The 57,671-nt window shown below is 30.2% G+C and carries 56 protein-coding genes and 1 tRNA gene (2 of these 57 cut by a window edge); 26 read left to right on the forward strand and 31 right to left on the reverse strand.

Going from position 1 to position 57,671, the window contains the following annotated elements:
* The 6 genes from trpA to BM549_RS11640 all read left to right on the forward strand — a co-directional run.
* A protein-coding gene (gene trpA, locus BM549_RS11615; RefSeq protein ID WP_290470428.1) for a tryptophan synthase subunit alpha crosses the window boundary here: on the forward strand, positions 1–508 show its 3' portion. Its footprint begins 257 nt before the window's first position; only the last 508 of its 765 coding nucleotides appear in the window; the start codon falls outside the window, past its left edge; the stop codon is at positions 506–508.
* Positions 509–551: 43 nt separating this feature from the next.
* Complete coding sequence (locus BM549_RS11620; RefSeq protein ID WP_290470429.1) at positions 552–968, forward strand: DUF805 domain-containing protein; 417 nt, start codon at positions 552–554, stop codon at positions 966–968.
* A gap of 96 nt (positions 969–1,064) precedes the next feature.
* Entirely contained in the window at positions 1,065–1,208 is a 144-nt protein-coding gene (locus BM549_RS11625; protein ID WP_013870358.1) for a hypothetical protein, read from the forward strand.
* Positions 1,209–1,278: 70 nt separating this feature from the next.
* Entirely contained in the window at positions 1,279–1,737 is a 459-nt protein-coding gene (locus tag BM549_RS11630; RefSeq protein ID WP_013870357.1) for a tRNA (cytidine(34)-2'-O)-methyltransferase, read from the forward strand.
* A 10-nt stretch (positions 1,738–1,747) separates the two neighbouring features.
* Positions 1,748–2,416, forward strand: coding sequence for a DNA alkylation repair protein (locus tag BM549_RS11635; protein WP_290470430.1), 669 nt, complete (start codon positions 1,748–1,750; stop codon positions 2,414–2,416).
* Positions 2,417–2,520: 104 nt separating this feature from the next.
* Positions 2,521–3,150, forward strand: a complete 630-nt coding sequence (locus BM549_RS11640) for a hypothetical protein (protein WP_290470431.1) — start codon at positions 2,521–2,523, stop codon at positions 3,148–3,150.
* Positions 3,151–3,304: 154 nt separating this feature from the next.
* On the opposite strand, the gene BM549_RS11645 is transcribed toward BM549_RS11640, so the two are convergent.
* Genes BM549_RS11645 through BM549_RS11655 form a run of 3 tightly spaced genes read right to left on the reverse strand, consistent with a single transcriptional unit; the run spans position 3,305 to position 5,118 of the window.
* Complete coding sequence (locus BM549_RS11645; protein WP_013870353.1) at positions 3,305–3,526, reverse strand: VF530 family DNA-binding protein; 222 nt, start codon at positions 3,524–3,526, stop codon at positions 3,305–3,307.
* A 1-nt stretch (position 3,527) separates the two neighbouring features.
* Entirely contained in the window at positions 3,528–3,737 is a 210-nt protein-coding gene (locus tag BM549_RS11650) for a DUF6500 family protein (RefSeq protein ID WP_290470432.1), read from the reverse strand.
* A 46-nt stretch (positions 3,738–3,783) separates the two neighbouring features.
* On the reverse strand, positions 3,784–5,118 hold the full coding sequence (locus tag BM549_RS11655; protein ID WP_290470433.1) for a DEAD/DEAH box helicase: 1,335 nt from the start codon (positions 5,116–5,118) through the stop codon (positions 3,784–3,786).
* Positions 5,119–5,335: 217 nt separating this feature from the next.
* On the opposite strand from BM549_RS11655, the gene BM549_RS11660 reads away from it, so the two are divergent.
* Positions 5,336–6,361, forward strand: a complete 1,026-nt coding sequence (locus tag BM549_RS11660; RefSeq protein ID WP_290470434.1) for a serine hydrolase — start codon at positions 5,336–5,338, stop codon at positions 6,359–6,361.
* 15 nt (positions 6,362–6,376) lie between these two features.
* Here BM549_RS11660 and BM549_RS11665 read toward each other — a convergent pair whose 3' ends face one another.
* The gene (locus BM549_RS11665; protein ID WP_290470435.1) at positions 6,377–7,054 is read right to left on the reverse strand and encodes a uracil-DNA glycosylase family protein; all 678 of its coding nucleotides are present in this window, start codon (positions 7,052–7,054) and stop codon (positions 6,377–6,379) included.
* A gap of 27 nt (positions 7,055–7,081) precedes the next feature.
* Positions 7,082–7,804: a tetratricopeptide repeat protein gene (locus BM549_RS11670; protein WP_290470436.1), complete on the reverse strand. Its 723-nt coding sequence runs from the start codon at positions 7,802–7,804 to the stop codon at positions 7,082–7,084.
* A 79-nt stretch (positions 7,805–7,883) separates the two neighbouring features.
* Here BM549_RS11670 and BM549_RS11675 point away from each other — a divergent pair, with 79 nt between their 5' ends.
* Positions 7,884–8,015: a 30S ribosomal protein THX gene (locus BM549_RS11675; protein WP_290470437.1), complete on the forward strand. Its 132-nt coding sequence runs from the start codon at positions 7,884–7,886 to the stop codon at positions 8,013–8,015.
* Here the strand turns inward: BM549_RS11675 and yaaA are convergent, their stop codons facing one another.
* From yaaA to BM549_RS11690, 3 genes are all read right to left on the reverse strand, one after another.
* Positions 8,016–8,774: a peroxide stress protein YaaA gene (gene yaaA / locus BM549_RS11680; protein WP_290470438.1), complete on the reverse strand. Its 759-nt coding sequence runs from the start codon at positions 8,772–8,774 to the stop codon at positions 8,016–8,018.
* 270 nt (positions 8,775–9,044) lie between these two features.
* Positions 9,045–10,082 carry an RluA family pseudouridine synthase gene (locus tag BM549_RS11685; protein ID WP_290470439.1) on the reverse strand — a complete coding sequence of 346 codons (1,038 nt, stop codon included), beginning with the start codon at positions 10,080–10,082 and terminating at the stop codon, positions 9,045–9,047.
* A 2-nt stretch (positions 10,083–10,084) separates the two neighbouring features.
* Positions 10,085–10,639 (reverse strand): PASTA domain-containing protein, encoded by a 555-nt coding sequence (locus tag BM549_RS11690; RefSeq protein ID WP_013870344.1) that lies wholly within the window; start codon positions 10,637–10,639, stop codon positions 10,085–10,087.
* A gap of 179 nt (positions 10,640–10,818) precedes the next feature.
* Here BM549_RS11690 and BM549_RS11695 point away from each other — a divergent pair, with 179 nt between their 5' ends.
* From BM549_RS11695 to coaD, 3 genes are read left to right on the forward strand one after another with little or no spacing between them, the layout of a single operon-like run.
* The gene (locus tag BM549_RS11695; RefSeq protein WP_290470440.1) at positions 10,819–11,796 is read left to right on the forward strand and encodes a D-alanine--D-alanine ligase; all 978 of its coding nucleotides are present in this window, start codon (positions 10,819–10,821) and stop codon (positions 11,794–11,796) included.
* A gap of 43 nt (positions 11,797–11,839) precedes the next feature.
* Positions 11,840–12,445 carry a zinc-ribbon domain-containing protein gene (locus tag BM549_RS11700; protein WP_290470441.1) on the forward strand — a complete coding sequence of 202 codons (606 nt, stop codon included), beginning with the start codon at positions 11,840–11,842 and terminating at the stop codon, positions 12,443–12,445.
* 39 nt (positions 12,446–12,484) lie between these two features.
* Positions 12,485–12,940, forward strand: a complete 456-nt coding sequence (gene coaD / locus BM549_RS11705) for a pantetheine-phosphate adenylyltransferase (protein WP_013870341.1) — start codon at positions 12,485–12,487, stop codon at positions 12,938–12,940.
* 31 nt (positions 12,941–12,971) lie between these two features.
* Here the strand turns inward: coaD and BM549_RS11710 are convergent, their stop codons facing one another.
* The gene (locus tag BM549_RS11710) at positions 12,972–14,633 is read right to left on the reverse strand and encodes a SulP family inorganic anion transporter (RefSeq protein ID WP_290470442.1); all 1,662 of its coding nucleotides are present in this window, start codon (positions 14,631–14,633) and stop codon (positions 12,972–12,974) included.
* 98 nt (positions 14,634–14,731) lie between these two features.
* On the opposite strand from BM549_RS11710, the gene BM549_RS11715 reads away from it, so the two are divergent.
* Positions 14,732–16,462, forward strand: a complete 1,731-nt coding sequence (locus BM549_RS11715; protein ID WP_290470443.1) for a M14 family metallopeptidase — start codon at positions 14,732–14,734, stop codon at positions 16,460–16,462.
* 57 nt (positions 16,463–16,519) lie between these two features.
* Here BM549_RS11715 and BM549_RS11720 read toward each other — a convergent pair whose 3' ends face one another.
* Both BM549_RS11720 and BM549_RS11725 read right to left on the reverse strand, forming a co-directional pair.
* A complete protein-coding gene (locus tag BM549_RS11720) occupies positions 16,520–18,367 on the reverse strand; it encodes a T9SS type A sorting domain-containing protein (protein WP_290470444.1) in 1,848 nt (615 codons plus the stop codon).
* A 307-nt stretch (positions 18,368–18,674) separates the two neighbouring features.
* Positions 18,675–19,256 (reverse strand): NUDIX hydrolase, encoded by a 582-nt coding sequence (locus BM549_RS11725; protein WP_290470484.1) that lies wholly within the window; start codon positions 19,254–19,256, stop codon positions 18,675–18,677.
* Between the two features lie 131 nt (positions 19,257–19,387).
* Here BM549_RS11725 and pyrE point away from each other — a divergent pair, with 131 nt between their 5' ends.
* Both pyrE and BM549_RS11735 read left to right on the forward strand, forming a co-directional pair.
* Positions 19,388–20,032, forward strand: coding sequence for an orotate phosphoribosyltransferase (pyrE, locus tag BM549_RS11730; protein ID WP_290470445.1), 645 nt, complete (start codon positions 19,388–19,390; stop codon positions 20,030–20,032).
* A 50-nt stretch (positions 20,033–20,082) separates the two neighbouring features.
* Positions 20,083–20,478, forward strand: a complete 396-nt coding sequence (locus BM549_RS11735) for an SRPBCC family protein (RefSeq protein ID WP_290470446.1) — start codon at positions 20,083–20,085, stop codon at positions 20,476–20,478.
* Here the strand turns inward: BM549_RS11735 and BM549_RS11740 are convergent.
* Entirely contained in the window at positions 20,475–21,206 is a 732-nt protein-coding gene (locus BM549_RS11740) for a biotin--[acetyl-CoA-carboxylase] ligase (RefSeq protein WP_290470447.1), read from the reverse strand. The genes BM549_RS11735 and BM549_RS11740 overlap by 4 nt on opposite strands.
* Before the next feature lie 107 nt (positions 21,207–21,313).
* On the opposite strand from BM549_RS11740, the gene rsfS reads away from it, so the two are divergent.
* The 6 genes from rsfS to BM549_RS11770 all read left to right on the forward strand — a co-directional run bounded on the left by rsfS (position 21,314) and on the right by BM549_RS11770 (position 26,103).
* Entirely contained in the window at positions 21,314–21,685 is a 372-nt protein-coding gene (rsfS, locus tag BM549_RS11745; RefSeq protein WP_013870333.1) for a ribosome silencing factor, read from the forward strand.
* Positions 21,686–21,694: 9 nt separating this feature from the next.
* The gene (gene ftsH, locus BM549_RS11750; protein WP_290470448.1) at positions 21,695–23,641 is read left to right on the forward strand and encodes an ATP-dependent zinc metalloprotease FtsH; all 1,947 of its coding nucleotides are present in this window, start codon (positions 21,695–21,697) and stop codon (positions 23,639–23,641) included.
* A 116-nt stretch (positions 23,642–23,757) separates the two neighbouring features.
* A complete protein-coding gene (locus tag BM549_RS11755; RefSeq protein ID WP_290470449.1) occupies positions 23,758–24,366 on the forward strand; it encodes an LUD domain-containing protein in 609 nt (202 codons plus the stop codon).
* Between the two features lie 3 nt (positions 24,367–24,369).
* Positions 24,370–25,191 (forward strand): phosphatidate cytidylyltransferase, encoded by an 822-nt coding sequence (locus BM549_RS11760; RefSeq protein ID WP_290470450.1) that lies wholly within the window; start codon positions 24,370–24,372, stop codon positions 25,189–25,191.
* Positions 25,181–25,831: a phosphatidylserine decarboxylase family protein gene (locus BM549_RS11765; protein ID WP_290470451.1), complete on the forward strand. Its 651-nt coding sequence runs from the start codon at positions 25,181–25,183 to the stop codon at positions 25,829–25,831. The genes BM549_RS11760 and BM549_RS11765 overlap by 11 nt, the downstream gene beginning before the upstream one ends.
* A gap of 5 nt (positions 25,832–25,836) precedes the next feature.
* Complete coding sequence (locus BM549_RS11770; protein WP_290470452.1) at positions 25,837–26,103, forward strand: acyl-CoA-binding protein; 267 nt, start codon at positions 25,837–25,839, stop codon at positions 26,101–26,103.
* A gap of 47 nt (positions 26,104–26,150) precedes the next feature.
* Here BM549_RS11770 and pafA read toward each other — a convergent pair whose 3' ends face one another.
* Entirely contained in the window at positions 26,151–27,812 is a 1,662-nt protein-coding gene (pafA, locus tag BM549_RS11775; RefSeq protein WP_290470453.1) for an alkaline phosphatase PafA, read from the reverse strand.
* Between the two features lie 209 nt (positions 27,813–28,021).
* Here pafA and BM549_RS11780 point away from each other — a divergent pair, with 209 nt between their 5' ends.
* On the forward strand, positions 28,022–28,759 hold the full coding sequence (locus tag BM549_RS11780) for an ABC transporter permease (protein WP_290470454.1): 738 nt from the start codon (positions 28,022–28,024) through the stop codon (positions 28,757–28,759).
* A complete protein-coding gene (locus BM549_RS11785) occupies positions 28,759–29,517 on the forward strand; it encodes an ABC transporter ATP-binding protein (RefSeq protein WP_290470455.1) in 759 nt (252 codons plus the stop codon). The genes BM549_RS11780 and BM549_RS11785 overlap by 1 nt, the downstream gene beginning before the upstream one ends.
* Positions 29,518–29,520: 3 nt before the next feature.
* Here the strand turns inward: BM549_RS11785 and BM549_RS11790 are convergent, their stop codons facing one another.
* The 4 genes from BM549_RS11790 to argS form a co-directional block, all read right to left on the reverse strand.
* A complete protein-coding gene (locus BM549_RS11790) occupies positions 29,521–31,017 on the reverse strand; it encodes a DUF389 domain-containing protein (protein ID WP_290470456.1) in 1,497 nt (498 codons plus the stop codon).
* Between the two features lie 20 nt (positions 31,018–31,037).
* Positions 31,038–32,117: a mannose-1-phosphate guanylyltransferase gene (locus BM549_RS11795; protein ID WP_290470457.1), complete on the reverse strand. Its 1,080-nt coding sequence runs from the start codon at positions 32,115–32,117 to the stop codon at positions 31,038–31,040.
* Complete coding sequence (locus BM549_RS11800) at positions 32,114–32,710, reverse strand: SprT-like domain-containing protein (RefSeq protein WP_290470458.1); 597 nt, start codon at positions 32,708–32,710, stop codon at positions 32,114–32,116. Before BM549_RS11800 ends, BM549_RS11795 begins: the two co-directional genes overlap by 4 nt.
* A gap of 163 nt (positions 32,711–32,873) precedes the next feature.
* Positions 32,874–34,661: an arginine--tRNA ligase gene (gene argS, locus BM549_RS11805; protein ID WP_290470459.1), complete on the reverse strand. Its 1,788-nt coding sequence runs from the start codon at positions 34,659–34,661 to the stop codon at positions 32,874–32,876.
* 460 nt (positions 34,662–35,121) lie between these two features.
* Here argS and BM549_RS11810 point away from each other — a divergent pair, with 460 nt between their 5' ends.
* Entirely contained in the window at positions 35,122–37,191 is a 2,070-nt protein-coding gene (locus BM549_RS11810; protein WP_290470460.1) for a tetratricopeptide repeat-containing sensor histidine kinase, read from the forward strand.
* Between the two features lies 1 nt (position 37,192).
* Here the strand turns inward: BM549_RS11810 and ctlX are convergent, their stop codons facing one another.
* Together ctlX and BM549_RS11820 are read right to left on the reverse strand one after the other, a co-directional pair.
* The gene (ctlX, locus tag BM549_RS11815) at positions 37,193–38,125 is read right to left on the reverse strand and encodes a citrulline utilization hydrolase CtlX (RefSeq protein ID WP_290470461.1); all 933 of its coding nucleotides are present in this window, start codon (positions 38,123–38,125) and stop codon (positions 37,193–37,195) included.
* Between the two features lie 97 nt (positions 38,126–38,222).
* A complete protein-coding gene (locus BM549_RS11820) occupies positions 38,223–38,777 on the reverse strand; it encodes a thioredoxin family protein (protein ID WP_290470462.1) in 555 nt (184 codons plus the stop codon).
* 211 nt (positions 38,778–38,988) lie between these two features.
* On the opposite strand from BM549_RS11820, the gene BM549_RS11825 reads away from it, so the two are divergent.
* Positions 38,989–39,411, forward strand: a complete 423-nt coding sequence (locus tag BM549_RS11825; protein ID WP_290470463.1) for a hypothetical protein — start codon at positions 38,989–38,991, stop codon at positions 39,409–39,411.
* 61 nt (positions 39,412–39,472) lie between these two features.
* Here the strand turns inward: BM549_RS11825 and BM549_RS11830 are convergent, their stop codons facing one another.
* The 8 genes from BM549_RS11830 to porU all read right to left on the reverse strand — a co-directional run bounded on the left by BM549_RS11830 (position 39,473) and on the right by porU (position 50,598).
* The gene (locus BM549_RS11830; protein WP_290470464.1) at positions 39,473–40,159 is read right to left on the reverse strand and encodes an SDR family oxidoreductase; all 687 of its coding nucleotides are present in this window, start codon (positions 40,157–40,159) and stop codon (positions 39,473–39,475) included.
* Complete coding sequence (locus BM549_RS11835) at positions 40,149–41,147, reverse strand: M28 family peptidase (RefSeq protein WP_290470465.1); 999 nt, start codon at positions 41,145–41,147, stop codon at positions 40,149–40,151. Before BM549_RS11835 ends, BM549_RS11830 begins: the two co-directional genes overlap by 11 nt.
* Positions 41,148–41,235: 88 nt before the next feature.
* On the reverse strand, positions 41,236–41,976 hold the full coding sequence (locus BM549_RS11840) for a hypothetical protein (protein WP_290470466.1): 741 nt from the start codon (positions 41,974–41,976) through the stop codon (positions 41,236–41,238).
* A 40-nt stretch (positions 41,977–42,016) separates the two neighbouring features.
* Complete coding sequence (locus BM549_RS11845) at positions 42,017–43,681, reverse strand: pyruvate dehydrogenase complex dihydrolipoamide acetyltransferase (protein WP_290470467.1); 1,665 nt, start codon at positions 43,679–43,681, stop codon at positions 42,017–42,019.
* A gap of 3 nt (positions 43,682–43,684) precedes the next feature.
* On the reverse strand, positions 43,685–44,686 hold the full coding sequence (gene pdhA, locus BM549_RS11850) for a pyruvate dehydrogenase (acetyl-transferring) E1 component subunit alpha (RefSeq protein WP_290470468.1): 1,002 nt from the start codon (positions 44,684–44,686) through the stop codon (positions 43,685–43,687).
* Between the two features lie 179 nt (positions 44,687–44,865).
* A complete protein-coding gene (cdd, locus tag BM549_RS11855; protein WP_290470469.1) occupies positions 44,866–45,348 on the reverse strand; it encodes a cytidine deaminase in 483 nt (160 codons plus the stop codon).
* A gap of 91 nt (positions 45,349–45,439) precedes the next feature.
* Entirely contained in the window at positions 45,440–46,687 is a 1,248-nt protein-coding gene (gene porV, locus BM549_RS11860) for a type IX secretion system outer membrane channel protein PorV (protein WP_290470470.1), read from the reverse strand.
* Positions 46,688–46,719: 32 nt separating this feature from the next.
* Positions 46,720–50,598, reverse strand: a complete 3,879-nt coding sequence (gene porU / locus BM549_RS11865) for a type IX secretion system sortase PorU (RefSeq protein ID WP_290470471.1) — start codon at positions 50,596–50,598, stop codon at positions 46,720–46,722.
* A 267-nt stretch (positions 50,599–50,865) separates the two neighbouring features.
* Between porU and gldJ the strand changes: the two genes are divergently transcribed.
* Both gldJ and murF read left to right on the forward strand, forming a co-directional pair.
* On the forward strand, positions 50,866–52,542 hold the full coding sequence (gene gldJ / locus BM549_RS11870; RefSeq protein WP_290470472.1) for a gliding motility lipoprotein GldJ: 1,677 nt from the start codon (positions 50,866–50,868) through the stop codon (positions 52,540–52,542).
* A 68-nt stretch (positions 52,543–52,610) separates the two neighbouring features.
* Entirely contained in the window at positions 52,611–53,894 is a 1,284-nt protein-coding gene (gene murF, locus BM549_RS11875) for a UDP-N-acetylmuramoyl-tripeptide--D-alanyl-D-alanine ligase (protein WP_290470473.1), read from the forward strand.
* Between the two features lie 18 nt (positions 53,895–53,912).
* On the opposite strand, the gene BM549_RS11880 is transcribed toward murF, so the two are convergent.
* The 4 genes from BM549_RS11880 to BM549_RS11895 all read right to left on the reverse strand — a co-directional run.
* The gene (locus BM549_RS11880; RefSeq protein ID WP_290470474.1) at positions 53,913–55,478 is read right to left on the reverse strand and encodes a hypothetical protein; all 1,566 of its coding nucleotides are present in this window, start codon (positions 55,476–55,478) and stop codon (positions 53,913–53,915) included.
* A gap of 136 nt (positions 55,479–55,614) precedes the next feature.
* Positions 55,615–55,689 (reverse strand) — tRNA-Val (locus BM549_RS11885).
* Positions 55,690–55,753: 64 nt separating this feature from the next.
* Positions 55,754–56,971: a folylpolyglutamate synthase/dihydrofolate synthase family protein gene (locus tag BM549_RS11890; protein WP_290470475.1), complete on the reverse strand. Its 1,218-nt coding sequence runs from the start codon at positions 56,969–56,971 to the stop codon at positions 55,754–55,756.
* A gap of 2 nt (positions 56,972–56,973) precedes the next feature.
* Positions 56,974–57,671, reverse strand: partial view of an energy transducer TonB gene (locus tag BM549_RS11895; RefSeq protein ID WP_290470476.1) — the 3' portion only. Its footprint extends 181 nt past the window's final position; 698 of the gene's 879 nt are visible here — the last part of the coding sequence; its start codon lies off the right edge, out of view; its stop codon occupies positions 56,974–56,976.

Consider the following 57,671-nt stretch of genomic DNA (forward strand, 5'->3'; position numbering starts at 1 on the left):
AAGAGTTTCTATACCTTTAATAATTATGGGTTATTTTAATCCAATGTTGCAATATGGTGTAGAAGCATTTTGTAAAAAATGTCAAGATGTTGGTATAGATGGGTTAATTATTCCAGACTTGCCTGTAGATGTTTATAACGAAAAATATAAAGCAGTATTTGAAAAATACGGTCTAATAAATGTGTTTTTAATAACACCACAAACAAGTGAAAAGCGAATTAATTTTATAGACTCTATTTCAAATGGATTTATATATATGGTAAGTAGCGCAAGTGTTACTGGAAGTAATTCTGGTTTTGGAGACGAGCAAACCAAATACTTTAAACGTATTGCAAAAATGAATCTAAAAAACCCTCAAATTATTGGTTTTGGTATTTCAGATAACGAAACCTTTTCTCAAGCTACACAACATGCTAAAGGTGCAATAATAGGCTCAGCTTTTATAAAAAATCTTACAAAAAGTGGTTTATCGAAAATTGACAATTTTATAAAATCTATTATAAATTAATAGTTATATTGGTACATTATTAATCAACTAACAACCTTAATTTATGGAATGGTATTTAAAAGTCGTAAGAGATAATTACGCAAATTTTGAAGGCAGAGCAAGACGTCAAGAATATTGGATGTTTACATTATTTAATTTTTTAATAATTATGGCACTAGCTATAGTAAGTGGCGTATTAGCAACTTCTTTAGATGCTCCAGCTTTTATGGCTATTTATTTTATATATGCTTTAGCTGTAGTAATACCTAGCTTAGCTGTAGCGGTAAGAAGACTGCACGATACAGGTAAAAGTGGCTGGTATTATTTAATATCATTAATACCTTTAATTGGAGGAATTTGGTTAATTATTTTATTTGCTACAGAAGGCGATGTGGGACCAAACGAATATGGACCAGACCCAAAAAAACCTACTAATTTAGGAGCAGATACAGAGCGTAAAAACACGCATGTAATTAGTTAGTTTTAACGTTTCTACAACAAAACCTTATAATAGTTTTAATAGTTAAATAGCTTTATTTTAATAACTTAGAGTAAATCTAAAAACTAAAAAAATATTATGGGAACTATAGCAGATAAAAGAAAATTTAAAACAACAAAAACACAAACAAATCCTACAAACCCAACTGGGAATACAAATGTAGAGACTAATAAATTTGATATTGACGAGTCAACTATCAAAGATCAACAAAAAAAGAAATAATTTATTTTAAATTATTATTTTGTGAAGCCTAAGCTTAATTTAAGTTTAGGCTTTACTTTTTATACATTATATGGCTTTAAACATAGTATTAATAGAACCCGAAATACCTAATAACACTGGAAATATTGGCAGACTTGCTTTAGGCTCTGGTTCAACTTTACATTTAGTAAAACCTTTTGGTTTCGAAATTACCGATACCCGATTAAAACGTGCTGGTTTAGATTATTGGCAACATTTAAACCTTCATTATTATGATAATATAGAAGACTTTTTAGAAAAAAATAAAACTAAAAAAATGGTTTTTCTTTCTAGTCATGGCACAAAACAACATTGGGATATTAAATTTGAAGACGATTTATTTTTAGTCTTTGGAAAAGAATCAAAAGGCTTACCAAAATCATTAACATCTAAACACCAAGATAAGTTGTTTAAAATACCACTTTACAGCGAACACATTCGCAGTTTAAATTTAGCAAATGCTGTTAGTATTGTTGTGTATGAAGGTTTAAAACAAATTAATACCATTTAAAAAGTAACTTATGCTAGATTTCATTTCGGTTTTAGAGGCTGAATTTGAAAAGAACTCAAATTTAGAATTAGCTATAAAGCAAGAAGCTTATATGCGTAACCAATTTAAAACATTTGGTATTAAAACCGAAAACAGAAGACGCATACAAAAGCCCTTTTTAGTTAAAGCGTACTTACCTAAACAAGAAAATCTAGAAACCATTGTTAAAACACTTTGGAGTAAACCGCAGCGTGAATTTCAATATTTTGGCCAAGAATTAGCTTTTAAATATTTGAAAAATATTCAAGAAAAGGATATTGCATTATATGAGTTTATGGTAAGCAATAAATCTTGGTGGGATACTGTAGACTTTATTGCCATAAAATTAATAGGCAATTATTTTAAAGTATATCCAGAGTTACAAAAGCAATACATAGATAAATGGCTTAAATCTAATAATATGTGGCTACAACGCTCAGCATTATTATTTCAATTAAAATATAAAAAAGATTTAAATCCTGAATTAATGGCTTATACCATATCGCAATTACTAGGCTCTAAAACTTTTTTTATAAATAAAGCTATTGGTTGGATTTTAAGAGAATACAGTCGTACAAATCCAGAATGGGTTTTAAATTTCACAAAAGAAACCGTTTTAAGTAATTTAAGCAAAAAAGAAGCTTTAAGGCTAATTAATTAAACTTCTGGCAATTACTTGACAATCTTATTTTTTTAGTCTAACTTCGTTTAACACATGATATTAAACATTAAAACGGTTTGATATCATAAGCTATTGTAAAACATATGAAAAAAATCCTGCTAATAACAATAATCGGAATTTTAATTCACTCTTGCTCAGCTACTAAAACTGGAAAAGAAGGGACAAGATACTTCGATGAAAATAATATGGAAGTTAGCAAATCAACGTTCCATAAAATCCGTTTAACAAATAATTTATTAGATATTCCCGGAGATTCTACAAATCATAAAAAATTAACTTTAAGAGAAAAACGTGGAAAAATAACAAACAGAGCCTTATTGGAAACGTTACTTGAGAAAGAAATAAATCAAGAATTAGATTCTACAAAACCAATAGTTATAATTTATTATCCAGGAAAAGACCCTTGTAATTCAAGTGGTTCAGCTCCAATAGAATCAAGGAGAAATTGGTTCAGACAATTAGAAGATGGAATCAGTCAAGTTGCACAAACTAAACCAATTTATATTTATAAAGATAATGATGGCTTAAAAAAATATGATGGAATTTTGACTTGGCACAAAGACCCAGAAGGAACTATTGAAAGACTATTTTTTGAACATCATTATCCATGTAGTAGTTTTGTGGTTATTTCTAAAAATGGTGACTATATAAGTTACTTTGGAGAATTTGGAATAGAATATATTTGGGAAGCAACTCAAATAATGAATAAATAAATACGTTTTACAACAATGGCTATAAGTAATTGCTTGTTCTCGCCTACTTTGGAAATTCCTGCAGAATTTCCAATTTGGTGTGTACTTGTAAAGTTAAGTGATAAACCACGCAACAAACCATATACATACACGTTAAACGAAAACGGATAATTATTTAAGAATTCTTTTTTAAATATTCTAAATAAAAATCCTCAACTTTTTTTCGTGCCCAAGGTGTACGCCTCAAAAATTTTAAGCTAGATTTCACAGATGGATTATCATTAAAACAACGAATATTAATATTATAGCCTAAATATTCCCAGCCATAATGCGCTTGCAACTCTGTTACAATTTGTTCTAATTTAATACCATGTAGAGGGTTATTAGGTTGAGACATATTAAGATAACATTTTTTTTATTTTTGTTGCTTTCTCAAAATGATCTAGTTGGTGGGTTTCTATCCACCATGTTGCAGCCTCCATTAACAACTTGGGATTATCGTTTTTGTTTTTAAAAAAGGCATAAAAAGACAAACCTACGGTATTACCTTTTTGAGCAATTTTTTTATCGCAAATTTCTATAATTTTGTCTCTTAGAGCTTCGGTCATAATATCTTTAGCCTTTAAATACAAAAATACATATTACAATTTAAACTTAATTTCTAGTCGTGTTTGAGCGTCTATCACTAGTTCGGCTTTTGTTTTTATTTCGGTTACGGTTTCTTCCACCATTACCAGAACTATTTCCGCTACTTTTAGCATTTCGCCTACCAGAATTAGAGCCTTGAGATTTTGCCTTATTAGGATTTCTCTTTTGCCTATTTTGACCAGGTTTTATTGGCGCTGTAGAAGCATTTGGATCTGGTTCAAAACCTTCAAGAATTTCAACTTTAAGTTTTTCTCCTATTAGTTTTTCAATATCTCTTAAATATTGAGTTTCGTCTGCACTTACTAAAGAAATAGCTTCTCCTTTTGCTCCTGCTCTACCTGTTCTACCTATTCTGTGTACGTAATCTTCAGAAATATTTGGAATTTCAAAGTTAATAACGTGCGGTAATAGTGGTATGTCTAAACCACGAGCAGCAATATCTGTTGCAACCATTACTCTAATAGTTCCGTCTTTAAAACCTTTTAGAGCTTTTGTTCTTGCTCCTTGACTTTTATTACCATGTATAGCTGCGGCTGTAATTCCAGAGCTAATCATTTTTTTAGTTAACTTATTTGCTCCATGTTTAGTTCGAGTAAAAACTAAAACTTGTTTCCAATTACCATCACTAATTAGTTTAATTACTAATCCTGTTTTTAAACCTTTTGCTACACGATATACTTTTTGAGAAATTGCTTCAACAGCTGTATTCTCTGGTGTTGCTTCAACCTGTACTGGGTTTTTTAATATATTAAATGCTAGTTTTTTAATGTCTTTAGAAAATGTTGCCGAAAACATTAAATTTTGTCTTTTATCTGGCATCAATTTCATTACACGTTCTATATCGCGTAAAAAACCCATATCTAACATACGGTCTGCCTCATCTAAAACAAAAATTTCTACACGTTTTAAAGACAATAAACCTTGATTGTTTAAATCTATTAAACGACCAGGAGTAGCAACTAAAACATCAACTCCTTTTCTAATATTTGCAACTTGTGGTTTTTGGTTTACACCTCCAAAAATTACAGCACTTCGTAAATTTAAAAACTCGCTATATTCTTTTACATTAGCATAAACTTGTGCTGCTAATTCTCTTGTTGGTGTTAATACCAAAGCACGAATTGGCCTAAATTTTTCTTTTGGATTTTCACTAAGAATATGCAATAATGGCAAAGTAAAGCCAGCTGTTTTTCCTGTTCCTGTTTGGGCAGATGCTAATACATCGTATCCGTCTAAAACTGGAGGTATTGCTTTAGCTTGTATTGGTGATGGATTTTCGTATCCTTTTTTGCTAATAGCTTTTAATAAAGGCTCAGACAAGCCTAATTGTTTAAATGACATAAATAAAGTTTGTGAGATAAACTCTATTATGCAGGCTACCTCTTTTTAATTGAAAAGCAAAGGTAGTGCTTATTTATAGGTTAAGCCTATAATTGGGAAATGTTTGTGTTTTTGAATGTGATTTTATAAATTCTAAAAACATTTCATCTACAATTTACAACAGTTTAGAACCTTAATCTTTTAATTATTAAATAATTATACGAGTTTTGTAAACATTATGAGTAAACAAAAAACCATTATTTTTAGAATTGTTTTATTAGTAGGTACAGTAACTTCGCTATTTTTTGTGCCTTGGTTATTAGTAAAAGCTTGGATATTGCCTTTACCAAATACCGTACAAAAACAAATGGATCAAGCTATTAATCATGGCTTTGATGGCATGATTGTATATATAGATCAAACCGATAAAAAACCTCAATTTTTAGCTTCTGGCTGGCATAATAAAGAAACTAAAACACCTGCTAAACCAAAAGCTCTATTTAAAATTGCAAGTATTGGTAAATTGTACGATGCTGTAACGGCTACAAAATTAGTAAGTGAAGGTAAGCTTTCTCTAAATAAAACATTAGCAGATTACCTACCCGAACTTATTGGTAGAATTGAAAATGCCGAAAAAATTACTTTAAAACACATGATACAACATAAAAGTGGTATCCCTAATTACTCTGATGCTCCAAATTTTTGGGCAAACCCAACTAAAACGTTTAAAGAAAGTCTTGATTTAATTATAGATAAACCTGCTAATTTTGAGCCTGGTGAAGATTACGAATATTGTAACACTAACTATCTATTATTAAACGAAATAATGAATAACGTTTTGGGCTACGATAAATTTGTTTTTATTCAAGAAGAAATTTTAAAACCTCTAAACCTTAAAAACACTTTTAAATCGTTAGATGAAGTAGATATTAATGCGGTTATGAGTGGTTACCATGTTGGTTACCCTTATAATTTGAGAGCAGATGAATATGGCATGCTTGCCACTGCAGAAGATGTTGGTATATTTTTAAGAGCATTAAATAACGGCTCTGTTTTTAAACCTGGCGAAAAAGAAATTTATACATCTATTTATAAATATGAACATTCTGGTTGGGTTCCAGGTTACCAAAGTTTTGCAAACTACTATGAAGATATTGATGCTGTTATAGTTGCTTTTTACAGCACAACCGATTCAAAATTATATAATTGGAACCTATCTGAAATAATAAACTCTCGAATTAAAAAAATTGTAGAAAATAAATGATATTGCAGTTGGTGATTATAGAAACTCACGATATTGCATGACGCGAAAATCGAAAGTTGAAAAGTCTGGATTTTTAGATTTTAACTGTTTATACAAAGGGTTGCTACCTATTGATATATTTGCTGCTCCAGATGCAGAAGTTAGAGATACGGTTTTAATTATACGTTTCTTTTTTAATTTCTTTTTAGGTTCTGCCAATACAAATTGATGCATTTTAGGCGTTTCTTTTGAAATTAATTCTAATTTTAAGTTGTATGTTTTTATATGTTTTCTAAAAAAATATTCTGGACCATTTTTAGAGTTTCCTCCTGTAAATAAAAGCGTATCAATTTTAGGATATTGTTTTAAATACGATACAATATCGCGAAGTACAATATTTTTCATACCTAAATCTGAAGCATTAATTTTATCTCTCTCGGCACTTTCTACAATATCACAAACGCCTATTTTATTAGCTATTAAAAAAGCTTTACGCTGCTCTACTGCTTTTTGTGAATTATTATAGAGCAAATTAAGATTATGAATTTTATCTATAAATAACCATAGCGAATTGTAGTAACTGCCATAACAAAAGTCAACATCTTTATCTAACAATTCGCCTGTTGAAAATCTTGGCGGTGGCAAAGTACCAACTATTAATTTTGTAGTATCCTGCTTTATAAATGGTTTATATGGATGTTTATGTTTAAACATATTATTTAAGCAGAGACAATAGGATAATTACATGTTTTTAAGCAACTTCTCTACCTCTGCAACTGTGCTTCTAAATTTTTGCTTGTTAGGCTTTGTCATGTGTTTTGCTTCGTCTGAAATCTCTTCAAGTAACACCTTTGCCTCGTTTGTTTTATTTCTATTAATTAAAAACTTTGCCAATACTAGGCGCTCGTTGTAATTATCGTAACGAACATCTATTGCTTTTAGTTGCTCCTCTGCAGCATTAACTTCTCCCAATTGCTCTAAAGCTAAGCCGTATGTAAATTGAGTTTTAGATTTTTTAAATTGTGCGTCTTTTTTTATAGCGTTTGCGTAAGCGACTGCTTGTTTATAATTTTTAGCATGATAATTTGCTTTGACTAATTGGGCTTTTAAAAAATAATTGTTTTGGCTTTCGTCTTTTATAGCATCTTCATAATACTTTATAGCATTTTCAAAATCATTCATTTCGAAATAAGCATCGGCTAAATTGACTTTATTTTGGTATGTATCTGAAAATTCTAATTGTTTTTTTAAATCGTTTACCCGTTTTGTTGGTACTAAAATATTAGTAATGTTTTCTTGAATTTTATTAGCATCTCGCTTGTTATAAACCTGGGTTACCAAGTAAATTATACAACCTATTAATGGTAAAAATATAATAAGAAAAATCCAGTAATAATCGTTACGGTTTTTAATAAGATGATATATACAAAACGCTTGAAACGCAACAATAAGGTAGTATGCCATTAGTTAAATTAAGTTTAAAGTCTAAAGATAATAAAACAAATCCCTAATTAATTTATTACCTTTATAAAAAGCAAAAACTATGGGAAAAGGAGATAAAAAATCGAAACGTGGTAAAATTAGTCGTGGTACTTTTGGTACGCGTAGGCCTAAAATTAAAAAGCGTGTTCGTCCTGAAACTAAGATTGAAATTAATAAAAAAATTAAACCTTAATTACCTTGTAAAGACTAAATTGTGTTCGCTTGACAACTCGTCACTTAAACCGTAACCTTCTACTGTAAAGCCTTTTAAATCTTCTATTGTTTTTGCATTTGTATCTACAATATATCTTGCCATTAAACCTCTTGCTACTTTGGCATAAATGGCTATAATTTTATATTTACCGTCTTTAAATTCTTTAAATTCTATATTGGTTACTGGTACTTTTAATGCTTTTGTATCTATGGCTTTAAAGTATTCTTTACTAGCTAAGTTTACAAACACCTCATCGTCTTCTAGTTCATTATTTAAACTTGTAACTATGTCTTTTTTCCAAAATTCGTAAAGATTTTTTTTGGCTCCAACAGGCATTTTTGTTCCCATTTCTAAACGGTAAGCTTGTATTAAATCTAATGGTTTTAAAACGCCATATAATCCAGATAGTATTCTTACAGTGTTTTGTAAGGTTTCTATTTTATTTTCTGGTATTGTATAGGCATCTAAACCTCTGTAAACATCACCATTAAAGGCATAAATGGCTTGTCTTGCATTGTCTTTATTAAATGGTAATTGCCAATCTTGATTACGCTCGTAGTTTAATTGCCCTAAGTTATCGCTTATATGCATAAGCTTAGATATACTTTTAGCTGATTTCTTTTTTAAAACTTTATTTAGTTTTTCGGCTTGATTTAAAAATGAAGATTCTGTTGTTTGTGTTGTTGGCAAACTGGTTTCGAAATCTAATGACTTTGCTGGTGATATAACTAATTTCATATGTATACGTTGTAACCTCTAGTTTTTACTATGGGTTTTAATTTTAAATTTATGGTGTACTTTTATTATAGCACTAAATTACAAATAGTATAAGCTTAAAAAAAATGGTGCTTATCGTTTTTTTTAATAATGAAATTTGAATTTATTATCGTTATTTTATTTGCGTTAGCGATTGCAACGGCATCCTTTTTTTGCTGCCATATATGGCAAAAAAAGATATAGTGTAAAGCGCGACCAAAACAAGTTTTTTCTGCTTGTTTTGGTAACGCCCTAATGTTCTAAATGTGAAGCATAACCACGCCATTTCTCGATACAGGCTTGCATATCGTCTGGTACTGATGTATTAAATTGCATGATTTTGCCTGTTTCTGGATGCTCGAATCCTAGTGTTTTTGCGTGTAAGGCTTGACGTGGCAATACTTTAAAGCAATTGTCTACAAATTGCTTGTATTTGGTAAAGGTTGTGCCTTTTAGTATGCGCTCACCGCCGTATCGCTCGTCGTTAAATAAGGTGTGCCCAATATGTTTCATGTGCACACGAATTTGGTGTGTTCTACCTGTTTCGAGTTTGCAGGATACTAAGGTTACATAGGTTAAGCGCTCTAATACTTTGTAGTGTGTTACGGCTGGTTTTCCTTTGTCTGCGTCGTCATCCATATAGACCGTGTTTTGAAGTCGGTTTTTTGGATGACGGCCAATATTTCCTTCTATTGTACCTTCGTCTTCTTCCATATTTCCCCAAACAATGGCTACATATTCTCGCTCGCTGGTTTTGTCTTTAAACTGTTTTGAGAGGTGCGCCATGGCGTGTTCGGTTTTTGCTACTACTAGCAAACCACTTGTGTCTTTATCTATTCTATGTACCAATCCTGGTCTATCACTAGAGTTTTTTGGTAAATTATCGAAGTGATATATTAATGCGTTTATTAAGGTGCCTGAGTAGTTACCATGTCCTGGATGTACTACCATTCCTGCTGGTTTGTTTACTACTAATAATGTATCGTCTTCGTACACTATGTCTAATGGTAAATCTTCTCCAACTAATAAATTCTCGAATGGTGGATGCTCAAAAAGTACTTTAATAACATCTAACGGTTTTACTTTATAGTTAGATTTTACTGGTTGATCGTTAACGTAAATATTGCCTTCTTTTGCTGCGGCTTGTATTTTATTTCGTGTTGCGTTTTCAACTTTATTCATTAACCATTTATCTATGCGTAAAGGTGCTTGACCTTTATCTGCAATAAAAGAGTGGTGCTCGTATAAACCAGTATCTTCATCTGGTAATTGTGGTGTGTAGTCTGCCATTATTATGAGCGATTACCGTTACCTAACACCAAATCTAACGTTGATGTTTTAGGGAGTAACTCGCCAGATTTTACACTTTGGTTTTTATAACGAATGCTTCTTACCTCGTCTTTCCCTAAGTGGTCTATATATGTTATTTTTCCTATTTTAAATCCTAATGCCTCAAGTGTTGGTTTGGCTTGACGAAACGTTCTACCTACTAAACTTGGTATTGCTATTTTTCTATATCCAGATGGATTTAATGTAATGTAAATTTTTCTATTCTTTTTAACGTCTGATCCTGGTTTGGGATCTTGATCAATTACAGAGTATTTTGGGTAATCTGGATTAAAATTAGCACTGTCTTGAATTTCCATTACCAAATTGTTTTCATCTAATTCTATTTTAGCAACGTCTATAGATTTTCCTTTTAAATTTGGAACCGTTTCAAAATTACCATGATTTGTAGATATGTTTAACCACTTAAGTATGATAAAACATAAAACAACTATAGCGACTACAGCTAAAGCTAGTTGCTTAAAAAAAACTTTACTGGTTAAAAATTTAACAATACTCATTGACGAATTTATTTTAAAAATAGTGAGACAAATATATAAAAACTAAAAGGTTTTTTGTTTGATACAAATAAATGATATTTTTACCAAACTCAATTTTATATAGAGTTATTGTATTTACAATAAAAACCCAAGTACATTTATATAATTAAACAGTTTTACCGCTTTCGCGGAATTTTAAGATGAAAAAAAATATCGCCATTATAATGGGTGGCTACTCTAGCGAATACCAAATTTCACTAAAAAGTGGAAATGTGGTTTATAATACATTGAATAAAGAAAAATATAATGCTTACCGTATTCATATTTTTGAAAACAAATGGGTTTATGTAGATGCTAACGATAAAGAATACGCCATAGATAAAAACGATTTTTCGGTTTTAGTAAACGAAACTAAAATTACTTTTGACTGTGTTTTTAATGCCATACATGGTTCGCCTGGAGAAGATGGTTTTATACAATCGTACTTTAAACTAATAAATTTACCACAAACCAGTTGCGATGCGTACCAAGCTGCATTAACCTTTAATAAAAGAGACTGTTTAAGTGTTTTAAAACCTTATGGCATTTTAACTGCAGAGAGTTACTATCTAAATTTAGGTGATATAATTAATGAAGACCAAATTATAAACAAAGTTGGTTTGCCTTGTTTTGTAAAAGCTAATAAAGCCGGAAGTAGTTTTGGGATTTCTAAAGTACATGAAAAAGAGAAATTAAATGCAGCTATAGACATTGCTTTTAAAGAAGACAATGAAATAATTATAGAATCGTTTTTAGACGGTACAGAAGTTTCCGTTGGTGTTATAACTTATAAAGGTGAAACTAAAGTTTTGCCTATTACAGAAATATTTAGTGAAAATGATTTTTTTGATTATGAAGCCAAATACCTTGGTAAGTCTCAAGAAATTACACCAGCAAGAATTACTAAAGAACAAGAAAACAAAGTAATTACTGTTGCAAAAAAAATATATAATGTTTTGAAAATGAAAGGCTATACACGTAGCGAATTTATTTTTAAAGATGGTGAACCGCATTTATTAGAAATGAATACAATTCCTGGTTTAACTAACGAAAGTATTTTACCTCAACAAGCCGCTGAAGCTGGTATAACAATGGAAGCTTTATTTGATAGTGCTATTGAAGAGGCTTTAAAAAGTTAATATTGTTTATATTTATAAAACAATAACCCTAACCAGCACGTAAATGGTATTTTTTGGAAGTAGAGCCTCTAAGTTAAAAGAAGGCAGAATTAGCAATATAAAATGTACTAATTGCGACACACAAACTAGTATGGATTATTCTATATTTGGTAAGTATGCGCACATATATTGGATCCCTACATTTCCAACAGGTAAAAAAAGTGTTTTTGAATGTACAAACTGCAAACGCACTTTTAAAAAAAAAGAATTAACCCAACAAATTAAACATAAATTTGAATTAGAAAACAAACCCAGTTTCCCAATATGGTATTTTAGCGGCTTAGCTGTAATAATAGGTATAATTTTTATTGGCATCTGGATTTCTAAACAAAACGATTTAGATAATGAAGATTATATTAGCGCACCACAAGTTGGTGATGTTTACTCTGTAAAAGGTAATCAAGAAGACTATTATACCTTAGCTAAAGTAACTAAAGTTACTAACGACAGTTTACACCTTATTTTCAACGATTATGAAACCGATAAACGTACAGGTGTTAATAAAATTGATAAAGATGAAAATTATACTGTAGGTCGATTTAATTATTCTAGAGCCGAAATTTTAGCTCTTTTTAAAGACAATATCATCTACGATATAGATAGAAATTAAATAAATACATTAGTATATAATGTAGATAACAAAAGCACAATGAAACGAGCACTTTTTCCGGGATCATTTGACCCAATCACTCTTGGACATTACGATATTATTAAACGTGGCGTAAAACTTTTTGATGAAGTTATTGTAGCCATTGGTGTAAACTCTGAAAAAAACTATATGTTTTCTTTAGAAGATAGAAAACGTTTTTTAGAAGACGCCTTTAAGGATGAACCTAAAGTAAAGGTAGTAACTTATAAAGGTTTAACCATAGACTTTTGTAAAGCTATGGATGCCAAATTTATATTGCGTGGATTAAGAAATCCAGCAGATTTTGAATTTGAAAAAGCTATTGCACATACCAATAGAAAACTATCTAAAATAGAAACAGTTTTTCTTTTAACCGCTGCAAGAACATCATTTATAAGTTCTAGTATAGTTAGAGAAGTTATTAGAAATAATGGCGACTACACCGTTTTGGTTCCAGATAGTGTAAGAGTAAAATAAAAAAAGCGAGCCAAATGGCTCGCTTTTTTTATTAGAATTTATATTCTGAAAGCGGTTTAGGGAAATCTTCTGGATTTGCCGCTAAATGATAACGAGGATCATCAACATCTTCTATAATAACACCTCTAAATTTTGGGCTAGCTTTGTATAACAGAATTTTACAATCTTCACTTAAATGTTTTAGCTTAATGTTTTTTCCTTCAGCTTCATATTTTTCTACTAAATTAAAAATAGCTTCTATTGCAGAGTGATCACTAACACGAGATTCTACAAAGTCAATCTCTATATTTTCTGGATCGTTTTTAGCATCAAACTTCTCGTTAAAAGCTTGAATACTTCCAAAAAATAATGGTCCCCAAATTTCATAAACTTTAGTTCCATCTGCTTTTAAACGTTTTCTTGCTCTAATTTTCTTGGCGTTTTCCCAAGCAAATACTAATGCAGATATTATTACGCCAATAAAAACAGCAACTGCTAAGTCTACAAATACCGTTACTAAAGATACGGTGATTAACACAAAAGCATCGGACATTGGTATTTTTTTAAGTATTCTAAAACTAGACCAAGCAAAAGTTTCAATTACCATCATGAACATGACTCCTACTAAAGCTGCAATTGGTACCATTTCAATTAATTTATCTGCAAATAAAATAAACGACAATAGCGTTACTGCCATCATTATACCAGACAATCTACCACGTCCACCAGCATTAATATTAATTACAGTTTGACCAATCATACCACAACCACCAGTACCACCAAATAATCCAGAAACTATATTTCCTGCGCCTTGTGCAACGCACTCTCTATTTCCATTTCCTCTAGTTTCGGTTAACTCATCAACTAAATTCATTGTCATTAAAGACTCTATTAATCCAACAGATGCAGCTAAAAAAGCAGGTAGCGCAATAAACTTTAAAGTATCTAAATTAAACGGAAGCTTTTCCCAAAGCTCCATGTTTGGCGTAGGAAATTCTCCTTTTAAACCTGTTCCTCCACCTTCAATTATATAAGATCCAACAGTAGAAACATCCATATTAAAACCAATAACGATTAAACTAGTAACTAGAATTGCTGTTAAAGCTGCTGGTAATTTTTTTGTAAGCTTAGGTAATAACCAAATAATAGCCATAGTTAATAGCACTAAACCTATCATGGTATACAACTCGGTACCTTGCATATAAGTGCTTACATACTCGTTTACACCTGCATCTGAAACTTGTAAAGATTTATGAGAAAACATTTTTACCTGAGCTATAAAAATAACTATAGATAAACCGTTAACAAATCCCATCATTACTGGATGCGGTATTAACCTTACAAAGCGACCAAGCTTAAATACACCTGCAAAAATTTGAATAATCCCCATTAAAACTACACAAGCCATAAGGTAAAAGAAACCCATATTCTCTATAGGCGTATCCATTAACATACCTTTTGTATGACCATCTGCAATCATACTTACAAAAATCACGGCTACTGCTCCTGCTGCTCCAGAAATTAATCCTGGTCGACCTCCAAAAATAGCAGTAATTAAACCTATAATAAATGCTCCAGACAAAGCCATTAACGGATCTATTTGAGCTACAAAAGCAAAGGCAACAACCTCTGGAATCATTGCTAAAGACACAGTGATTCCTGCTAATACATCGTCTTTTATATTTGGTGTAATTTTTCTAACAAACTCTGTCATTATTTCTGTTTTTTAAAGGTGCAAAAGTACGATTATTAAGAGATTCACAAACGCATATTCCTATATTTGTTAAACTAAAAATTACTAAATCGATTGAAATGAAGAAAATATTAGCCACTTTACTACTAATATCTGGTTTAAGTTGTGACTCTAAAAAAGAATATGACTTTACAACAGTGTTTGAAAAAACTAAAGGTTTTGAAACCGCAACTTACTCTCAAACTATTAATTTTTATAAAAACTTAGCCAAAAAATATAATACGATTTCTATAGATTCTATTGGTGCTACAGATTCTGGAAAACCATTACATATAGTAACTTTTAACGAAGCTGCGAATTTTAATTTTGAAACCATAAGAAATACCAAACGTACTATTTTAATAAATAATGGTATTCATCCTGGAGAAAGTGATGGTATAGATGCAACAATGATGCTTTACAGAGACCTTGCTAATGGAAAAATTAATGCACCAAAAAACACAGTTTTAACAACCATACCTATATATAATATTGGTGGTAGTTTAAACCGTAATACGCATTCTAGAACAAACCAAAACGGACCAAAATCTTACGGTTTTAGAGGTAATGCTCGTAATTACGACTTGAATAGAGATTTTATTAAAACTGACACCAAAAATGCAAAAACATTTGCTGAGATTTTTCACTTAATACAACCTGATGTTTTTATAGATAACCATGTAAGTAATGGAGCAGACTACCAATACACATTAACACATTTATTTACGCAACATAACAAACTGGGTGGCGAATTGGGTAATTATATACAAACTTTTATGATGCCTGAATTAGAAAAAAAATTAAAAGATAAAGCATGGGATATTACACCATATGTAAATGTTTTTAATAATGTTCCCGAAAAAGGTTTTAGTCAATTTATGGACTATCCTCGCTACTCTACAGGATACACTTCTCTATTTAATACCTTTGGTATGATGGTAGAAACACACATGCTAAAACCATATAAACAGCGTGTAGAAGGCACATACGAATTAATGAAAAGCATGATTGAAATCACCGAAGAAAACGGACAAACAATTAAAAACTTAAGAGAGAAAGCCAATACTAATTATACAGCAAATTCAAAATATCCTTTACAATGGGAAATTGATACTTTAAAAAATACGGTTTTAAATTTTAAAGGTTACGAAGGAAACCAAATAACGAGTAAAATTACAGGAAGTAATAGATTAAAGTACGATAGAAACCAACCATTTACTAAAAAGGTAACTTACAACAATTACTTTAAACCTACTTTAAGCATTACAATTCCTAAAGCATATATTATCCCACAAGGATGGCATGAAGTAATAGCAAGATTAAAACGTAATAAAATAGCACTTATTGAGCTAAATAAAGATTCTACAATACAAGTTGAAAGTTATAAAATAAAAGATTTTAAAAGTAGAAAATCACCTTACGAAGGTCATTATCTTCATTACAATACAACTATTACAAATACAACAGAAACTATTACTTTTAGAAAAGGAGATTATATTGCAACTACTAATCAACCAGGCGTAAGATATTTAATTGAAGTATTAGAACCTCAAGCTCCAGATTCATTTTTTAATTGGAATTTTTTTGATACTATTTTACAACAAAAAGAAGGTTTTTCTCCCTATGTGTGGGAAGATAAAGCTTTAGAGATTTTAGAAAACAATCCTGAATTAAAACAGAACTTTGAAAATAAAAAATCTCAAGATATAAACTTTAATAAGAATTGGTATCAGCAATTAGATTGGATTCATAAACAGAGTGAACATTACGAATCTGCCCATTTAAAATATCCTATTTACAGACTTAAATAAAAAAAGCCGTTGCAATTTGCAACGGCTTTTTTTTATTATTAATAATTAAATCATTAGTTATTTGCTAACCTGAATCTTTTTACTAAAGCTTCTAAAGTTAGATTGGAATTTAACTACATATAGTCCTGTAGATAAAGCACTAGTATTTACTTGAGTTTTTCCAAATGTTGAATTATCGAAAGCACCTTTTATAACTTGCTTTCCGTTTAAATCGAATACTTGGTAATTCATTACCTCAGCATCTAATAATAATAATTCTACGTTTAAGTTATCTACAACAGGATTAGGATATAATTTAATATCTACACTTGCTGTTTCAACAACTTCTTCTGGTTTAGAAACTAAAGTGTTTTTTGTAGTTTCTACTGTTTGTAAATCCTCTCCTTTAATTGGTTCTACTTTAGGCTCATCTGTATTTGCTGCTCTTTCATCTGGACCTGCTGTAATTACTACAATAGACTTTCCTGCATCATCTAAAGATGCACAAATATTGTTATTAGCTAAAGTATTTAAAACATCTGTAGGAGTTGTAGTTCCTGGTACAATTGAATTTAAATCTAAAGTCTCAGGATTGTATACTAATAAGTGAACTCTAAATAATCCAGCTTGATTTATAGCTGCTGATAAACCAACTTCAAAAGACTTAATTGTACGAATACTTCCGTTATCGTCATCATCATCATCGTCATCATCACTACCGTCTGCTTTAGAAGAAATTAAAGTACAATAGTTATAACCTTCTGGTAAAACGGCATTTGGTCCAGGTGTTACTTGTACTCTTTTCTGGAATCCTGGTAATACTAAATAAATTGATCCGTCTGTATTTGTTGAACCTGCTTCTGCATCACATACTTCGTCTGGTCCATCTGTAATTGTAAATGTTACTGTGTCTTCATCACATAAAGTTCCATTACAGTAGTTTCCTGTAAATAAAGATCCTTTTACTTGAAAAGTTCCTGTTCCTAAGAACCAAGCACCATTACCTGCTGGAAAAGTGTATGGTAAATAGTTTTCAATAATGTTATAAACTTGACCTGTATTTACATTTGTAACTTCAAATCTTAAACTATCTGAATCTCCGTTTACTATACCATCAATATAAAAACCTGCAGGTAAATCGTTAACAGTATAAAGACCTCCATCTACAATAGTAGTGGCTTGGTCTGTTCCATTTGTAAATTGGAATTCTGTAATATCACCACAGTTATCTTCATAGATTGTAAAAGTGATACATACCGCATCACATTTTGTTCCGCATAAATTATTATACTTATATACACTTGAATAAAACTGAAAAGTACCTGTACCTAATGTCCAAGCAGAATTTCCTGCTGGATAAGTGTATGGTAACACATTTTCTGTATTAGAATAAACTGCTCCTGTGTCTAAGTTTGTAATTCTATTGTATGCACTTTCTGATACTCCAGATACTAATACATCAACATAAAAGTTATATGGTAAAGAAGCAATATCGTAAGTACCTCCATTTGTAATGTTTACAGAGTTTGTACCATTAGAAAATGCTAAACCATCAATTTGACCACATGGTGGTGTATTTGTTAAAGTAAAACGTATAGTTTCAGTATCACAAGAATAGCTGTTACAGTAGTTGTACTTGTATAATTTAGCTTTAATCTCGTAAGTTCCTGGACCATAGCTCCAAGCTCCATTTCCTCCTGGAAAAGTATAAGGTAAGTAGTTTTCTTGGATAGTAATATACTGTCCAGTATTTAAATTTTTAACTCTAATTTTAGCACTTTGAGAATACCCACTAACTTTCACATCAACAAAAAAGTTATTTGGTAAATCGCCTATTGTATAAGTACCATTATTAGTTATTGTTGTAGAAGAACTTCCGTTTGAAAATTTAAAGCCAGAAATTTGACCACAATAAGTCTCGGCCATAACCGAATTTGAAAAAATAAAAGAAAACATCAAGAACAGACTTGCTGTAAATGTGGTTTTCAAATTTGAATTAAGTAAAATTCTTTTCATGATAAAATTAGATTTATTAGTAATAACGACGGCAAATTAATTAATCTAATAATCAGGATAAATATTATTAGTCTACATACTTGAAAATTCGTTTAAGTGATAAAATTTTGTTAATTGAAATTGTGTAAGAAAATCCTATCGAATAAATCATACTCTTTATCGATAATCTGCAACTCTACATTTTAAGTTTTTTTGTTAAGAGCTCTATTTGAATAAATTAAACTAACAATCTAATATTGGCATATGAGTTTTCTAAAGCTTGTACAGCTTCTTTTTCATTTAACCAAACTACTTTAGTTATACCTTCATTCTCTTGCGGAAAGAGCTCACCATCAAAATTAGTTTTCATTTCAAACCAATAGGTGATTTTAATTTTAAACTTGCCGTTTCTTTTAAATAAGTGATATGTTGTTTGAAGCGGTTTTACAATTTTTAAACCTGTAACTCCCGTTTCTTCTTCAACCTCTCTAATTGCAGTTTCTTCAATAGATTCTTTTTTCTCTGCTTTACCTTTTGGTAAATCCCATTTATTATTTCTATATATAAATAGAATAGCATTGTCTTTATTATACACCTTTCCTCCACCTGCAATAACATTAGGTAGTTTTGCTAAAAACTTTTTTAATATAGTGTCTTCGTTATGGTGTATTAATCTTACAGCATCATACTTCTTTTTAGACAAAGTATTTAAAACTGTTTCTATAGATACATCTTTAAGTAAGAAATTTTTAAAATTAGTTTCTTTCTCAATCTTAGTGGTTAAAATTATAGGCTTATCGCCAACAAAAATAAAATACATATTTATTTTAAGAGACATTTAGGTTGATGTAAAAATATCATTTTATTTATTTGAAACCACATTCTAAAAATTTATTTTTTTTATTAATCAACTTTTCCAAATAATTTTAAATATTGTTTATTTTTGCGAGTATGATTTTCGATAAACACATCGCAAGACAAGCCGCGAAGGTTTTACTGCAAATAAACGCTATTAAATTACAACCTAACGATCCATTTACATGGGCTTCTGGTTGGAAATCTCCAATTTATTGTGATAACCGCATAATTTTATCTTTTCCTCCAATAAGAAATTATATTAGAGAAGAAATGGCTAAATTTATTGAGTCGCACTACGGTAAACCAGATGCTATTGCAGGCGTTGCAACAGGTGCTATAGGTATTGGTATGTTAGTAGCAGAATATTTAGGACTACCTTTTATATATGTAAGACCAGAAGCAAAAGGCCATGGAAGGCAAAACCAAATTGAAGGCTTTATAGAAAGCGGTCAAAATGTAGTGGTTGTAGAAGATTTAATTAGCACAGGAAAAAGCAGTTTAAATGCTGTTCGTGCTTTAAAAGAAGCCAATGTAAATGTAAAAGGTATGATTGCCATATTTACTTATGGTTTTAATATCTCGAAAGAAAATTTTGAAAAAGAAAAAATAGAACTTCAAACACTAAGTAATTACGAAAACTTATTAGATGAAGCAGTAGCTACAAATTATATTACAGAAGAGCAGCTAAAAACATTGTCTCAATGGAATGCTAACCCAAGTGAATGGAACGCTTTTTGAAACAATAAAGAAAACAATGTAAATATTTACATTTAACTTATTACAAAAAAATGAATTTAGAATCACAAAAAGTAACACTACAAAAATCTGCCGAAGAAACGTTTAATTTTTTAAGCGACATAAAAAACTTTGAAAACTTAATGCCAGAAAACATTAGTAAATTTGAAGTTTTAGGCGAAGACAAGTTTTTATTTGCCTTAAAAGGTATGCCAGAAATTGTATTAAAAAAGAAAGAAGCAGTTGAATATAGCAAAATTGTATTAGGTGCTGCTGGTGGTAAAATAGATTTTAGTTTAACAGGACACATTAATAGTATAGATACCAATACTAGTGAAGTACATTTAGTATTTAATGGTGAGTTTAATGCCATGATGGCCATGATGATAAAAGGTCCAATTAGCAAGTTTATAGATACATTAGCTGTAAATATGCCTAAAGCTGTTTAATACATTAAAGTAATTTCGTTTAAAGTAAACTCTTTAATAATATTATCTTCTAACAATACCAGAAGATTTCCGTTATTAGAAATACCTTGTATAAAACCAGAAAATGTAGAGCCTTCAATACTTTTAAATGTTGAAGGTTTATTTTTTCTAAAAAGATTGTCATTATATGCTTGCATTAAAGCATCTGTTTCTTCATTTTTAAGTTTTTCAAAATATATTTTTAATTGCTTTAAAAACGTTTCAAGAACTTCATCTAAATTAAAATGAGTACCAACCAATAATTTCATAGAACTTGCCCTAGGCAAATTTTTAAAAACAGTTTGGTTAACATTTAAACCAATACCAATAACAGAAGACACAAGTTTGTTATTTTTTATGACATTTTCAATTAAAATTCCAGCTAGTTTCTTATCTGCTGACAAAATGTCGTTTGGCCATTTTACAGTTAATTTTGGCACATTAAACTGTTGTAAAGTTTGCCTTAAAGCTAACGCAGTTATCAAGCTTAAATAAAAGTTTTTTTCAAAATTTAAAAAAGAAACATCTTTAAACACGCTAAATGTAAGGTTTTCTCCACTTGCAGCACTCCAAACGTTACCCATTTGGCCCTTACCGTTTGTCTGGGTTTTAGCAACAACCACTGTAAAATCTTCAATAACATCTGCACTACTTATTTCTTTTAGAAAAGTATTTGTAGAATCGATGGCATCAAGTTTGATTATACGCATATAAATTGGTTATCTTCGTACTAATATATTTTATTAAATCTTTTAGATTTTATTTAGAGTATAAAGAACTAAAAAATAATAACTTTGCACAAATTTAAATCTAATTAATGGTTAAAAATCAAGTTAATGCTGATGCACTTATAACTACAATTATTAGTGGCATAGAAGATGTAAAAGGAAAAGATATAAATATTCTCGACTTAAGGGATATAGAAAATACAGTTTGCGATTACTTTATTATATGTGAAGGTACATCTAACACACAAGTTAATGCAATTGTAAGTGCTGTACAAAAAAAAGTAAGTAAAGAACTAAAAGACAAACCTTGGCATATTGAAGGAGAAGATAATGCAGAGTGGGTTTTAATGGATTATGTAAACGTCGTGGTACATGTGTTTCAAAAACATATACGCGAATATTATGATATTGAAAGTCTTTGGGGAGATGCAAAAACAACAGTAATAGAATCAAAATTTTAAACCCATTTCATGGCAGAAAATAAAAAAAAGGACGCACCTAAAAAACCAAAATTTAATATGTATTGGTTATATGGTGCCATTATTGCAGCAATTATTGCAGCTCAAATATTTGGAAGCAGCGACACTACAGACGCTAATGAGATTAACACAAAAGAATTTTTCACCTATTTAAAAAATGGCGATATAAAAAGTTTTGATGTTGTTAGCAATACTAGAAAAGTAAAAGTTTTTTTAACAAAAGAAGCCGAAGAAACTGCTGCTCATAAAAACTCAGCACAAAAATCTATATCTTTTTTAAGTTCTAGAACTCCAAATTATTATTATCAATTTGGTGACGAAACAATTTTTGAAAAGGATTTCAAAAAAGTAATAGAAGACAATAACCTAAATGTAGATTACGATTTTGATACAGAAAGTAGTGATTGGACAGATTTTTTAATAGGTCTATTACCATTTATACTTTTAATTGGCGTTTGGATATTTATCATGAGGCGCATGTCTGGTGGAGCTGGTGGAGGCGCTGGTGGTCAAATTTTTAATATTGGAAAATCTAAAGCCAAGCTATTTGACGAAAAAACAGATGTTAAAACAACTTTTAAAGATGTTGCTGGTTTAGAAGGAGCAAAAGAAGAAGTACAAGAAATTGTAGATTTCCTTAAAAACCCAGAAAAATACACATCGCTTGGAGGAAAAATACCAAAAGGCGCTTTATTAGTAGGACAGCCAGGAACAGGAAAAACATTATTAGCAAAAGCAGTTGCAGGAGAAGCTAAAGTACCTTTCTTCTCACTATCTGGATCAGATTTTGTTGAAATGTTTGTTGGTGTAGGAGCATCTCGTGTAAGAGATTTATTTAAGCAAGCTAAAGAAAAATCACCATCAATTATTTTTATAGATGAAATTGATGCAATAGGTCGTGCAAGAGGAAAAAATGCAATGTCTGGAAGTAATGATGAGCGCGAAAACACCTTAAACCAACTTTTAACAGAAATGGATGGTTTTGGTACAAATACAAATGTAATTGTACTAGCAGCAACTAACAGAGCAGATATATTAGATAAAGCCTTAATGCGTGCTGGACGTTTTGATAGACAAATATTTGTAGACTTACCAGACGTAAGGGAACGTAAAGAGATATTTGAAGTACATTTAAGACCTCTAAAAAAAGCAGAAGGTTTAGATATCGATTTCTTGTCTAAACAAACACCAGGATTCTCTGGTGCAGATATTGCAAACGTATGTAACGAAGCAGCATTAATAGCAGCAAGAAACGGAAAAAAAGCTGTAGATAAACAAGACTTTTTAGATGCTGTAGATAGAATTGTTGGTGGTCTAGAAAAGAAAAACAAAATAATCACTCCAGAAGAAAAACGTGCCGTTGCCTTTCATGAAGCTGGTCATGCAACTGTAAGCTGGATGCTAGAACACGCAGCACCATTAGTTAAAGTAACTATTGTTCCTCGCGGACAATCTTTAGGAGCTGCTTGGTATCTTCCAGAAGAGCGACTAATTGTAAGACCAGAACAAATGCTTGACGAGATGTGTGCAGCACTTGGTGGTCGAGCAGCAGAAAAAGTAATTTTTAATAAAATTTCTACAGGAGCTTTAAGTGATTTAGAAAAAGTAACAAAACAAGCCAGAGCAATGGTAACTGTTTATGGACTTAGTGACAAAGTAGGAAACTTAACGTATTATGATTCGTCTGGGCAAAACGAACATGGTTTTTCTAAACCATACAGTGAGAAAACAGCAGAATTAATAGATCAAGAAATCTCTGCTATAATAGAAGAACAATACACTAGAGCAGTTAATTTATTGGAAGAAAACAAAGACAAATTAACAGAATTAGCAGAAGTCCTTTTAGAAAAAGAAGTTATTTTTAAAGATAATTTAGAAAAAATATTTGGAAAAAGAGCCTTTAAAAAAGATCATATTATTTCTAATGAAGAAGAGTAAATAATACACTTCACTATAATTAATAAAGTAAAAATCTCAAATTAACTGCTTAGTTAATTTGAGATTTTTTATATTTACGAAATCCCTATGTGTTTTTTGATAATAGCAACCAATAAATGAGCATATTTAGAAACATTTTTCGTTCTAAATCTAGTAAAGAGAAAGAAGAAATTAAAACTACTGAAAGAGGCAAATATATGCCTCAAGTTAAACTACCAATAGACGAAAGTTTTACAATAAACTTTAAATCTAATGGCGGGAAGTTCTTGTATTGCGAAAATTTAAACGAAATATTCGATAATTTAAATGCCATTGTAGAAGAAAACGAATGGTCAAATAAACCTGCCTATTTTTACGACAGCAATTTAGAAGAGCGTTTTAAAAGCAATAATTTGGTTACTACTAAACATTTAGACGAAGCTACTTACTTTATTACAACTTGCGAAAATCTTATTGCAGATGATGGTTCTCTATTAATATCTTCTAATCAAATAGCTGAAAAAAAATTAGCAGAATTTCCAAACAACTTTATAGTTTTCGCTACTACAAGTCAAATAGTTACAAATATTGGTGAAGGTTTACGTCAAATAAAAACCAAAAACAAACAAAAACTACCTACAAACATAACTACAATTAAGCATTTTAAAACTCTTGAGGAAAAAGATTTTTTAACCTATGGTAGTGCTTCAAAAAACCTATATTTGTTGCTTTTAGAAGATTTATAAGCAATGAAAGAAACACTCACTAGATCACTTTCTGGTTTACTATATATAACCTTATTGGTTGGCTCGCTATTTTTTCAGCATGCATTAATAGTCCTTTTTTTCATATTTGGTATTATTTGCCTAGCTGAGTTTAAAAAACTTATTCAATTAAAGAGTATTTTACCTTACATTATTTTTACCATTCTTTATTTTGTATTTGGATATTGGAGATTATTTATGAAATCTTCAATTGGTTTAGATGAAGCAACACAAATACTCCAAGTAATAACCATATTTGTTCATTTACTATTAATAAAAGATTTATTTTCTGAAAAAGTAATTCCTTTATTTGAATCTAAACGATATATAATAACAACATTTTATATTTCTAGTGCATTTATATTTTTAATATTAATTGCAAATTATAATAATCAATTTACTCCTAAATTACTTTTAGGATCATTTATAGTGGTTTGGGTAAACGATACATTTGCTTACTTGGTAGGAAAAAACTTTGGTAAGCAAAAATTATTTCCAAGAATATCTCCTAAAAAAACCGTTGAAGGCTTTCTTGGAGGCTTACTATTTTCTTGTATTGCTAGTTATTTTATTTTTATTTTTACAAACACATTAACTTTTAATAATTGGTTAATACTTAGTGTTATTATAAGTGTAATAGGTACACTAGGCGATTTAATAGAATCTAAATTTAAAAGACAAGCAGGTGTTAAAGATAGCGGTGTTATTATGCCTGGTCATGGTGGTTTGTTAGACCGCTTTGATAGTATTATTTTTGCAGCACCATTTATTTATTTATTCTTAAGAATTTTACAATATGTTTCATAAAGAAGGTCATAAAATTATTGTTATTACATTTATTATTGTAATTGGTTTATATCTAGTTGTAGATAACTTTGTAAACATATCATGGCTACAATACTTACTCTTTGCTGTTTTAGCGGTGTTTTTATATTTAATCCTTCAGTTTTTTAGAAACCCAAAACGTAATTTATTTAGTGGTAACCATGCTGTTGTTTCTCCTGTAGATGGTAAAGTAGTAGTAATAGAAGAGGTATTTGAACCAGAGTATTTTAAAGAAAAACGTTTACAAGTAAGTGTTTTTATGTCGCCTCTAAATGTACACGTTACAAGATATCCAATAGCAGGTAAAGTAGAATATAGTAAATATCACCCTGGTAAATATTTAGTTGCTTGGCACCCAAAAGCAAGTGAAGAAAATGAGCGTACAACAGTAGTTGTAAACAGCGAAAGTTATGGTAAAGTTCTATACAGACAAATTGCTGGTGCCTTAGCAAAACGTATTGTAAACTATGCTATAGAAGGCCAAGATGTAACACAAGGTAGTGACTCTGGCTTTATAAAATTTGGGTCAAGAGTAGATTTATTTTTACCTTTGGATACTAATATAAAAGTAGAATTAAACCAAAAAGTACGTGGTGGCGAGAGTATCATTGCCGAAATGTAATACTTATGGACTCTAAAGAAATTGACATAGCTTTTAATGAAGCTGTAGATCGTATTAATGATCATACAGAACCATTCCCTGCAGACTTCTTGTTACGATTATATGCTTATTATAAAAAAGCTACGAATAATTACGAACGCCCAAGTAGCAGAACTCCTATAATTAACGCTTTTAAAACGAATGCCTTATTTCAAATTCAAGGTATTACTGAGGATGAGGCTAAACAAACTTATATTGACCTTGTAAATAATTATTTTTTATATAGAAAATAGTATATCTTATTTTCTATATAAAAAACAATAACTTATACTACATTTAATTAATCTATTACAAACTCTAAAACGCTACCTGTTGCGCCATTTGGAAAACTAATTCCTAATAAAGCAGAAATTGTTGGTGCTATATCTGTAATTTCTGTTCTTGAGTAAGTACTTCCTTTTTTTACACCTTTTCCATAAAACAGTAAAGGTACGTGTGTATCGTAATTTAAACTAGAACCGTGAGTCGATCCTGTTTTGGGATAACTTATTACTGCTGGATTATTAACTAATATAACATCTCCAGAACGCTTTTGGTTATAACCATTTTGTAATAACATTTCTACACCTTTTGTAAAGTTTGCTTCTTGAAAAGTTGAAGCAGCATAAACCTTATCTATATCTTTATAATTAATAAGCTCTTTAATTAGTGCATTTTGAACTTCTTCTATTGAAATATTCGATGTTTTCAATGCTGTTTTATTTAAAAATATCTGGCTATTACTAATATTTTCAATCAAATTTGAAGCTTTAAAACGCTTTAACATAAAACTATCTAATTTTTTTCTAAAGCCTTTTCCATCAAAATATCCAGATGGTATTTTATTACTTTTTAAATATGCTGGAACCTCAACAGCACCATGATCACTAGTTAAAAAAACAGTGTATTCTCCTACTCCAACTTTAGCATCTAAAGCACTTAACAAACGTTCTAAATCTTTATCAAGTCTAAGGTAAGTGTCTTGAATCTCTTTAGAATTTACACCAAAATTATGGCCTATATAATCTGTACTAGAAAAACTTACTGCCAATACATCTGTAATTATATCTTGTCCTAATTGTTCTCCATCTATTGCTGCAATAGTAAAATCTGTTACAATACTATTTCCATAAGGTGTTGCTTTAATTATATCGAAACCAGAATTATCATCTTTTAATGCTGCTAAATCATACGGAAAAACAGCTGTGTCTTTACCTTTAAAACCAGCTTCAAATGCATTTAAATCTGTACCACTTTCAGTGTATGTAGATATATCATATAATGTATTCCATACTTTAATATAATTTTCTGCCGTATTAGACGCATTAAAATCTTTCACCCATTTTGGCAAATTAGACATGTAATATGTGCTAGTAATAAAATTTCCTTCATTTTTACCTCTAAACCAATATGCTGCATTTGCCGAATGTCCAGCTGGTAGAATTGCACCACGGTCTTTAATAGAAATACCAATAGTTTTACCTTGCATTTGTGTAAACAAACGATTTTCATCAGCAAAGGTTGTTGTCTTCATTCTATGAGGCGACATACGCTCTCTATTAGTTTCGCTTCCTACAGCAGTAACACTTTCATCTTCTGCACAATAAACCGTTTTTTTTATAAATTTATCATACCAATTATTAGCTATAATACCATGATATTTTGGCGTTGTTCCTGTGTAAATAGATGCATGACCTGGACCTGTATATGTTGGCACATAGTTATAATGGTTATTTTTACAATTAAAACCATTGTTTATTAACCTTTTAAAACCACCTTCGCCAAACTTATTATAAAATCGTGTTATATAATCATATCGCATTTGGTCTACTACAATACCAACAACTAGTTTAGGCTGTGTATTTATTGCTTTATTTGACTTGGCTACACGATTAAGAACTTTGTCTTGTGCATTACAACTTGAAAAAGTAAGTAATAGTAATAATCCTAAAAGAATTCTCATTGTTTATTATTTTTAAGCCCTAAAAGTACAGCTTTTCCATTATTTGAATATGAATTTATCGTTAAATCCATAATTTTTAAACTTCATTTTTTTAGTTAACTGCTTTAAGCAATACTTAAATATTAAAATCGCAACTCTTTATACTTAAAACGTATTTTTATATTTAAAATGGCATTAGATTTTTATACATTAGCATTATAAATTTAGATATGCAGTACCTACACAATATTGGCTCTTATTTCTTAATGATTGTAGAGATGTTTCGAAAGCCTACCAAATGGTCGGTGATGAAACAACTTATATTAAAAGATATAGATGATTTAATAATTGGATCTTTAGGCATTGTTGCCTTTATAGCGTTTTTTGTTGGTGGTGTAATTACAATACAAACAGCATTAAATATTGACAACCCATTAATACCTAAATATTTAGTAGGTTTTGCTACTAGACAATCTATTATTTTAGAGTTTGCACCAACTTTTATATCTATTATAATGGCTGGTAAGGTTGGCTCATTTATAACTTCAAGTATAGGCACTATGCGTGTTACAGAACAAATTGATGCGTTAGAAGTTATGGGTATAAACTCGATTAACTATTTAGTATTCCCTAAGTTTATAGCAATGATGTTATATCCATTTGTTATTTCAATTGCTATGTTTTTAGGAATTTTTGGAGGATTAACTGCATGTATTTTAGGCGGCTACTCGTCTGTAGAAGATTTTATAACTGGAGTACAAATAGATTTAATACCTTTTCACGTTGCTTATGCGTTTATAAAAACTATAATTTTTGCATTTATACTAGCAACAATACCATCTTATCATGGTTATTTTATGAAAGGTGGAGCGCTTGAAGTTGGTGAAGCGAGTACTACATCTTTTGTTTGGACAAGTGTTGCTATTATACTATTAAATTATTTACTAACCCAAATGTTACTAAGCTAATGATAGAGGTTAAAAACTTAGAAAAATCGTTTGGAGATGCTCATATTTTAAAAGGTATTAGCGCCACTTTTGAAAAAGGAAAAACTAATTTAATTATTGGTACTAGTGGGTCTGGAAAAACAGTGTTTTTAAAATGTCTTTTAGGACTTTTTGATTACGAAAAAGGTAGTATTGAATATAATGGTGAGGTATTTGCTAATTTAAGTGAAGACAAAAAAAGAGATATGCGTGCACAAATGGGTATGGTATTTCAAGGCAGTGCTTTATTTGATTCTATGACTATTGAAGAAAACGTTATGTTTCCATTACGTATGTTTACAAAAATGAAAAAAGCCGAAATGAAAGAACGTGCCGATTTTGTTTTAAAAAGAGTAAACCTAGAAGATGCACACAACAAAATGCCTAGTGAAGCTTCTGGTGGTATGCAAAAGCGTGTAGCAATTGCAAGAGCTATTGTAAACAAACCTAAGTATTTATTTTGCGATGAGCCAAACTCAGGCTTAGACCCGAAAACAGCTATTGTAATAGATAATTTAATTCAAGAAATTACCGAAGAATATGACATTACAACAGTAATAAATACTCACGACATGAACTCTGTGATGGAAATTGGTGAAAAAATTATTTTTTTAAGAAATGGTTTAAAAGAATGGGAAGGTAGTAAACACAATATATTTAAAACTGATAACGAAATTGTTACCGATTTTGTTTACTCTTCTAACCTATTTAAAAAAGTTCGCGAATCTTTAAATAAATAATTTTTAATTTCTAGTTATATAAACCGTATCAGACTTAACTTCTTTTTTAAGCCATTGACTTAATTCTTTTTCTTTTACAGTTCTTAAACTATCATTTAAACTCTTACTCCAGGTCACTCTAGCTACAGATACTGTATCTATCCTGATAAAATCTTTAGATTCTAGCATTTTAGCAAAACTAAAAAACTCTAAATCTTTAAATAAAATTTTCGCATCTTTTGCCATGGTAGTAAACGATACTTGAGATTTATCGTTATTACTTTCTAATTCTAAATTTAACTTATTAATATTCTCTTGTAGTTCTTCAATTTCTTTTTGAAGTCCAGAAATAACATTGTCACTCCTATCTAAATCTTTATAAGCACGGTCCAAAGATTCTGATAAACGGTCTACACTTCGCGTTTTGTTTGCATTTATAACCAAATCAAAATCTTTAATATTACCGTAATTATCTCCTTTTTTTAATTCGTTTTGTAAATCTGTTATTGTAGCTTCAGATACTTCACCATTAAAGTATACATTAATACGTTTATTTTCTCTATCTAATGCAGGTTCTCTATTAAGCCACAAACTCTCATTTGCTTTAATTTCATTTGCAACAAAATTGTTAAAGTCCATTTCAAATCTACTTTCTTGTAATACATCATAAAATGTCATAGAAGCAGGAATCATTACTATTATTGCTATTAATGATGCAAATCTGGCAATTCGTTTTCTTTTTGCAGAGTTTGCATATTTAAGCATAGGAAAACGCAATATTTTTAATACTAAAAAGGTTGCCAAAGCAATAAATATAGTATTAATAGTAAATAAATACATTGCACCTCTAAAATATACCCAATTCCCTTTTGCTAAACCATAACCAGCTGTACAAAGTGGAGGCATTAAAGCTGTTGCAATAGCAACACCAAATATTACCGATGCTATTGTTCCTCTTTTTGTTCTTGCAATAATTAATGCAGAACCACCAAAAAATGCAATTAATACATCTCTAATATCTGGACGTACGCGACCTAATAACTCTGATGTGTCTTCGCTTAGCGGAAAGAAATAAAAGAATAAAAAAGCGGCTAATAAACTAAGTACAATCATTGTTGCTAAGTTTATTAACGATCGTTTTAATGTATCTATATCGTTAATAGCAATGGCTAAACCAATACCTAGAATTGGTCCCATTAATGGCGAAATTAACATGGCTCCAATTACTACTGCAGGAGAATCTGCATTTAAACCTATAGAGGCCACAAATATGGAACACACCAAAATCCAGGCTGTTGCTCCTTTAAATGGAATATCTGCCTTTATAGCTTCAATTGTCGCATCGCGATCTGTATCGTGCCTAAAGTCTAATAATTCTTTAAAGAATTTTTTTACACTTTCGTAAAAACTTAATGCATCTTTTTTTACAGTTTCTTTAGATTGTTTTACAGCTTCATCCTTAATTGCTGCTTCATCTTTTATAGAATCTTCAGAAAAATTGAACTTATTCTCTTCGCTCATAGTGTATAATGCTTAAACGGTTAACCGTAATTTTCTCCAAATTCGTCTTTTACATTTTGGAGTACTTTTTTAATATCTTGTTCTTTTGTTTTTGGATAAATAAGCAATACTTCATCTTTATCTACAATAATATAATCTTGTAAACCATCTACCACCACAATTTTATTGTTTTTGGTTCTAATCATATTACCAGATGCATTATGTGTTAATGTTCTAGCATTAACTACTGCATTTTTATCGCTATCTTTTTCTAACTTATCGTATAAGCTTCCCCAAGTTCCTAAATCGTTCCAATCGAATGTTGCCGGAAGTACAAACACATTTTTAGATTTCTCCATTATGGCATAATCTACAGAAATGTTTTCTGCTTTACCATAATTATCACGTATAAAATCATCTTCAAAATCTGTATTATAAACATCTACTCCACTTTCAAACAATTTAAATAATTCTGGTTGATTATTACTAAATGCTTCAATTACAGTTTTAGCACTCCACATAAAAATGCCTGCATTCCATAAAAAATTGCCTTGATTTATAAAGCTTTGTGCAGTATGATAATCTGGTTTTTCTCTAAATTGGTTAACATTTTTAATATCCTTTGTAGAAGACTTATCGTATTCTATATAGCCATAACCGGTGTTAGGAAATGTGGGTTTTATTCCTAAGGTCATTAGAGCATTATTTTGCTCACAAAAAGTAAAAGCTTGCTTTACATTGTTTGTAAAGGCATTTTCATCTTCTATCCAATGGTCACTTGGTGCAACAATCATTACTGCATCTGGGTTTTCTTTTTCAATTTTCATTGATGCATATAATATACAAGGTGCAGTATTTCGCATTGCTGGCTCTAAAACAACTTGACGTTTAGTTACGCTTGGTAATTGCTCTAAAACTAAATCATTATAAATTTCATTTGTAAGTATAAAAATATTTTCTTCTGGGATTAGTGTTGATAACCGACTAAATGTTTTTTGAATAAGTGTTTCACCTGTTCCTAGCATATCGTGAAACTGTTTAGGAAACTCTTGTGTGCTTACTGGCCAAAATCTTGATCCTACTCCTCCTGCCATTAATATGGCGTAATAATTTTTATTCATCTTATTGGTTCTACTTCTGCATTTGGGTTAAATAAATATACTTTACCTGTTTCTAGTTCTGTACACTCAAATCTCTTAGTACGTTTTTTTCCTTTTTTAAAAATCTTTTTGTTTCTAAATTTAAAGGTTTCTCCCAAAGGTAATTCAAATATAAAGATTTTATTATTTGGTTCGTCGAATTGCTTTAATGCTAAGGCGAGCTGCGCATCTGTATCGCTAGATGCTTTGGGGTTTTTAAAGTGTTTTGCTATTAAAGGTAATACTTGAACAGGAAATACCTCTGGATTTATAAATGGCAGCATTAACTCTTGAAATGTACGTTTCCATTCTACACCATGTGGCTTTATTAAGTTTCCAAATTTTTTATAAGCCTCGAAATGTGCTATTTCATGAATTAGTGTTATTAGAAAACGGTAAATGTTTAAATTTTCATTTATAGTTATTTGATGTTTTCCATTTGGTAACATTTTGTAATCACCATGTCTAGTTTTACGCTCTTTTTTAACTAAAACTACTAAGTTATCATGTTCTAAAAGTTGTAGTACTTTTGGTATTGCGCTTTTAGGAATGTGGTTTTGAAGTGTTTTTTGCATTACTGCTAAAATAAAGTTTATTCTTGAAAAAGAATAGTAATTTTAAATATCGCTTTTTATTTATATATGAAGTGTTATTTATTTAAAAATCAATAAAAATCCCAAAACTAGATTTAGTTTTGGGATTTTTATTTTTATTGTATTGTTTAATACTATGGCAAAACTACATACGCTCTGGAACTGTAATTCCTAATAAATTGAATGCGTTTTTTATAGTATTAGCTACAGATTGTGATAATTGAATTCTAAAATTTTTATCTGCTTTATTATCTGCTCCTAAAATTGAAACGTTTTGGTAAAATGAATTAAAATCTTTAACCAATTCGTATGTATAATTTGCTATTAATGCTGGACTATGATTTTCGGCAGCATTTTGTATTACTTCTGGAAATAATTGAAGCTGTTTTATTAATGCTCTTTCTTTATCGTGTAATTTGTAATTTATATCTATTGCATTAGAAGTTTCAAAATCAACTTGTTTTGTTTTTCGTAATATTGATTGAATTCTAGCGTACGTATATTGAATAAATGGTCCGGTATTACCTTGAAAATCTATAGATTCTTTTGGGTCGAATAAAATACGTTTTTTAGGGTCTACTTTTAATATGTAGTATTTAAGTGCACCTAAACCAATAGTTTTATATAAGCTTTTCTTTTCTTCTTGATTGTAGCCATCTAGTTTTCCTAATTCTTCAGAAATAGTTTGTGCCGTTTCTGCCATATCAAAAATTAAATCGTCTGCATCTACTACTGTTCCTTCTCTACTTTTCATTTTTCCACTTGGTAAATCTACCATTCCGTAACTTAAATGAAATAAGTTTTTTGCCCAATCGAATCCTAATTTTTTTAATATTAAAAATAGAACTTGAAAGTGATAATCTTGTTCATTACCTACGGTATAAACCATACCGTTAATATCTGGAAAATCTTTTACTCGTTGTATTGCAGTACCAATATCTTGAGTCATATAAACAGCTGTACCATCGCTACGTAATACAATTTTCTCGTCTAAACCATCACTTGTTAAATCACACCAAACAGAACCATCTTCTTTTTTAAAAAAGACACCGGTTTTTAAACCTTCTGCAACAAATTCTTTTCCTAATAAATAAGTTTGACTTTCGTAATATAGTTTATCAAAATTTACTCCAATATTTTCATAAGTAGCATCGAACCCTTTATAAACCCATTGATTCATTTTCTCCCAAAGCGCAACAACTTTTTCATCTCCTGCTTCCCATTTTTGAAGCATCTCTTGTGCTTCAATTAGTATTGGTGCTTCTTTTTTAGCTTCTTCTTCAGTTTTACCTTCAGCTTTTAAAGTTTCAATTTGAGATTTATATTCTTGATCAAATTTCACATAATAATTACCAACTAACTTATCACCTTTTAAACCTGTAGATTCTGGAGTTTCATTATTACCAAAACGTTGCCATGCTAACATACTTTTACAAATATGAATACCACGGTCGTTTATAATTTGAGTTTTGTAAACTTTTTTTCCTGATGCTTTAATAATTTCGGCAACACTATAGCCTAATAACACATTTCTAACATGACCTAAGTGTAGTGGTTTATTAGTGTTTGGCGAAGAATATTCGACCATTACAGCATCATCACTATTTGTATTTACAAAGCCAAATTTTGAATCATCTTTTATAGAGTTAAAAAAATCTATGTAGTAGTTATCTTCAATCTCAATATTTAAAAATCCTTTTACAACATTAAAGGCTTTTACTTGAGCTACATTTTCTTGTAAATATGAGCCTATTGCTTCTCCAATTTTTACTGGGTTTCCTTTTACCACACGCAACATAGGAAAAACAACTATTGTAATATCTCCAGCAAACTCCCTACGTGTTGCTTGAAATTCTACGGTTTCTAAATGAGCATCAAAAGTAGATTTAACAGCTTGTTTTACGTGATTTGATAATGTGTTTTGCAAATTCATTTACAGATAATTTTTAAACACACAAAGATAGTATTTATCTTGCTACCTTTTTGTCTTTGCATTTAAAAGTAAGTTGTTTAATTTATCTATTAAAGCAAATGATAGAAATTAACCATTAAAAATTATATTAAAAAACATTAATTTAAAACATACAAAATACTGATATACAGAAAGATAAAATACGCAATTATTACCTAATGCACTTAAACGAAAAAGCCGAGCGTTTATTCATAAAAACCAAAGTTTATCGGTATATTACACTTGTGTGATATTAGCCTCTCAATTCAACTAATTTATTGACATTAAATCCTATAAATTAGTTTATTTAAGGTCTTTTTTCAATTTTTGTTGTTACGCTAATTAACTGTTATTAACTCAACACTAATAATGTTTGAATCCCTTGTAATTAAATGTTACATGTTTTCAAGAGCACAAGTTTATTAACTTGTTAAACGATAACATGAAAAAACTATTTGTTATTTTATGCTTCTTAATTCTATCTGCTGGTTATTCTCAAAATGACGAGTTGGAGAGTCTTATGCTTGATTTAACATTTCAAGAGAATGATTCTACCAAGGTTAACACTTCTTTAAAAATTATAAAATTACTGTACGATAGTCAAGAATATGATCGTGCATTAAAATTTGTAAAAAAAACTGAAGAAATTTCTGAAGAATTAAACTACCAAAAAGGCGTTGCTAACGTAATATATTTTAAAGCATTAATTTTCAATAAAAAAGAAGATTATATAAACGCTTTAAATCAATACAAAAAAGCAAAATCTTTATATGCTACTTTAAAAGATACTGTTTCTATTGCTAAAGTTAACAGTCAATTAGGTGTTGTAGAAATAGAACATGGTAATTATACAACAGGCTTAAAATATGCACTTTCTGGAATAAAAATTTTAGAAAAAAAACAACTTAATGAAGAGCTTTCATCTACTTATAAAAGCCTAGCAAAAGCTTACCAAAATAATGGCTCGTTTGAAAAAGCTATTGACTATAATTTAAAAAGCTTAGAAATTGAAGAACTCACAAACGACAGTGATGGTTTAATAAATGCTAATAAAAACTTAGCACAGCTTTACTTACAAAAAAAGGAATACAATAAAGCTATAAGGTATTTTGAAAATGCACTTAACTATGCTAAAACTAATGACGATGAAATTAAGGCTGAAATTCTTCCAGAGTTAGGAGGTGCATATATAAAAAATGAAAAATTTAAAATTGCTGCCGAATATTTAGTAGAAGGAATTAAACTAAATAGAAAATTAGATAACACTAACGGTATTTTAATCTCTTTAAATAATTTAGGAGAACTTAATTATTTAAAAAAGAATTTTAGAACTGCAGAATCTCAACTTTTAGAAGCTGGAAAAATTGGGCGTTTAGAAAACAACAAAGAGCAACTATTAAAAAATTACAGTTTAATGAAGTCGCTAGACTCTACAAAAGGTAATTTTGAAAGTGCTTTTGCTTGGCAAAGAGAATATTTTAAAATAAAAAATAGTATTGATGCCCAAAAGCCTAAAATAATAACAATTGTTGAAGAGCCAATAATAGAAGACAACTTACAAATAGCAGAAAACAATAATGTTTTAGCTCTAGACCAACCAAACAATAGTATGGTAAACAAAAAAAGTCTAGACCGATTAAAACTAGTTTTTTATGCACTATTAGCAGCTTTTGCAATAGTATTAGTATTCTTTGTTTTATTTTATATGAAACGTAAAAGTCGTGTAAAATATACTAGAGAATTAGAAGCAAAAAATCAAAAAATTGAATTGCAAAATGAAGCTATTTTAGAACAGAGTAAGCACTTAGAGAGCATTAATAAAGTTAAAGACAAACTCTTTTCTATAGTCTCACATGATTTAAAAGACTCTTTAACATCTACAAAAGGTTTTATAGATCTTTTAAAAGAAGGTCAACTATCTCAAGAAGAGTTTCATAATTTATTGCCAGAATTAAGTGAAAATGCAAACAATGCCTCTTTATTGTTATTTAACTTATTAAACTGGTCTAAATCTCAAATGCAGTCTTTAAAACCAAAACCTTCTTTGTTTGACGTTCAAGAAGTCTTTTTTGAAAAAATTAAACTTGTAGAACAAAAAATGCAAGTAAAAGGCATCAAGCTTATAGACAATACTCTAAGAGATTTTGTTTATGCAGACAGAAGTATGGTAGAAATTGTTATACAAAATTTACTAGCTAATGCCGTTAAGTTTTGTACAATTGGAGATTCTATTACCATTGCAAACACAATTAGTAATGGCAATGCAATAATAAGTGTTTCAGATTCTGGAGTTGGCATCTCTGTAGAAAACCAACATAAATTATTTGGAGGAAACACCTTTACTACAGTTGGTACAAATAATGAAAAAGGCACAGGATTAGGCCTAACCATTTGTAGAGAATTAGTAGAGCTTAACCAAGGTAGAATTTGGGTAGATAGCGAAGAGAATGTAGGAAGCACTTTTTTTGTAGAGCTTCCTAAAACTAGAGTTGAAAATCCTGTTAATACTTGAACTACACCTTCGGTAGAAATACCTCAGCCATCATACAGCGAGCGCTTCCGCCGCCACAAGTTTCAATAGTTTCTAGAGAACTAGATAATATTTCGCAATGATTTTCTATTAATTTAACTTGAGCTATAGATAAGCTATCTTTAGCCGATTGACTCATTACTAAATACAACTTATTATCTTTACCTCTTACTTGTAACATATTACCAGCAAAATTATGCATTTGCTCCTCTGTTATACGTATTACTTCTTTACCGTCTTCTTGAAGGTTTTTAATAACGTTTTTACGTTCTTTTTTATCGTCTATAGAATCTAAGCAGATAACAGCAAAAGTTTCGGCTAAACACATCATTACATTAGTATGGTAAATTGCCATACGTTTACCATCTACTGTTTGATTTGCTGTGAATACAATTGGAGTATATTCAAAATCTTCACAAAACTCAATAAACAATGTTTCGTCTGCTCTTGGCGATAATGCACAATAAGCTTTACTATTTACACGATCTAATAATAAGCTACCTGTTCCTTCTAAAAATACTTCTTCTTCTTCTGCAGCAGTGTAATCTATAAAATTTTTTATTTTAAAACCCTCTTTTTCAAGACGATTAAATACTTCTTCTCGACGTTCTCTTCTTCTATTTTCTGCAAACATTGGATATAAACCTACATTTCCATTTTCATGAAAACTCACCCAATTATTAGGGAAAATAGAATCTGGTGTATCTAATAATTTATCATCATCTTCAACAATAACATTAACTCCAACTGCACGCAATTTTTCTACAAAGGCATCAAATTCGGCTTGAGCTTTAGTATTTATTTCGGCATTTTTTAAATCTAAATCTTCTTGAAAATAATTATTTACCGCAGTTTGTTCATTCATTCTAAAATGAACTGGACGAATCATTAATATAGTATTGGTAGTTTGTTGCATAATCTAAATTTTGTGCAAAAGTAATTTAAATTTGTGTTCTAAAAATTAATATTTCTTAAATTAAATATAATTAACGAAATCAATTAGAAGTTCTAAATTATTTCCATTTTATATTACAACCAATACTAGGCTTTTGGTTTTTTAAAGGTGCTTTATTATTTAAAATTGCTTCAATAGCATGTATTAAATCTGCTCCAGTAACTTCTATTCCATTACCAGGTCTTGAATTATCTAATTGCCCATGGTAAGTTGCTTTTAGCTCGCTATTAAACACATAAAAATCTGGAGTACAGGCTGCATTGTAAGCTTTTGCCGTTTCTTGAGTTTCATCATAAAGATAAGGAAATGGGTATTTTAAATTTATCGCTACTTGTTTCATTAGTTCTGGGCCATCTTGAGGATAGTTTTTTACATCATTACTACTTATTGCGATAAAGTTTACACCTTTATTTTTATAAGCATTCGCAAGTTTTACTAAAGTAGTATTCACGTGAACAACAAACGGACAATGATTACATATAAACATAATTACTGTTCCCTTTTCTCCTTTTAACTCTTGAAGGTTTACTTTTTTTTCTGTAATTACATCTAGTAATGTAAATTGTGGTGCTAATACACCATTTTTAAAACTGTTTGATTCTGTAAGCGCCATAAATAACCTTTTAAAAAAAATAAATTTAGCTAAAAAGAATACAGAAGCCAATTATTATACCTTAAGGTTTTTATAAATGAATTAATAATTTAAAAAAACAAAAATAACTACAAACAGAATTAAGAAAATTTTTAAACAATAATTTGAAAATTAAATAAATTATTACGTTATTGACAAAGATTAATAGCAACCCTTAACATATTCCCTTAAAATGAAGTATTCCCTTGTACTCCTATTTTTTGCATTTTCTTTATTTTCATTTTCTCAAAATTCATCTAACGAATCTTATTTACAAGTGACGCGTTACAAATTACAGCCTGAAGAGCTTAATTTACATGAAGATATTGATGCAGAAAAAATTAACTTAAAAATTTACTTTTTAAAAGACTCTAGCATTGTAGATGATTATAAGTTTTTTAAACCTAAAACCAACGAAATTCTTTTTTTCTATGGTTTAAACACGAAAAACAATACCACTGAAATGTTTTTTAAAGCAGATGATACTTTAAAAAATATTTATAAAAAGAAGGATTTTGAACAACTTATAAAAGTTGTAGAGGTACTTGAATACAATGTTTTCCCAACTGAAGATTTTTCTAGTGCTGAAGCCTTTGTTGCTTTAGAACAACTTTAAAATAAAAAAGCCTAAATACAATATTCTGCATTTAGGCTTTTTAAATAGAATTAATTTTTACTTACGGTGTAGAATTAGAAACTTGTAATAATTTACCGTTATAATATTTATTTCCGTTTAAAGAAAAATCTGCTATATATTGAGCCATTTCTAAAGCTGTAGTTGGCGCTTGATAACCTGGAAATGCTTCTTCTAGCATTTCGGTTTGTACTGCACCTAAAGCCAAAGCATTAAAACTTGGTCCTGTTTCTTTGTATTCTTCAGCTAATAACTCTGTAAGTGTTACTACTGCACCTTTACTTGAACTGTAAGCTGCTAATCCAGGAAACTTAACACTACCTTGAACGCCACCCATAGAACTTATTGTAACTACATGACTTTCTTTTTTCATATAAGGAATTACTGTACGTGTCATTTCTGCTACACCAAATACATTAGTTTTATAAACATATTCAAAGTCATCCATTGTTGTTTTGGCAAATGGTTTATTTAATAAAGTACCTGCGTTATTAATTAAAACATCAACCTGTTTCCATTCGGTTTTAATAAATTCTTCAACCTTTTTATAGTCTTCGGTTTTTCCTAAATCAAAAGAAAAAGATTCTATATTATCAAAATTTAAATTGCTTACTTTTTGTTCGTTTCGAGATAGTGCTAAAACATTGTGACCTTGATTTGCAAAAAGATGAACAAGTTCAAAACCTATACCTCTACTTGTTCCTGTTATTATAATATTTTTAGTTTTCATTCATTTTAATTTCTTGTGATGGTGTATTAGCTATTTCTTGAATTACAGGTGCTAATTTATTTATTAAACTAGCCATAAAATTATAATCTAATTTATCTACCTCATCATCAACATGATGGTAAAAATCAAAATTAGTTAAATCGCAAGATGATACAGTGTGGCTTGGCACTTTAAAAGCTTGGTAAAAGGCATAATTGTCTGATCTTTTAAACAAACCATATTTTTTAGAAACACTTGATGCTCCTATAAGTTTCTCGCCTGCATAACTATTCATTTTCTCTGCCAAGTTAGACAGTTCGTGTCCTGTAATAAATGCTTGATAGTCTCTGTCTTTAAATGGTACACCAATCATTTCAATATTAATCATTGTATATAAATTAATATTGTTTTCTTTTAGTTTTTCTGCTAAATGTTTAGAACCTAACAACCCTTTTTCTTCTGCAGTGAATGTTGTAAAAATTATACTTCTTTTGTTTGTTTTTGTTTTTGCAAAATATTTTGCTAGAAACAACACACCACTTGTACCTGCTGCGTTATCGTTTGCTCCATTTGCAATAGTATCTCCATTTACACCTTTTGCTGTACCAATATGGTCGTAATGCGCACCAATAATTATAAACTCATTTTTTAGTTTGGCATCTGTACCTTCTAGATACCCTACAACATTATAGGCATCCATGTTTTCTACTTTAAAATTATCTCTATAAGTTTCAAAATATGGTTTTACTCCAAACGATTTAAACTGAGTTTCTATATAGTTTGCTGCTTCATTAATTTCTTCTGTACCTGTATCTCTTCCTTTTAAAGCATCTGAAGCTAAAAAAGAAACAACTTCTTTAATTTCTGAAGCATTTACAAAATTATTGTTTAGCGCTTCGACTTTAGTACTCGCTTCGGCTGGGATTATTGAATTATTTTTATTGTCATTTTGCGTTGATCCACAACCTACAAATAAGGTTAAGACACTTAGAATTGATAGTATTTTCATGATTTGTTTTGTTTGAAGTTTAAAGATAAAAAAACCTGAATCATATTTAGTGAATCAGGCTTTTAATGTGTGTTTTAAAGTGTGAGGCTTATTTTAGCTTTTTATTTGCTTTCTTAGCTAAACGCTGTACTTTTTTATTTAAATCTTTCATTAATTTTTCCACCGCACTTTCGCACATTGGTTGTATTTTTTCGGTTTTCATAATAGGAATTCCTCCAACCATTGCAGCTTTCTTTTTAGATCCTGCAATTTCATTAAATTGAAAAATACTGTTGTTATCTTTTGAGAACAAATCCATGCTATATCTAGCCTGTACACTAACATAACCTAAGTTTCCTATACCAGTTTTAACAAATCCGAAAGATAATTTTACAAACATTATAGCATCTACTCCTAAAGCTTCTGCTACACCTTTTAAATCTTTTACATTTTGTCTATATGAAGGAATTATTTTATAACCTTCTATACTTGTAGTCGTTTCTATATTAGTTATAAGCGATTTGCCTTCGTTATACGTTGGCTCGAATGCTTGATAGGCTTCATTAGATAAAACTTCTTTTTCGTCAATAATTTCAAAATCAAAATTCTTACTGTATTCGCTAAAAAAAGCAGTATGTAATTTTTTTAAAGGCTCTGTTAAATTAAAATTAGGATCATCACTTAATTTTGTATTTTTTGCAATTAAATCTGCCGATGCACTTAATCCAGACAAATCAATAGTTTTGTCTGCATAAAAAGTTATTACTGCTACTTTCTTTTTTTGAGCATTACCTAATAACATAGATAATGTAAAAAAAGTTAATAGTAAAATTGATTTAGAATTTCTCATTTAAATTATGGTTTAGTATTAAAGTTTTAATCTTAGTATTTTAAACTAACATTGTTACAGGATTTTCAATATAACCTTTTAAGGTTTGTAAAAACTGTGCTCCTGTTGCTCCATCAACTGTTCTATGGTCGCAAGCTAAACATAATTTCATGGTGTTTCCTACTACAATTTGCCCGTTTTTAACAACTGGTTTTTCTACAATATTTCCTACAGAAAGTATTGCCGAATTTGGTTGATTAATAATAGATGTAAAACTATCGATACCAAACATTCCTAAATTAGAAACTGTAAATGTGCTACCTTCCATTTCATCTAAAGACAACTTTTTATTTCTTGCTTTTCCAGCATATTCTCTAACAGCTGCACCAATTTGAGGTAAGCTTTGCTCATTTGCAAACTTAACTACAGGTACTAATAGACCATCTGGTACTGCAACTGCAACACCAATATGCACATGGTTATTTAACTGCATTCTATCATCAAACCATTGAGAATTAACTTGTGGATGCTGCTTTAGTGCCAATGCACAAGCTTTAACAATAATATCGTTGTACGAGATTTTTATATCTGGAACAGAGTTGTATTGCGCTCTAAAGGCAATAGCATTTTCCATATCAAACTCTACATTTAAGTAATAATGTGGCGCTGTAAACTTAGACTTCGCTAAATTTTTAGCAATTGCTTTACGCATGTTAGAGTTTGGTACCTCGTCAAAATCTTCTTGTCCTGTTGGTACAAATTTAGCTGCAGAAGCTCCTGAAGCTGTAGATGTTGTAAAGTTTTCTATATCGCGTTTTACAATTCTTCCGTTTTCACCAGAACCTTTTACTTGATTAAGTTGTATGCCTTTTTCGTCTGCCATCTTTTTGGCTAACGGAGACACAAAAATTCTTTGTGAAGTAGAATTATTGTTTGACGTTGATACCTCCTTTTTAGGTACTTCAGTTTTAGCTGCAGCTTTAGGAGCATCTTCTTTTTTTGTTTGTTTTGGTGCTTCTACTTTTTTCTCTTTAGGTGTACTATCACTACCTCCAACTTTAAAATTTTTAGCAATTGAAGACACATCTGTTCCTGCAGGACCAATTATAGCTAATAAAGAATCTACTTTGGCTGATTCTCCTTCTTGTAATCCTATATGTAATAAATTACCCGATTGGAAAGATTCAAACTCCATTGTAGCTTTATCTGTTTCAATTTCGGCTAAAATATCTCCTTCTTCAACTTCATCACCTACATTTTTTAGCCATGTTGCAACAGTTCCTTCTTCCATAGTATCACTTAAACGTGGCATTGTTACTACGGTTACGCCTTCTGGTAAATCTTGGCTTTCTGTATTTGTTTCTTCGTTAGCTTCTTGACTTTCCTCTTTAGTAGTTTCATTTGAGGTGTCTTCAGTTTTTTCAGCAGAAGACTCATTTGCTTTATCGTCTTGAGAGTCGCCATTTAGCAAGCTTGAAATATCTTCGCCTTCTTCACCAATTATGGCTAAAAGTGAATCTACTTTTGCAGTTTCTCCTTCTTGAATTCCAATATGAAGTAAAGTACCTTCGTTAAAAGACTCAAACTCCATTGTTGCTTTATCTGTTTCAATTTCGGCTAAAATGTCACCTTCTTCAACTTTATCTCCTACATTTTTTAACCAAGAAGCTACAGTACCTTCTTCCATCGTGTCGCTTAATCGCGGCATGTTAATAATTTCTGCCATGGCTTACTTTATTTTATGATCTATAAAAGGATAATCTTCTTGCTCGTATACGGCGTCGTACATTACATTTTTTTCTGGGTATGGAGATTCTTCTGCAAATTTCTCACACTCTGAAACTAAATCTTTAACGCGTTTATCTATTTCCTTTAACTCATCTTCGGTAGCATATTTTTTATCTAAAATAACTTCTTTAACCTGAGTAATAGGATCAATTTTTTTGTATTCGTTTACTTCGTCTTTTGTTCTATAGTGTTGTGCATCAGACATTGAGTGTCCTCTATATCTATATGTTTTTAACTCAAGAAAAGTTGGTCCTCCACCAGAACGTGCTCTAGAAATAGCTTCATCGAAAGCTTCGGCTACTTTAACTGGGTTCATACCATCTACTGGTCCGCAAGGCATTTCGTACCCTAAACCTAGTTTCCAGATATCTGTATGGTTTGCTGTTCTTTCAACACTAGTTCCCATTGCATATCCATTGTTTTCACAAACAAAAACTACAGGAAGATTCCATAACATCGCTAAGTTAAATGTTTCATGTAAAGACCCTTGTCTTGCAGCGCCATCACCAAAACAGCAAATAGTTACAGCGTCTTTATCGTGGTATTTATCACCAAATGCAATACCAGCTCCTAAAGGAATTTGACCTCCAACAATACCATGACCTCCATAAAAACGGTGTTCTTTAGAGAAAATATGCATAGATCCACCTAAACCTTTAGATGTACCTGTTGCTTTCCCGTATAATTCTGCCATAACACGTTTTGGGTCTACACCCATTCCTATTGGTTGTACGTGATTACGATATGCGGTAATCATTTTATCTTTTGTTAAGTCCATTGCATGTAAAGCTCCTGCTAATACTGCTTCTTGACCATTATACAAGTGAAGAAATCCTCTTACTTTTTGTTGGATATAAACTGCGGCAAGTTTGTCTTCAAACTTTCTCCAGAAATACATGTCTTCGTACCATTTTAGGTACACTTCTTTAGTTACTTTTTGCATATTTTGGTGTTTCTTTAAAAGAAATAATAAACCTTATATATCTATAAATTTATATATACTAACTCTTTAATTAATTTTAAATATGAGTTGCACTAACAAAAGTAATACTTTGATTTGGTATTGCAAAAGTGAAAATTAACTAAAATGTGTTTATTATTAAGGATAGATTTACGAAAACGTTATAGATTGGATTTATTAAAACCGAAAGGCAATAAATTTGCTAAAGAATTAGATTTTACAACTTTTCCTGATACTCCCATAAAATAAATTTCTATAGATTCTTCTTGATTATTTTCGTATTCTGCAATTGCTTGCCTACAAGCACCACAAGGTGGTATTGGCTCTAAAGTTTCTTGATTTTGTGAAGCGGCCGTAATCGCCATATTAACAATTTTTACATTAGGAAATTGTGCTCCTGCATAATAAATAGCAGTCCTTTCTGCACAGAGTCCAGATGGATAGGAAGCATTTTCTTGATTGCTACCAGAAATTATTTCTCCATTTTCAAGTAAAATTGCTGCTCCAACATTAAATTTTGAATATGGTGCATATGCTTTTTTTCTTGCTTCTACAGCTATTTCCATTAGATTTTGAATCTCCTTTGGAACTTTACTTAAACTCTCAAAAGCATATAATGTTGATTCTATTTTTATTTCTTTCATATTAAAACTAATATATAGTAATTAGAAATGGTTTTAGACAAAAAAACTATTGCTGTTGGCAATAGTTTTTTTATTATTTATTTTATTTTGATTAGTACTCATTATAAGTACCAGCTCCTAAATTAAATGTTAGAGAAAAACGTAACGTACTCTCTAACGGACTTTGAATTTTTGATGCTGAAAATAGATATGATAAATCTACATTTATAACATTGTACTTAAATCCTGCTCCAAGTGCGAAAAACTTTCTTGCACCTTTATCTTCATGCTCATTAAAGTAACCTGCTCTAAATGCAAATGCGTCTTGATATTTATATTCTGCTCCTAGAGCATATGTGAATTCTTGTAATTCTTCTTTAAAACCACCTGGTGCGTCACCAAAAGATTGAAATATTCCTGAAATAAAACTCACATCTCTATTTTCTTCTCCTTCAATAATAACACGATCGTCAACAATTGCACCTAATGTTTCTCCGTCTTCTGGATCGTAAACGCCGTTACCATTATCATCATTAAACTCACGTTCTGTTCCTGTTACAGGTGGTGTAGGCACTAATAGCTTAGTAAATTCTGCAGTTACTGCTAAAGTATTATATTGATCGAAGATAAAGTCGAAACCAGCTCCTAAACGTAAGTTAGTTGGTTGAAAGTTATCTGGACCTCCATCTGTATAAGTAAATGTTGGACCTAAGTTTTGTAAAGCAAATCCCATTCTCCAACGACCATTAAAATCGTTATATGCCTCTTCTTCACTTTGATAAAAACCTGTAATATCTACTCCAAACGTACTTGCAGCATCTGTTTCTACATTGTCTTGTCTTATTTTTAAATCTGAACGCAAATAACGCATAGCCACTGCCATACCAAATTGATCACTTAAACGAAGTGTATAAGATAAATCTAAAGCAAATTCGTTTGGTTTTTGAATTAACGGTGTGTCATCAGCTGTTTCTCTAAATTCTATCTCACCTAAACTAAAGTAAGTTAAACTTGCGCCAAAAGCACTTTGTTCGTTAATTCTATTAAAATAAGATACGTAACCAATACCTATATCATTAACAAGTTTACTTAAATATGGTGTATAGCTTAAAGACACTCCAGATTTGGCTTCAGAAAAAACGTATTTAGCAGGATTCCATTTTTGTGAATAAGCATCGACAGATGTCGCTACTCCAATATCTCCCATACCTGCAGACCTTGCATCTGGTGCGATTAATAAAAATGGCATACCAGTAGTTATAACTCTAGAGTCTACATCTGGAACTATTGTTGTTGGTGTTTGCGCATTTAAATTGTAAGCAAAAATGGCTGTAATTATAAAAATTATTCTATTTTTCATATATAAATTTATTAAGCAAATATAATTTTTTATTAGAGGATAACAAGTTTCTCTATTTTTTCGACACTTTTATTTGTTGATGGTGAATGTACTTTAAGTTTATAAACATAGGTTCCTTTTCCTATTTTATCACCAAAATCGTCTCTTCCGTCCCACACAATATCTCTTGAAGTTGAACTTGTTGTTTTAGTTCCTACTCCTGTAGTTTGACCATTTAGTGTTCTTACTAATTTACCGGAAATAGTAAATATTTGAACAGAAACATTTAATGTTTCAGAGCTATTATGTGAAAACCAAAATTCTGTATAGTTAACAAATGGATTTGGATAATTTAAAACGTTTTCAATAACTAAAACTTCATTTTCATCAAATACTCTAAATTGTATTTCTGCTTCTGAAGAATTATTATATACATCCCAAGCTTTTAATTTTAGAGTATGTAATCCAGGCTCTAAATCTCTAAATGGAAAGCTTAAATTTCCGCGAGTATAATCATCTAACTCTGTTACATAATAACTATTTAATATAAACGGATTTACTTCGTCTCCATCTAATATAGCTACAATATCATGACCAATACCACTTGCAGTATTTATACCGTTTTCATCTTCCAGACCTACTAAAAGTGTTGGAGAAGCATTAGTAATACCGCCAGAAACAAAGTTTTCGTCATTCATGTGTAAAACAATATTTGGGCCTTGATTATCTTCTGCTGCATTTTCATTTATACCACCAATTTGTAATAATGTTGTGGTTGCTCCAGTTTGGTCGCTTAATGGTGTTTGAGTCGATGCATAAAAGCTAACCTTACCATAACCAACAGGTATTCCTATATCTCTTGGCACTATAAAATCGAATTCAAATTCGCCATTAGTAACAGTTGCTTGGCCTCTAAAAATTACTTCGCCTAATGTTTCGTATTGTAATTTTATTAGCTGGCCATTTTCTACAACTCCATCATTGGCTAAGGTTTCTCTTTGAATTGGTTTATCGAAAATTGTAGTTACTAATTTACCGTTGTAATTTGAAAGTAAATTACCATTAACATCTGTAACTTGCCCTGCTAATTTTGCATAACTTAATGCTTCAAGAACTTCGGTATTACCTTGAACTGGCACATCATTTATTTTAGTTAGCACAACATTTGGTTCTGGTATAGCAAGTTTCATTGCAGGATCGCCAATAAAAAACACTAATTCTTTTTGTGCATTTATTGAGTTATCGTTTTTAGTTAACCTTAAAGCCTCAGCCATTGTTGGGTATTCAAAATCACTAAAATTATCTTCATCACTGTATGAAAATAAATACTCTTCTAATTTTTTATTAAATGTTGTACCTACACTTACAAAAACTTCTCTAGTAGTTGTTATAAGAGCTACTGCTCCTGCATTTTTATTCCAATAGGTTAACTCTCCAGCTGTTTCTCTTAATGGATTATCAAACCTTGTAAAATCGCATGTAATGGTAACAAAAGTGGTTAATTTACAATCGTTACGAAGTTCTGGTGCATCAGATTTTTCGTAGACTCTTTCAAAAGCAAAACCATCTTCTCCACCATGACCAAAATAATTAACAACTAACGCTCCTTTTTCTACAGCATCTATAATGGCTGTTCTAACTTCTGGATACCGATCTCCGCCAGCTGAGGATTCTTGTTGAAAAGCATCTGAATGTATTTTTACAGTATTAAAAAATGGTTTTTCTGTAGAAATTTCATCTGCTATTTCATCTGTCGTTTCTTGTAGAATTTTTTCGAAAGCCTCATCAACATCATCTGAAATAAATAATAATCTATTTCTCCAACTTCCATAAGCTTCTTGAGAATAGTAAGTATTTACTTTATCTACCATTTCTTTTCCTCTTTGCGATGAATTAGCTAAAATTCTACCAACAGCAATATCTAATTTATATGGTGAAGATGTGTCGTCAATATCGCCTTCATTATCATCCATCAAGCCATAAAAATCATCTGATATGTATGAATTTGTATAATTAAAACTGCTGTAAGCATTCCAAAGCGGAACATTAAATGTGTTTGGTGCTATTTTACTTTTATAATCGAAAGAACTATCACCAAATAAACAAAGGTATTTAATTCGGTTTTCTGGTGAACTTGCATTATCGTAAATATATTTTACAGCATTTCTAATTGCCGCAATATCTTTATTACCTGTGCTAAATTCGTTATAAATTGCGTCTAGGGTTAAAACTTTTACATTTAAATTATTTTGTGTTCTATTAATTTGAGCTAATCTTTCTGCTTGATTTAGATGAGAATTTGTAGTAACAATTAAATAATCAATATCTTGAAAAACGCCTTGAGCATTATTAAATATTGTGCCTTTAATATTTTGATTATTAACCACGGTTGAAGCTGGAACAATAGGCGTTTTGAAATCAGAATTAGAAACAGCTACAAAAGTTTTTAAAGTACCTAATGTAGATTTAAAACTAAAATTTGCATCTCCATTAGTATTCACTTTTTTTGTAACATTTAAATTATCTGTTACATCCCAAACTTCGGGTAAATTTGCTGCTCCAGAAATAACGTACTGCCCAACACCCGAAGATTGAGCTGTTTCATTATTTTTAAACTGGAATTGATTTCCATTATAATTAAGGTCGCGTGTCGCTTCTATGGCTAAATAATCTATATAACCTGAGCCACTAGGTACACCTTGATTATCGTAATTTACTTGTACTGAAATGTTTTGATTAGTTACAGAAAACTCATCATCAAGTATAGCTTCAGATGCTACATTTGCTCCTGCAGCTGCTGGTATTGTTAATGTAGATACTTGAGTTCCATTTAAGGCCACATCCATACTTACTGCATTTGTAGATGTAGTAACACCAATTAACTTTAAATTTATTGGTATTGAAGTATCTAAATTAGGAAATGTAAAATCGAAAGTTTTTGACGTTTCAATATCAAATTTATCTCCAAACCAACGACGACCCACAAAAGCTAAATTAAATTCATCTACCTCATGAAACTTATAATCTTGAAAATTAGTGATTGTTAAAGTAGCCGCCTCAGTTGGTTCCTGAAATGGCAAAATACGTTTCCCTAATCCATTTCCTACAGATATATAATAAAAGGCAGTATCTATGTATGGGTTTAAATTGGTATTTATTTTTGGCTCGTTAACTCTTCCTGTTGGTCCTACACCATAAAATAAAATGTAATCACTATCATGAAAAAAACCATCTTCCTCACCTATAACTTGAATTGCATTCTCTGCTGGGTCAAAAGGATAGTTATCACTATTTCTATATGGTAACATTTGACCTCCAGTACCATATATTTTAATAGTACGAGGATCAACACTTTCTATATTAATACCTAATTGATTTAAAAATGATTTTGACAATTTAAAAACACCTGTTTCTTTTACAGCAAACCTGTACCAAGAACCCGTATTTAATACAGAGTTAGTTATTGGTGGATTTCTATTGTAAATTGTTTTTCTATTAGAATTGGTATAATTAATAGTAAACCCATTAACTTTTTTATAAGTATTTCCAAACTTTACAATTGCCGAAACTTGTAATACAGCAAAATTAACATCACGATCACTTACATTTTTAAGACTAACATTTATTTTTGAAGGAATTCTAGATAAATCGACACCTCTTAATTGTGATTTACTAATGTTAGTATATTCTACATTTGAAACTTGAACACTATTTTCATTAATAAACGCATTTGTTTTCCATTGTGATACAAACTGAATTCCTTGTGCTAAAGAAAATTTAAAATTTTTCTTAGGTGAGAATTCAGGAACTTGTATAGTATTAGTTCCTGCCTGATAGGTTTTAACACCTTCCCAATTTAAACTAAATTTTTTTTGTTGCGCAAAACTAAAAACACAACTTAGTAAAGTAATTAGAAATAAAATCTTTTTCATTGCTATTAATAACGTAGTTATTTAGTTGATATTATTAAGGTCTTAAAAATTTCTTAAAAAGACTTCAAAATTACAATAATAAATTAAAAAAACACACGTTATATTGATTCAAAACGTCGATAAACGACAAAAAAAGAATCGACGTAAAGTAAATAAACAGGATGAACTGTAATATTTTTTTTATCAATTTTCACAATTTTGCTTGTAGAGTTGGCTTTAATTCTTATATTGCGTCTCCAAAAAACATAATTTATCTTACTTAAACGTATGAATATGAAAAAAGTAATCGTATCAAGGATTCTAATGCTATTAGCAATTTCGCTAACCTTGGTTAGTTGTGGGCGTTCTGGAGGATCAAACACCTCAAGAGCAACAGGATGGGATATTAACTCTAAAGAAGGAGGTTTCCAATACAACACAAAATTTAAAGAGCAAGAAACAGCTCCAGGTTTAGTATTCGTTGAAGGCGGTACTTTTACTATGGGACGTGTTCAAGATGATGTAATGCACGATTGGAATAATACTCCAAACCAACAACACCTACAATCATTCTATATGGATGAAACAGAAGTTACCAACCTAATGTATATGGAATATTTAGATTGGATTAAACGTGTTTACCCACCAGAAGAAGAAAACTTTAGAGCAATTTACGAAGGTGTTGTGCCAGATACTTTAGTATGGAGAAATCGTTTAGGTTACAATGAAGTTATGACAGAAAACTATTTACGTCACCCTGGTTATGCAGAATATCCAGTAGTTGGTGTAAGTTGGATTCAAGCTGTTGAATTTGCTAATTGGAGAACAGATCGTGTAAACGAAATGTATTTACAAAAAGAAGGATATTTAAAGCAGGATAGCCAATACGAAGCAACAGCAGATGCTAATTTTAATACAGACACTTACATTAATGCACCTACTGAAACTTTTGGAGGTAATGAAGATATACTTAAAGGAGGAAAACTAAAACCTCAAACAGATAAAGAAGGTAACGAAATAAATGTTTTTGCCTCTAGACAAACTGGTGTTATTTCACCAAAGTATAGACTACCAACAGAAGCAGAATGGGAATATGCAGCTTTAGGATTATCTGAAGTTAGAAGTTACAATGTTTACAGAGGTCGTAAAAAATATCCTTGGGATGGACAATACACTCGTTCTGGAAAGCGCCAAGTACGTGGTGACCAATTAGCTAACTTTAAACAAGGTAAAGGTGATTACGGTGGAATAGCTGGATGGTCTGATGATGGTGCAGATATTACTGCTCAAGTAAAAACTTATGCTCCTAATGATTACGGTCTTTACGATATGGCTGGTAATGTTGCAGAATGGGTTGCAGATGTTTACAGACCAATTGTTGATGATGAATTTAATGATTTTAACTACTACCGTGGTAACGTTTATACTAAAAATGTATTAAATGATGATGGTACTGTTAAAGTTGTAACAACAGATGAAGTTGAATACGATACATTACCAAACGGAAAACTAGTTGTAAGAGTATTACCTGGAGAAATCGCTCAACAACCTGTTGATGATAATGAAACTTATTTAAGAACAAACTTTGATAGAGCAGATAATAGAAACTTTAGAGATGGTGATAGACAATCTTCTAGATTATATGATGATGGTTTTGATGAAGTAGAAAGTGATGAAAGTGCAAACGTTACTCGTAAAATGTACAATTCTCCAAAACATACTGTTGAGTATGATTCAACAGGAACCTTAATAAGAGAAAGAGATAAATCTAACAAGAGAACATCTTTAATTAACGACGAAGTTAGAGTATACAAAGGCGGATCTTGGAGAGATAGAGAATATTGGTTAGACCCAGCACAAAGACGTTATTTCCCACAAACTATGGCTACAGATTATATTGGCTTTAGATGTGCAATGTCTAGAGTAGGTTCTAAATCTAAATCTAAAAACAAAACTAAAAACTAAAACCAGTTTTTGTTAATAATATTAAAAGTCCTAACGCTTAGTTAGGACTTTTTTTATATTTTTATTTTATGAAAATAGAACAACTGCACCAACTCTTTTTAGAGTGTAAATCTGTATCCACAGATACCAGAACAATTAAAAAAAACATAATGTTTTTTGCCTTAAAAGGAGATAACTTTAACGGCAATACTTTTTCTACTGAAGCTTTAAAAAAAGGTGCCAAGTATGTTATTATAGATGAATTAGAATATAACACTTCATCTCAAACAATTTTAGTTGAAAATGTTTTAGAAACACTACAACAACTTGCTACATACCATAGAGAGTATTTAAACATACCTATAATTGGTTTAACAGGAAGTAATGGAAAAACCACAACTAAAGAATTAATAAATACAGTTCTCTCAAAAAAATATAATACTACCGCTACTAAAGGCAATTTAAACAATCACATTGGTGTACCACTAACTTTATTATCCATGACAAAAGATACAGAGATTGGAATAGTAGAAATGGGTGCAAATCATTTAAAAGAGATTGAGTTTTTAAGCAATATCGCTAAACCAGATTTTGGTTACATTACAAATTTTGGAAAAGCACATCTTGAAGGTTTTGGAAGTATTCAAGGTGTTATTAATGGAAAAAGTGAACTTTATAATTATCTAATTACAAATAAAAAACATGTGTTTTTTAATGCTGATGACACTATTCAAAATGAAAAATTAAGTAACTATAATTTAAAAAGCGGATTTTCAAATCAAACACAAAAACAAACAAATATTAATTTTATTGAAGCTAATCCTTTTGTAACACTAAAATTTCAAGACCAAATAATTACATCTCAACTTATAGGAAAATATAACTTTACAAACATTAGTGCTGCCATTACAATTGGTAGTTATTTTGATGTAAAATTTAGTGATATAAAAGCGGCTATTGAAAATTACGCACCTACTAATAATCGCTCTCAAATAATTAATAAGAATTCTAATAAAATTATTTTAGATGCATATAATGCAAACCCAACAAGTATGAACGCTGCGTTAGAAAATTTTAGCAATCTAAACGCTACTTATAAAATTGCTTTTTTAGGCGATATGTTTGAGTTAGGAGACGAAGCACAAACAGAACATCAAAATATTACAGATTTAATTACCACATTAAATATAAATACTGTGTATTTAATTGGAGCTAATTTTAGTAGTACAAAAACTGAAAATAAAAAAATAAAGCAATATGAAACTTTTGAAGCTTTAAAAAAGAGTTTTAATACAATTGATATAACTAATGCTACGTTATTAATAAAAGGCTCAAGAGGCATGGCTTTAGAGCGTATTATAGATTTGTTTTAAAATACTATAATTTTAGTATTATTTCTCTCCATCACCAGCCATACTTTTTAATAATCCCTCACTTGTATTTAGCCAAATAAAATTAAATACAGATTTTGTTTTATCTCTATCAACTTCGGTTTTTGCTGCTCTAAAATTATCTTTTTTATCCTTACTATCTTTAGACACAAATAGATTAGCTACCTTAGATAATAACCATTTTTTTTTCTTTCCGTTTTTATTTAAGACGTTAATTTCTAAATTTTCATAATTAACTTTCATATCTACTGTAGCATTGTTTTTATTTCCATTAATTGTAAAAAACAATTTATTAGTATTTCCAGATAAGCGCACCTTTAAATTAGGCTCTGTAAATTCATTTATTTCATTAAATGCTATAGCATCCATATTCATTTTAAATATAAACTGGTCACTAATATTGTTGACATCAAAGCTCCAATATGCTTTAAAAGGTGTGACATTCATAAATTTACCAGTTATATCTAATTCTGTTTTAACAGGTGATTTATAGGTATTACTTACATTGTAAATAGAAGCATAAAATTTTTGAAACGAAATACTACCGCCATTGTTTTCCTCTTTAACTTTTTCTGTATATTCTATATTAGCATCTTTAATTAATACAGAATCTACAGTTAAATTAAAAGGAATTTCTCTTATAGATTCGCTATATAATTTTTTTATAGTTAAATCATCTTCAACCAACTTATCTCTAAATATTTCTAAATTAGGGTTTGCTATTGTTATTGCTTTAGAGTTTATAAATAACTGCCTATTTATAAAGCCAAAATCCAGACCTGAAATGTTTAAACTGTCCAATTTTAAATTAAAATGATCTCTTTCTTTGTTGATTACTCTAGATAATTCTGTTCTAGAATATTTTGTTTTAAATTGAACATTGTTAAAAGTTGCTTTATTATCCTTTAGTCTAATACTTGAAGTGGCTAAATTTTCAAAATCATTAGCTTTTAAAAATACAGAATCGGCTTTAAACTCGTATTCACTAAAATTAACTGGTAAACGCTTTTTTAAGGTTTCGTTATTTATAACTAAATCGTCAATCTCTGTAGTACTATTTTCAACATATAATAAAAGTGAATCTGACGCTTTATCATAAATATGAAGCATGGCGTTATCAATGCTTAATTCTTCAATTAAAATTGGCTTATATAACTTAATTAAGCCTTTTGTTTTATCTTGATCTTTAGAAGGCTTAAATACGTCTTTAAAATAAGTAATATTAGCTTTAAACAACTTTATGTCTTCTATTGTAATGGTAGCTTTAAAAAGATAATCCCAATAGCTTAAATCTTCAATAATAATTTTATCTAAACTTACAGTAGTATGTATATTATTATCATTTCTATTTTTAAGGTTTACTATAGGTTTATTTACAGTAATAGTACCTTCAAACAAATCTAAATCGATGTTTGAATAAGATTGAGAAATATAATCTGGCAATCTATTTTCAAGAAAAAATTCTACTTTATTTTTAATTATAGTATTTGAAGCGAAAAGCACACCAAAAACTATAAAAAGAATTCCTAAAAAGACAAATAAACTATTACGCAACCACTTTTTCATTTACTTAAGTTATAAAAAACAATTAGGTTATAAAATTAAATAGACTAAAAATAGAAACCGCCATTTAAGGGCTAAAAAAGAAGTTTTTTAAAATAAAAAATCCCGATAAAAAATTATCGGGATTTTTTTGATGTTGTGGGCGCGAAGGGATTCGAACCCCTGACCCCTTGGGTGTAAACCAAGTGCTCTGAACCAACTGAGCTACGCGCCCTAATTATTAGGTGTGCAAATATAAGACAGATTTTGGATTTGCAAAAACTTTTTTGAAAAAATTTTCAAATAATTTCTGCAACGGTAAAAGTGCTACCTCCAATATAGATAATATCTTCTGCTTTGGCAGTTAACAAGGCACTTTTATAAGCTTCATTTACAGAACTGTAGCTCTCTCCAACCAAATTACTTTGTAATAAAATTGATTTTAATTTTTTTTCACTCATACCTCTAGGGATATTTGGTTTGCAAAAGTAGTATTTGGCATTTTTGGGTAAAATTGTATTAATTGAACTTAAATCTTTATCATTTACTACTCCAAAAACAATGTGCAAATTCTCAAAATTCTCTTTTTTGAGTTGATTTATAGTAAATTTTAATCCTTCAAAATTATGAGCGGTATCACAAATTACTTTGGGATTGTTTTGTAGTATTTGCCATCTACCAAGTAAACCTGTATTTTTCACAACGTTTTCAAGCCCATTTTTTATATTTTGATTAGATACTTTAAACCCTTTTTTTATAATTTGATTTACAGTTTGTACTACAGTTTGAATATTATTTTTTTGATAATCTCCTTTTAAATCACTTTTATAATTATGAGCACTTAATTGATCTGCAAAAAAAATGTCACTTTGATTATTTTTTGCTAATGTTTTAAATATTTCTTTAGTTTTAATATGAGTCTCACCAATTACAACAGGAACATTGGGTTTTATAATTCCACCTTTTTCTTTAGCAATGGCTTCTAAAGTGTTTCCTAGAAACTGTGTATGATCTAAACCTATATTAGTTATTACTGATACTTCTGGTGTTATTATATTTGTTGAATCTAATCTTCCTCCCAATCCAACTTCTATAATTGCTATATCTACTTGTTGTTTGGCAAAATACTCAAAAGCCAACCCTACAGTCATTTCAAAAAAAGATAAAGCGTTAGTTTCTAAAAATGTTTTATTTCGTTTTATAAATTGAATTACAAATTGTTTACTAATCTCTTTGCCGTTAATTTTAATGCGTTCTCTATAGTCTTTAAGATGTGGTGAAGTATATAACCCAACTTTATAACCGGCATCTTGCAAAATTGAAGCCAACATATGAGATGTTGAACCTTTTCCATTTGTACCTGCTACATGAATGGTTTTAAATTTTGCTTCTGGATTTTTTAAATGTTTTGCTAGTAAATGAGTATTACTTAGGTCTATTTTGTAGGCTTTGTTTCCTATTTTTTGATACATAGGAAGTTGAGAAAACATCCAATTTACAGTATCTTGATATGTCATTATTATTGTCCTAATTTAAAATCTATACTCACAAACCCAACTTGTCTTGTAGGTGCTTTAGAATCTGCTTTCCATTTATGAGATAATGCTATTTTTCTTGCTGGTTCTAATAAGCATGGTGCTGTATTTTCGGTACCCTTGACACCAGGTTCTGCTTTAACAACTTTACCGTTTCTATCTACTTCTATTCTAACTACAACTAAACCGGATTCGTTACAGTTTTGCTTATAAACGGTTTTAGTTGGCGCACCTCTACCATTAAGACCATGACCAACACCACCATTACCGCTACCACTACCAAAATAACTTGGAGCATATGGATTACCGCTTAATTGCCCTTTATCTCCAGCAATATTATCGTTACCCTCACTTCCAGCAGCTTCGCCATTAGAATTATTCATGCCGCCCATCATAGCATCAAGTTCGGCTTTCTTTTTTGCTTCTTCTGCCTTCTTTTTAGCTTCAGCTTCAGCTTTTGCCTTTGCTATACGTGCTGCTTCGGCTTTTGCTTTAGCTTCTGCTTGGTCTTTTGCTTTCTTTTTTGCTTCAGCCTTTTTTATTGCTACTGCTTCTTCTGTTTCTTGAGTTAAAATTTTTTCTTCTACTTGTTCTGAAGTTTCACTTTCTTGAGTTTCTGTAGGCTGAGATTGAGCTTCTTGTGGTGGTTTATTAATATTTAAATTTTTAGATTTTACAGGTT

It is taken from the genome of Lacinutrix sp. MedPE-SW (genome assembly GCF_001874145.1).
Lineage (GTDB): Bacteria > Bacteroidota > Bacteroidia > Flavobacteriales > Flavobacteriaceae > Lacinutrix.

Bases quoted from the DNA above. Each gene is read 5' to 3' on its own strand.
- BM549_RS11620 (WP_290470429.1), top strand. From the start codon at position 552: ATGGAATGGTATTTAAAAGTCGTAAGAGATAATTACGCAAATTTTGAA.
- BM549_RS11625 (WP_013870358.1), top strand. From the start codon at position 1,065: ATGGGAACTATAGCAGATAAAAGAAAATTTAAAACAACAAAAACACAA.
- BM549_RS11630 (WP_013870357.1), top strand. From the start codon at position 1,279: ATGGCTTTAAACATAGTATTAATAGAACCCGAAATACCTAATAACACT.
- BM549_RS11635 (WP_290470430.1), top strand. From the start codon at position 1,748: ATGCTAGATTTCATTTCGGTTTTAGAGGCTGAATTTGAAAAGAACTCA.
- BM549_RS11640 (WP_290470431.1), top strand. From the start codon at position 2,521: ATGAAAAAAATCCTGCTAATAACAATAATCGGAATTTTAATTCACTCT.
- BM549_RS11645 (WP_013870353.1), bottom strand. From the start codon at position 3,526: ATGTCTCAACCTAATAACCCTCTACATGGTATTAAATTAGAACAAATT.
- BM549_RS11650 (WP_290470432.1), bottom strand. From the start codon at position 3,737: ATGACCGAAGCTCTAAGAGACAAAATTATAGAAATTTGCGATAAAAAA.
- BM549_RS11655 (WP_290470433.1), bottom strand. From the start codon at position 5,118: ATGTCATTTAAACAATTAGGCTTGTCTGAGCCTTTATTAAAAGCTATT.
- BM549_RS11660 (WP_290470434.1), top strand. From the start codon at position 5,336: ATGAGTAAACAAAAAACCATTATTTTTAGAATTGTTTTATTAGTAGGT.
- BM549_RS11665 (WP_290470435.1), bottom strand. From the start codon at position 7,054: ATGTTTAAACATAAACATCCATATAAACCATTTATAAAGCAGGATACT.
- BM549_RS11670 (WP_290470436.1), bottom strand. From the start codon at position 7,804: ATGGCATACTACCTTATTGTTGCGTTTCAAGCGTTTTGTATATATCAT.
- BM549_RS11675 (WP_290470437.1), top strand. From the start codon at position 7,884: ATGGGAAAAGGAGATAAAAAATCGAAACGTGGTAAAATTAGTCGTGGT.
- yaaA (WP_290470438.1), bottom strand. From the start codon at position 8,774: ATGAAATTAGTTATATCACCAGCAAAGTCATTAGATTTCGAAACCAGT.
- BM549_RS11685 (WP_290470439.1), bottom strand. From the start codon at position 10,082: ATGGCAGACTACACACCACAATTACCAGATGAAGATACTGGTTTATAC.
- BM549_RS11690 (WP_013870344.1), bottom strand. From the start codon at position 10,639: ATGAGTATTGTTAAATTTTTAACCAGTAAAGTTTTTTTTAAGCAACTA.
- BM549_RS11695 (WP_290470440.1), top strand. From the start codon at position 10,819: ATGAAAAAAAATATCGCCATTATAATGGGTGGCTACTCTAGCGAATAC.
- BM549_RS11700 (WP_290470441.1), top strand. From the start codon at position 11,840: ATGGTATTTTTTGGAAGTAGAGCCTCTAAGTTAAAAGAAGGCAGAATT.
- coaD (WP_013870341.1), top strand. From the start codon at position 12,485: ATGAAACGAGCACTTTTTCCGGGATCATTTGACCCAATCACTCTTGGA.
- BM549_RS11710 (WP_290470442.1), bottom strand. From the start codon at position 14,633: ATGACAGAGTTTGTTAGAAAAATTACACCAAATATAAAAGACGATGTA.
- BM549_RS11715 (WP_290470443.1), top strand. From the start codon at position 14,732: ATGAAGAAAATATTAGCCACTTTACTACTAATATCTGGTTTAAGTTGT.
- BM549_RS11720 (WP_290470444.1), bottom strand. From the start codon at position 18,367: ATGGCCGAGACTTATTGTGGTCAAATTTCTGGCTTTAAATTTTCAAAC.
- BM549_RS11725 (WP_290470484.1), bottom strand. From the start codon at position 19,256: ATGTATTTTATTTTTGTTGGCGATAAGCCTATAATTTTAACCACTAAG.
- pyrE (WP_290470445.1), top strand. From the start codon at position 19,388: ATGATTTTCGATAAACACATCGCAAGACAAGCCGCGAAGGTTTTACTG.
- BM549_RS11735 (WP_290470446.1), top strand. From the start codon at position 20,083: ATGAATTTAGAATCACAAAAAGTAACACTACAAAAATCTGCCGAAGAA.
- BM549_RS11740 (WP_290470447.1), bottom strand. From the start codon at position 21,206: ATGCGTATAATCAAACTTGATGCCATCGATTCTACAAATACTTTTCTA.
- rsfS (WP_013870333.1), top strand. From the start codon at position 21,314: ATGGTTAAAAATCAAGTTAATGCTGATGCACTTATAACTACAATTATT.
- ftsH (WP_290470448.1), top strand. From the start codon at position 21,695: ATGGCAGAAAATAAAAAAAAGGACGCACCTAAAAAACCAAAATTTAAT.
- BM549_RS11755 (WP_290470449.1), top strand. From the start codon at position 23,758: ATGAGCATATTTAGAAACATTTTTCGTTCTAAATCTAGTAAAGAGAAA.
- BM549_RS11760 (WP_290470450.1), top strand. From the start codon at position 24,370: ATGAAAGAAACACTCACTAGATCACTTTCTGGTTTACTATATATAACC.
- BM549_RS11765 (WP_290470451.1), top strand. From the start codon at position 25,181: ATGTTTCATAAAGAAGGTCATAAAATTATTGTTATTACATTTATTATT.
- BM549_RS11770 (WP_290470452.1), top strand. From the start codon at position 25,837: ATGGACTCTAAAGAAATTGACATAGCTTTTAATGAAGCTGTAGATCGT.
- pafA (WP_290470453.1), bottom strand. From the start codon at position 27,812: ATGAGAATTCTTTTAGGATTATTACTATTACTTACTTTTTCAAGTTGT.
- BM549_RS11780 (WP_290470454.1), top strand. From the start codon at position 28,022: ATGCAGTACCTACACAATATTGGCTCTTATTTCTTAATGATTGTAGAG.
- BM549_RS11785 (WP_290470455.1), top strand. From the start codon at position 28,759: ATGATAGAGGTTAAAAACTTAGAAAAATCGTTTGGAGATGCTCATATT.
- BM549_RS11790 (WP_290470456.1), bottom strand. From the start codon at position 31,017: ATGAGCGAAGAGAATAAGTTCAATTTTTCTGAAGATTCTATAAAAGAT.
- BM549_RS11795 (WP_290470457.1), bottom strand. From the start codon at position 32,117: ATGAATAAAAATTATTACGCCATATTAATGGCAGGAGGAGTAGGATCA.
- BM549_RS11800 (WP_290470458.1), bottom strand. From the start codon at position 32,710: ATGCAAAAAACACTTCAAAACCACATTCCTAAAAGCGCAATACCAAAA.
- argS (WP_290470459.1), bottom strand. From the start codon at position 34,661: ATGAATTTGCAAAACACATTATCAAATCACGTAAAACAAGCTGTTAAA.
- BM549_RS11810 (WP_290470460.1), top strand. From the start codon at position 35,122: ATGAAAAAACTATTTGTTATTTTATGCTTCTTAATTCTATCTGCTGGT.
- ctlX (WP_290470461.1), bottom strand. From the start codon at position 38,125: ATGCAACAAACTACCAATACTATATTAATGATTCGTCCAGTTCATTTT.
- BM549_RS11820 (WP_290470462.1), bottom strand. From the start codon at position 38,777: ATGGCGCTTACAGAATCAAACAGTTTTAAAAATGGTGTATTAGCACCA.
- BM549_RS11825 (WP_290470463.1), top strand. From the start codon at position 38,989: ATGAAGTATTCCCTTGTACTCCTATTTTTTGCATTTTCTTTATTTTCA.
- BM549_RS11830 (WP_290470464.1), bottom strand. From the start codon at position 40,159: ATGAAAACTAAAAATATTATAATAACAGGAACAAGTAGAGGTATAGGT.
- BM549_RS11835 (WP_290470465.1), bottom strand. From the start codon at position 41,147: ATGAAAATACTATCAATTCTAAGTGTCTTAACCTTATTTGTAGGTTGT.
- BM549_RS11840 (WP_290470466.1), bottom strand. From the start codon at position 41,976: ATGAGAAATTCTAAATCAATTTTACTATTAACTTTTTTTACATTATCT.
- BM549_RS11845 (WP_290470467.1), bottom strand. From the start codon at position 43,681: ATGGCAGAAATTATTAACATGCCGCGATTAAGCGACACGATGGAAGAA.
- pdhA (WP_290470468.1), bottom strand. From the start codon at position 44,686: ATGCAAAAAGTAACTAAAGAAGTGTACCTAAAATGGTACGAAGACATG.
- cdd (WP_290470469.1), bottom strand. From the start codon at position 45,348: ATGAAAGAAATAAAAATAGAATCAACATTATATGCTTTTGAGAGTTTA.
- porV (WP_290470470.1), bottom strand. From the start codon at position 46,687: ATGAAAAATAGAATAATTTTTATAATTACAGCCATTTTTGCTTACAAT.
- porU (WP_290470471.1), bottom strand. From the start codon at position 50,598: ATGAAAAAGATTTTATTTCTAATTACTTTACTAAGTTGTGTTTTTAGT.
- gldJ (WP_290470472.1), top strand. From the start codon at position 50,866: ATGAATATGAAAAAAGTAATCGTATCAAGGATTCTAATGCTATTAGCA.
- murF (WP_290470473.1), top strand. From the start codon at position 52,611: ATGAAAATAGAACAACTGCACCAACTCTTTTTAGAGTGTAAATCTGTA.
- BM549_RS11880 (WP_290470474.1), bottom strand. From the start codon at position 55,478: ATGAAAAAGTGGTTGCGTAATAGTTTATTTGTCTTTTTAGGAATTCTT.
- BM549_RS11890 (WP_290470475.1), bottom strand. From the start codon at position 56,971: ATGACATATCAAGATACTGTAAATTGGATGTTTTCTCAACTTCCTATG.